The following is a 57,671-nucleotide window of genomic DNA, read 5'->3' on the forward strand; positions in this document are numbered from 1 at the left end:
AAAAAAAGAGAGAAGTTTTAAAACTTCTCTCTTTTTTTATCTTCTTCTATTCATTCTTCTATTTTTTAAACGTTCCATTAAACGTCTATTAAATTCATGTTCCGCTATTTCAAGCAGTAGTATTTTCTTCGCAGGCAAAAACTCAACTAAACTGTTATGAAATTGAATGCTGTTTTGATACATATCTTTTCTAATATCTTGTAATTTACTCAAGTATTTTTCCGCATCTTTATCATCAATATTTTCAATTCCGCCAGCTTCTTTAACCTTTTTACGGATCTCCTTTTTCTCCTTTTGGATTAGGTTAAACTTTTTATCTTCAAATTTATTATAGATTGGCCAAAACTTTTCAGCTTCGGTTTCGTTGAGGTTTAGTTTTTCCGTTATAAAAGCAATTTTGAATGCCTTAATTTTAGGATTTCCTGGTCCTCTTTGGGTGTAAGCTTTAAATGTGATAAAGCATATTGTTATTATAAGTAATATTCTCTTCATTTGCTTTTATGTTTACAAAAAGTAATTATAATTCGTTATTATTTATTAGTTCTATTTCGTCATATTCAATTAAAGTTGAAGTATCTATTGTATTTAAATAATCTTCAATTTTATCGTTACTTACATTGACAGTGAAATCATCGTAATTTAAATCATCAGTAGAAAAAAGTGTTGCCAATTCATAAGAGTTTGTTTCTCCAAAACCACTTTCAAACCAAGAAACAATTTCTGTTTCTTCAATTTGTATGTTAGGAGGCCGAGAAGGAATTTTAAAAAAGTAAGTTCCAACAAGCAATAAAACCGAAGCAGCCGCAGCCATTGGAATCAATTTGTGAATTCTTTGTGATAAGGAAACTACTTTTGTTTCTTTTATGTTTTCGTCTTCTACTTTTATCTTACCTAAAATGGTATCTTCTAAAGAGTCAAAATAACCTTTTGGAACTCCTAAACTATTTTTCTTAGGTAAATCTACTTCAGCAACTCTTTCTAAAAGTTCGCTTTCTAATTCTTCAAAATATTTTTCAGGAATGTTTAAACCATTCTTGTTAGGTAAATTACTGATTATGTTTCTAGTCTCTATTTCATTTTCTAATTCATTAAAATAGTTTTTAGGCACTACAAAACCATGCTGTTTTCCAACACTGTAGTTTAAAAATTCAATACTATTTTTTAAATTATTTTCCATCTATTTATAAGACTTGGACTTTATTAAAAGGTTTAATTATATGTTTTAATGAAACTTTCAATTTTCTTTACTGCATGAAAATAAGACGCCTTTAAAGCTCCAACAGAAGTTTCTAAAACTTCGGAAATTTCGTTATACTTCATATCATCAAAATACTTCATATTAAACACTAGTTGTTGTTTTTGAGGAAGCGTAGCAATTGCTTTTTGTAAAATAATCTGAATTTCATCACCAGAAAACCAATCGTCACTTTTTAAATTTGAAACTACTTGCTGTTTGTAATCGCTAATATCAACATTTTGCTGTTTCGCCTTTTTATTAAGATGCGTAATGGCTTCATTGGTAGCAATTCTATACATCCATGAGTATAATTTACTATCGCCTTTAAAATTATCAATATTTCTAAAAACTTTAATAAAGGTGTTTTGTAAAACATCATCAGTATCATCATGTACAATTACAATCTTTCTTATATGCCAATACAAGCGCTCCTTATATTGGGTAATAAGATTACGGAATGCAGCTTCTTTTGTGGCAGCATTTTGTAATTGTAAAACAAGTGTAGTTTCTTCAGTCAAATGAATTGTTTTTCATTTTGACTATAAATTTAAGAAAAGGTTTAATTAGAAAATAAAATTATTTTCTTCTACTACATCCGAACAACCTTTTTTCTTTAATTACTTCAGCAATTCCTGTAGGTAACATGTCTTCCCATCCATCTTCACCATCTTTAATCATTTTTAAAACGGTTCTAGAAAAAATGTGAAGAATATCTTGATCAAAATCAACAATATCAACTACTCTACCATTATTCTTGAAGAATTTATATAATTCTTTCATTCGAGGATGCACTTTCAAGTTTTCAGAATCGATAAACTGATTACTGTCTTCATCCTTATAAGGGTACATGTATATTTTTAAATCTTTGTAGAATAATTTTCCGAAAGCTTCCAAGATTCCACCACTGATATGTCTATAATACTTTTCATCAAAAATTTGAATTAAGTTATAAACTCCCATTGCTAAGGCCATTCTTTCTTTAGTGAATTCACTGAAATACTCAACCAATCGATAGTATTCTTGGTAATTCGTAATCATTACATTTTGTCCTAACGAACATAATAACTCTGCTCTGTCAAGGAAATCTCTTTCATTAATTTCTCCTTCTGCACGCAGATTACTCAGTGTAATTTCAAAAATAATTTGTGTTTTGTCCTGATCAACCTTGTTTTCATTAAAAAACATCTTTTTCGATTGTTCATACATATCCATATTAACCTTAGTAACGGGTCTAAAACTACCTCGAAGTGCTAATATGTTTTTCTTATACAAAACTTGTGCAGGTAGTAAGTTGTTACCATCAGGACCAAACATTACGGCATTCGTCATTCCGTTTTTAACAAGTTGTAAACTCATTAAACGATTGTCAACATATGTAAAACGAGGACCAGAGAAATTAATCATATCAATTTCTAACTTATCCTTATCAATGTTATCATAAAAAGACTTCAATAATTCTTTCGGATTGTCATTTAAATAAAATGCTCCGTATATAAGATTTACACCTAAAATACCTAAAGTTTCTTGCTGTAAACGAGCTTCTGTTTCTTTAAAGCGTAAGTGAACAATTATTTCATTGTAATCTTCTAGAGGGTCTAATTGAAAACGAATTCCAACCCAACCGTGACCTTTAAATTTTTTGGTGAAATTTATCGTAGCCACCGTATTTGCGTAACTAAAAAATAACTTTTCTGGATGTTTTTGACGATCAAGTCGATCTTCGATTAAGTTCATTTCATGCTTTAGCATTTTCTTTAATCGATCTTCAGTTACATAACGTCTGTCAGTTTCAATTCCATAAATGGCATCAGAGAAATCTTTATCATAGGCACTCATTGCTTTTGCAATAGTTCCAGAAGCCCCACCAGCCCTAAAAAAATTACGAACTGTTTCTTGTCCAGCTCCAATTTCAGCAAATGTTCCATAGATATTTGCATTTAGGTTGATTTTGAGTGCTTTATTTTTTGTAGTAGGCACACTACTTATTTTTTGATCTCCCTTTAAGGTAATTGCCATTTTTGTTGTTTTTGTTTACGATGAACAAATGTACTGAAAATAGCAAGTAATAGTAAATATTTATGCTATTTTTGTGAAAAGAATGAGTAAAAAAAAACAATTAAAAATAACTTTTTTAGGTACAGCCACATCGACTGGTGTACCTATGATTCGGAGTAAGAATCCAGTTCGTTTTTCTGAGGACTTTAGAGATAAGCGTTTGAGAGCTTCCATAATGATTTCTTGGGATGATATTAACTACGTTATAGATTGTGGGCCTGATTTTCGACAACAGATGTTAAGAGCAGATGTTGAATCAATCAATGGGATTTTATTTACTCATGAACACGCAGATCATATTGCTGGTTTTGATGAGATTCGTCCGTATTATTATCAGATGGGACCTGTACCAATTTATTCGGATAAACGTGTTTTAAAGGCATTAGAAAGACGTTACGAGTATATTTTCGCAACTGAAAACAGATATCCATCTGCCCCAGCGGTCGATCCCACCGTTATAAGTAAAGATGATGTTTTAACCTTTCATGGAGTTGATGTAATACCGATAAAGGTGATGCACGGAGATTTACCAATTTTAGGTTATCGATTTGGAGATGTAGCTTATTTAACGGATGTAAAGTATATACCTGAGGAAGAAAAGGAAAAGTTAAAAGGATTGGATGTTTTAATCACAACAGCTCTCAGAAAAGAATCACATAAAACACATGCTAACTTAGAAGAGGCATTGGAGTTGGTGGAAGATCTTAAGCCAAAAAGAGCATATTTTACTCACATAAGTGAGCTGTTAGGCTTTCATGCTGATATAGAACAAGAGTTACCTGATAACGTGTTCTTAGCATATGATGAGTTAGAAATAACTTCAAACTAAAAAAGCTACCAGAAACCTGATAGCTTTTAAATATTATATTTTTTTAATTTTAATTATCTTCTAAAGCGAAGTTAATTGGAAATCCATATTTTACTGAAACTGCTTCACCACCATTTGTTGCTGGCTTAAATTTAGGTAGGTTAGAAACCACTCTAATAGCCTCATCTTTTAATAATTTTCCTCCTTTTGGTCCAAGTGCTTTGATGTTTGTAACATTACCGTCTTTATCAATTATAAAACGAACCCATACCTCACCTTCAATTTTATTAACTAACGCTTCATCTGGGTATTCAAAATACTCTTGAATATGTTTCATCATTTCAGTATTGAAACAGTTGAATTGATCATCAGAATCATTACAATCAGGAAAAGCAGGAATATTATCAACAACATTGAATTTTTGAGCACTTCTAATTTCCTCTTTTGATAATCTATTGGTTAACGCTGATAAGTTAGTTTTAAATTTTGCAGCTTTCGAAACGTTTGAAATTCCAGAGCCATTTAAATTATTTGCGCTAGACACTACCTGTTTGTTTCTTCTTTTTAGGAAACGCTTGTTTGAAGCAGAAACTCTTACAGCAATTTGTCTTGATTTCTTATTATCTTTTTTGTCGATTTCTTTAATAGTGCACTTAGTAATACTATTCAAATCCTCAACAACGTCACTTTTAGTTTCACATGTTTCTTTTTGAGCGAAAGTCACAGTTGTAAAACCTATAGCAAGAATGTATAGTAGTTTTTTCATGGGTCTATTTGTTTACATTTAGATTGTTACAAAATCTTTAGTTATCAATATAATAAAATATATCATCAAAAAAAGATTTCTACACAAAAAAACTATATTTTATTGAGAATATTCTAAAATTATCGATTATTGGTACGATTTTAACTTTAATCGGTATTATTCAAAAGATTATTTGCCGCATTAAAAGGTGTAGTTTTACCGTTTTCTATATTCTTGATTTCTTCTTGAAGTAAAAGTTTAATTTTCGAGTTTTCGTAAAATCGCTTTTTCAATTGTTCATCGATGGTACTAAATAACCAATGCTTGTTTTGCGCATTTCTTCTTTTATCAAAATCTTTAGTCTTTTTGGTTGCTTTTATATATTCGGCAACCATTAAATAAATATCTTCAATTCCGGAATTATTTAAAGCGCTTGCAATCATTACTTTTGGTTGCCAACCATTTTCTTTTGGAGGGTACAAATGTAAGGCTCTGTTGAATTCAACTTTAGCAATCTTAGCATTCTTTATATTATCACCATCAGCTTTATTAATAACAATTGCATCAGCCATTTCGATGATTCCTCTTTTAATTCCTTGTAATTCATCACCTGCTCCTGATAGTTTAAGTAACAAGAAAAAATCGACCATTGCATGAACAGCCGTTTCGCTTTGTCCAACTCCAACTGTTTCCACGATAATTGTATCAAAACCAGCTGCTTCACATAACAAAATACTTTCTTTTGTTTTCTGAGCAACACCACCTAAAGAAGTTCCCGAAGGAGAAGGTCTAATAAAAGCATTTTCATCGGTTACTAATTGTTCCATACGTGTTTTATCACCTAAGATACTACCTCTGTTAACTGAACTACTTGGGTCAACTGCTAAAACAGCAACTTTTTTACCTAGCCCAGTAAGATGTTTTCCAAAAGCCTCAATAAATGTACTTTTTCCAACACCCGGTACTCCTGTTATTCCAATTCTTATAGATTTATTAGCGTACGGAATTAAAGTATTTAAAATAGTATTCGCTTTTTCTTGGTGTTTTGGGTTAGTGCTTTCGATTAATGTAATTGCTCTACTTAGAAAAGTTATATCACCTTCCAATATTTTCTTTATAAAAGTTTCAGTAGAGGCCTTTTTCCTTCTGTTTAATTTAATTTTTTGTGCAGATGATTTGCTAGTTGTTTCAGGTTGTGAAACCCCTTCTTTTTCCGATAAGTTTGATTTAGAGTCTTTTGCCATTAAATACGCCGCTAAAAAAGGTATTTGTAAATTTAAAGATAAAAAAGTTGATAAAAATGCAACGTAAAGAAAAAACTATCGTCTTTAAGACAAGAAATCAATAAATGAGATCAACTAAGCAATTACATCATAAGCTCATAAAAGAGTGTAAAAGGCAAAATGCAAAGGCGCAGTTGCAATTATACAATACCTATGCAAAAGGGATGTTATTGGTGGCGAACAGATATATGAACAATGTGCAATTGGCTGAAGATGTAATGCAAGATGCTTTTATAAAGGCTTTTAAGAATATTGAAAGTTACAAAGAAGAAGTCTCGTTTGGTGCTTGGTTAAAGAGAATTGTAATCAATCAAAGTATTGATGAACTCAAGAAAAAAAAGTTATCAATGATTACTATTAATGAAGATGTTTTAAATGTTGTTGATGATGGTAATTGGGAAGTTGATGATACGGTAACTTCCGAAATGATTGTAGAAGCAATTCACAATCAGAAAGAAAAGTATCGATTGGTGTTAACCTTGTATTTAATTGAAGGTTACGACCATAATGAGATATCTCAGATTTTAGGAATTACGGAGGTAACTTCTAGAACACATTTGATGAGAGGAAAAAAGTTAGTAAGAGATTATTTAAAAGTTACAAATCATGCCGAAGGATATTAGAGGTTTAGCAAAAGATTTCCAACGAAAATCGGTTGAGTTATCGGAAAACCATGAAGAAAAATTCTTGAAAAGACTTCAAGAAGAATTTCCTAAACCCAAAAAGTCATTTAAATGGTTATACGCGGTTGCGTCAATAATTGTTTTACTTGGATTCGGTGTACAATTTTATCCAGTTGTGAATCCTACAGATCCTAAACCAGTTACAACTACGGATACGGAACAAGTGGTTAATTTAGGAGACATTTCACCAGAAATGCAGAAGATAGAAAATTACTATTTAACGGCTATTAACTATGAAATAGCAAGTTTAGAAGTTACTCCAGAAAATAAGGCCTTATTGGATGAGTATTTTGAGAGGATAAGTAAGTTAGATGCAGATTACAAACGTTTAAACCAAAAATTACAAAAAGAAGGTGTAAACAATGAAACAATTGATGCGCTAATTACCAATCTTCAATTACGCTTACAATTATTAATCCAGTTAAAAGATCAAGTAAATGATCTGCAATCAAAACAAAGTAAAGATGAAAGTTATACCATATAAATTAGTTTTAATATTAACTCTATTTGCCGCTCAATTAACAGCGCAAAAGAAAGATTTCAAAGAAGAATTTAAAGTGAATTCTGATGTTGTAATAGATATCAATACAAGGCATTCAGATATCGAAATAGAAACTTGGAACAAAGACAAAGTTGTTGTCGAAGCCTTTATGGTTGTTGATGGTGAAGAGGTTACCGAAGAAATGCGAGATAATTTCTACAATAAATGGGATTTTAATGCATATGGTAATAGCTCTAAAATTACAATTAAGTCAAGAACAAACTCTTTTATAGATATTAATGCGTTTGATTTTAATGCGCCGAATTATAGTTTTTACACAGGTGATTTAGCAGATTTGACGTTAGGAAGCCTAGATATTCTCGATTCTATTGATTTTGTTTTACCTGATGATGCAATAGTAATTCCAGAGGTTAAATTACCACCTATGCCACCATTACCTCCGCTACCGCCATTACCAAGCGAGTTTGATTTTGAAGCTTATAAGAAAGATAAATCTTATCTAGAACGCTGGAAAGAAGAGAATAAAGATAAAATAGGAAAAAATGCTAAGGTTACGATTGGCAAAAACTCAATATCTATTAAGAGTGACGATGCTGATATTACCATGTTGAAAGAAAAGGAGAAATATCAAAAAGAACTAGAAAAAGCAAGGCAGCTTTACGAAAAAGAAAGATATAAAGCTAGGGAAGAATACCAAAGAGCAAGAGTAAAATTATTAAAAGAAAAAAAAGAGTTTTATAAAAAACGAAAAGAAGAGTATAAAGCTTCTATAAAAAAATATGCTCAGGAAAGAAAAGAGATTCAAGAATTGTTAAAAAAGCGTAGCAAATTAAAAGTAAAACGATTGATTAAAATTAAAGCTCCTAAAAATGCTAAATTCAATATGGATGTGAAATATGGGGCGTTAAGTTTTCCAAAGTAGCGAATTAAAAGTTAATTTATATAAAAAACCACTAATTTGAGTGGTTTTTTTTTGTTAAAACTTGTTACCTTTACCCTTTTGAAAAGGAATTTTTAATGGAATTATACAAGGAAAATCAACTAAATATATACAATTCATTATCAAAATCTAAAGAAGAGTTTAAACCCGTAACAGAAGGCCGTGTAGGAATGTACGTTTGTGGTCCTACGGTGTATAGCAATGTTCATTTAGGTAATGTGAGAACATTCATGTCTTTTGATATGATTTTTAGATATCTATTACATCTTGGATATAAAGTTCGATACGTTCGTAACATTACTGATGCAGGACATCTAGAAAATGATGCAGATGAAGGTGAAGATAGAATTGCTAAGAAAGCCCGATTAGAAGAAATAGAACCAATGGAAGTGGTTCAACGTTACACTGTTGATTTTCATGAAGTCACGGCAAAATATAATTTCTTACCGCCAAGTATAGAGCCAACAGCAACAGGTCATATTGTCGAACAAATTGAAATGATTAAGGAAATCATGGATAAAGGTTTCGCTTACGAAATGAATGGTTCTGTATATTTTGATGTTCTTAAGTATAATGAAGCTGGAAATAATTATGGAATCCTTTCAGGAAGAAATATTGAAGACGCAATTCATAATACTAGAGCGTTAGATGGGCAATCAGAAAAGAAAAATCCACAAGATTTTGCACTTTGGAAAAAAGCTGATGATCGTCATATTATGCGTTGGCCTTCACCATGGAGTGACGGTTTTCCTGGTTGGCACCTAGAATGTTCTGTTATGAGTTCTAAGTATTTAGGAGAGCAATTCGATATTCATGGAGGAGGTATGGATTTGAAGTTTCCACATCATGAGTGTGAAATAGCACAATCTCATACATGCACTGGAGTACAACCAGTGAATTATTGGATGCATGCTAATATGCTATTGTTAAACGGTCAAAAAATGGCTAAATCAACTGGAAATCATATTTTACCAGATGAAATTTTAACTGGAAATAATAAAATTCTTAGTAAGGCTTTTGGTGCTGGTGTTGTTCGTTTTTTCATTATGCAAGCGCATTATCGTAGTATTTTAGATTTTTCAAACGATGCATTACTCGCATCAGAAAAAGGCTACAATAAATTAATGGAAGCTTTAAATATTTTAAAAGAGTTAAAAGTTTCTAACGAGTCTACTTTTGATGTATCTGCATGGAAAAAGAAATGTTACGATGCGATGAATGATGATTTTAACACGCCTATCTTAATCGCAAATTTATTTGAAGCTGTTAAATTTATCAATCAAGTGAAAGATGATAAAGCTTCTATTTCTAAAAAAGATTTGGAATTGTTAAGTGCAACTTTAAACGCTTTGGTTTTTGATATTTTAGGATTAGTTAACGACTCAAAAGAACAAGGTTCGGATAAGTTAGAAGGAGTTGTCGAGTTACTTATAAAACTAAGGAAAGAAGCTAGAGATAATAAAGATTGGGCGTTGTCTGATCAAATCCGTGATGAGTTAGCAGAGTTAGGAATTCAACTAAAAGATGGAAGAGAAGGAACTACTTTTTCTGTGAATTAAGATGTTGAAGAAAATACTGGCATATCCATTTATATTATTAATTCGTTTTTACCAAACGGCAATTTCTCCATTTACTCCAGCTACTTGCAGATATACGCCAACATGCTCTGCATATTCTTTGGAAGCACTGAAAAAACATGGCGTGTTTTATGGTGGTTGGTTGGCAACAAAAAGAATTTTTAGTTGTCATCCTTGGGGAGGAAGCGGTTATGATCCGGTACCAGAAAAGAAACAAAAAACTAAACAATAATAGTACATGAATTTTTTAGCGATTACTTGGGACATAGATCCTGAAATTTTTAACATTGGCGGATTTAGTATTCGTTGGTATAGTTTAATGTTCATTATTGCTTTTTTATTAGGTCTGCATCTAATGAAGAAAATTTATACAAAGGATAATATTTCTTTGGATAAGATGGATCCTTTGTTTATGTACACATTTGTTTCGATGCTGATTGGAATGCGTTTAGGAGAAGTGTTCTTTTACAGTTGGGCAGATTATCAAAATAATTTATTGCAAATTATATTACCATTTAGAAGACAAGAAGGAGCAGAAATGTTATTTGGTTTAGTAAAGGGTTGGAAATTCACAGGTATTTCAGGTTTTGCTAGTCATGGTGCTGCCATTGCTATTCCAATTGCACTTTATTTTTATGCTAAAAAGCATTTACAAAAATCATGGTTATTCATTTTAGATAGAATGGGAATTATGGTGGCCTTAGCTGGATTTTTCATTAGAATGGGGAACTTCTTCAATTCTGAGATTTACGGAAAACCAACAGGTTCTAGTTTTGGTGTTATTTTTACGAGAGCCGGAGAGAAGTATCCTTGTCATCCAACACAGATATACGAAGCTGTTAGTTATTTAATATTATTCTTTATCCTTTGGAGATTGTATTGGAAAACAGATAAGAAGCAAAAAGAAGGGTATTTATTCGGAGTATTTATGATTGCGCTTTGGTCATTAAGATTTGTCATAGAATTTATTAAGAAACCACAAGTACAAGAAAGAGGAGAGTGGGCTTTAAATACCGGACAGTGGTTAAGTATTCCTTTAATTTTAATTGGAGTTTGGTTAATGTTTAGGAAAATAGCATCAGAGAAAGCATAAAAAACAATATTATAAACAAAAGGAGTAACATAATGTTACTCCTTTTTTAATTACCAAAATTACTCGATAACTGAATAAAACTATTATTTTATCGAAGTTTTGTAACTATCTACCAAGCTCATTATTTTTAATTGGTTTTTAAAATCAGACAAAGTTTTTATCGTTCCTTTTTTGATTGTGATTTTCTTTTCTGTATTTGGTAACATGTTGAAATAATTATCAGAGAAATTCTCGTCAAAATTTCCAGAAGCAAATACTCCGATTGCTAGTTTTTTAGATTGAAGAGTTACGATATATTCGTCTTCGTTTTCACTAGCATCAAAAGTAATTTCAGGTTGAGGTAACTTCAAATCTTTAAAAGGAATAAAGAAATGTTGTTTTATGTCTATCTCCTTATTATTTATAATCAAAGTAGCGTTTAAAAATTGTTGATCATTATTCTTAGATAGAGCAACTAATTCATCTTTATTCAAACTGAAATGGCTTTGAGAATCATTTCCTTTTACTTGAATTTCCTTGTTCCAAGAATGTAATTTATTACCTTCAAAATCTAGTAAGTTTAGTACTAGTTTAGCTGAAAAATCTGACAAGGAATCTGTAGCAATGAATAATTTAATTTTATCTTTTTTATCATCAAAACTCACAATTGTTTTCTTGAAAGATTCTTTAACTCCGTAATGTAATGCTTTCCATTTACCATAATAGTCAATACTCGACCAAGAAGCAACGGGCCAACAATCGTTAATTTGCCAGTATAATGATCCCATACAACGATATCTGTTTTTTCGATGCGCTTCAATTCCAGTTGTAATTCCATAGGCTTGTAATAAATGACTTACATATAAAAAGCTCTCGAAATTCTTTGGTTGTTTATAATGACGAAGCATGTATTCTTTAATTGTTCCATTTCCAATACTAGAACGCTGATGCGATTTCATTACTTCTGAGAAAATATCATGATCTTCAGGAACTGTGTACTTATTTACCGTTGCTAATTCCGGAAAAGATTGAAATCCGAATTCAGACATAAATCTCGGAATCTTTACATTGTAATTGTCAAAAGGTTCTTTTCCCCACCAAACTCCCCAGTAATGAGCATCACCATCGGTGTGAGATTCTGGCACACCTAATTCACTACTCGGAGAAGAAGCCCAATATTTTCTGTCAGAATCATATTGTTCAACAACTTCAGGAAGTACTTTATGAAAAATATCCACATACGATTGCCAAGTAGTATTTGCTGCTTTTTCCGATTGCTCTTTGGTCACTTTTTGCTTCCAACCCCATCGCTCCCAAGCCGATAAAACTTCATTATTTCCACACCATAAAGCAATGGAGGTGTGATTTCTTAAACGTTTTACATTGTCAATTGCTTCTTGTTTTACGTTCTCTAAAAATTCTTCATCTCCAGGATACATAGCACAAGCAAACATAAAATCTTGCCAAACTAATAATCCCATTTCATCACACAAATCATAAAATTCTTTGTTTTCATAAAATCCGCCACCCCAAACACGAATCATATTCATGTTAGCTTCTTTGGCAGAATTTAAGATGTGATGATAATTTGAATTTTTTACTCGTGGTAAGAATAAATCTTGCGGAATGTAATTTGCTCCTTTCATAAAAGTTGGAATTCCGTTTACTTTAAAGTAAAAAGAAGTTCCTATCGAATCTTTTTCTCGTAAAAGTTGGATAGTTCTTAACCCAATTCGGTTTCTTTTTTCATCATAATGATTTTTATGACTCACTTTTACGTTGATATTATACAAATGTTGTTTTCCCATTCCGTTTGGCCACCATAGTTTTGGATTTTTAATGGTAAACGGAACAGTAAACTTATTTTTTCCTTCTTTTAAAGAGTATTCTTTAGTAATTACCAATGAATCATTAATACTAATTTCTAATTCACTTTTTTCAATTTCTTTGGTACTTAAAACTTCAATTTCCGCGGAAAGTTGAGCGGAGTCTTTTAGTATTTTCTGACGAATAAAAACATCTTCAATTTTAAAGTTATCCCAGCTTTTTAATATTACCGGACGCCAAATTCCCGATGTGACTAATCTTGGTCCCCAATCCCAACCAAAATGATAACCTGCTTTTCTTGAAAATACACTTACTTTTTTGTTTTCTTCTACTTTCCCAATTTTGGCTAAATCATTATCTGAAACTTCAATTTGGTAGTCGATAGCATCGTATTTTTTTATCCCTTTTTTAATTGGAGATTCTAGAATAATTTTAAGTTCATTTTTACCAACTTTTAAGTACTGCTTTACATCGATCTGGTAGCTTCTAAACATATTGTCTGTAGAAAGAACTTTAGTGTCATTTACATATATATTGCTATAGGTATCAATTCCTAAAAACTCCAACTCTAGTTGTTCTTTTTCAAATGTTTCTTCAGAAATATCAAATGTTGTTTTATATTCCCAGTTTTCTTTATCAATCCATTGAACATCGTGCTCGTTTAATCGGTAAAAAGGATTTTCAATTACCTTTTGTTTTAGTAAATCAGTGTGCACTGTTCCTGGAACTTCAGCAGTTCTCCAAACTGTATCATTTTCTTTTTTGAAGGTCCAGTTAGAATTGATTTCCATTTCGTTTACGATTGACTTTTTGCATCCTATAATAGAAAATACAACGAAAAAAAGAAGGAAGTTGTTGAATGACTTCATCATTTGGTTGTTAGTAGTTTTAGTGAGGTCAAGATAATAAAATAAGCGATTGTTATTTTTTACTATTCTTGCATTATTTATGCAGAAAATTACTTGAATAAAAACAAAAAACCTCATTCATAATGAATGAGGTTTTGAAGTCTATATGTTCTAGTTTAGAATTTCATCCTCAATTTAAAATTCAAAACTCTTCCTGTCATAAAATTAGGAATAGCAAATTGCTGTTTGCTGTATACATCTCTAACCCATGTATTGGTTATTGAGTTTCGAATATCAAAAATGTTAAAGAGCTCTAAACCAGCAGAAAGCTCTTCGAAATTATTTAAAAACTTGTTAGATATTTTTTTACTGTTATCTATAAAGATATATGAAACTCCAACATCAGCACGTCTATAATCTCCTAACCTGTTTTGAAAACTATACACATCAGCATAAGCAGGAGCACCACCGGGAACTCCAGTATTGTAAACTAAATTTAAATAAGCTTTTAAATCTGGTAGGTTCGGAACATAATCTTGAAATAATACTCCAAGTTTAATCCTTTGATCAGTAGGTCTGGCAATATAACCTCTGTTGTCAATGTTTTCTTGAGTTTTTAAATATCCAAAACTTACCCAGCTATCGTTTCCAGGAACAAATTCACCGTTCAAACGAACATCAAGTCCGTATGCATAGGCATCTGTAACATTGTCTGCTCTATATCGAATTCTAACATTGTCAATAGAATACGCATTAACATCACTTAAATCTTTATAATACAGTTCCGTTGTTAACTTAAAAGGTCTATCCCACATTGTAAAACTATAATCATTCCCTACTACAGCGTGAATAGATTTCTGAGCCTTTACATCAGCTGATATTTGACCATCAAAACCTCGAAGTTCTCTGTAAAAGGGTGGTTGAGAATAATATCCCCCTGATATTCTGAACAGCATATCGTCATTCCAATCTGGTTTAATTGCAAATTGTGCTCTTGGACTGAAAATTAAATGACTTTTAGATTCTGCGCCAATCGGACTTACATTCCAATATTGAGATCTTACACCAGCATTAAACCATATTTCATGATTTCCCCAATTCGTTTTTCTGCTAAATTGTAAAAAACCAGAAAAACGATTAATATCAACTGTATTCTGCGCTCTTACATTTTGAAAAGGTTCAATAGGACCAGTAAAAGGAGTATACGGTTGATCATTTCCTATGTTATGATGTGGAGGTCTAACAGAAAAACCTACACTATCTATAACTTCCCATTCTCTAATTCGGTCTTTTATATTTTCCTTTTGATATTTTATTCCTGCTCTCCATTCGTTATTTCCATCTTTGAGTGTTGCTCTTACTTGCGCATTAACAATTAAGGCGTCTAAATCGTTACGAGCATGATTTAACTGAGAACCAATTCCTTGTGAAAATTCAACTTCACCAAAATTTTCAGATCCTAAATTAGTATTTACTTGTCCTAAATTATATTGAGCAGCAATATCAAAGTATTCTTCTTCTTGTGTATTAAATGAGGATACAATTCCAGTTAATTCTAAATTGTCATTAACTCTGTAATCCATCGAAAACGCACTAAAAAATGTTTGAAACCTATCTGATTCTTGTCCTTGATAAAAAACAATTAACTCTAAAGGGTTGGCTATTGTTCCGAAACGTGTTCTTCTGGTAAGAGGTTTATATTCGTAATTATTAAGAGAAAAATTACCTAAAAAATTAATGTCAATTTTTGAAGATACTTGATACGATAAAAACGTTTGAACATCGGTGAAACTAGGTCTAAAGTTTACTTCAGTTTGCTTATCATTTACAAATAAACTGTTGTCTCTATATCTGACACCTAGAATGGCACTTAATTTGTCCTTAAATAACAGTCCTTCAGTTGTAACACTTGCTCCCAAGAAACTTAAATCAACCTGCGTACTTGTTTTCGTTGGTTTTCTGTAGGTGATATCTAAAACAGAAGATAGTTTATCTCCATATTTAGCTTGAAAACCACCAGCAGAGAAATCGATATTTTGAATCATGTGAGGGTTGATAAAACTCAATCCTTCTTGTTGTCCAGAACGAATTAAAAAAGGTCTGTAAACTTCAATTCCGTTTACATAAACCAAGTTTTCATCAAAGTTTCCACCTCTTACATTATATTGAGTACTTAATTCATTGTTATTACTTACTCCAGGTAAAGTCATTAAAACGGCTTCAACACCTGCGTTAGGTCCCACAACAGTTTCAACTTTTTTAGTATCTATTTTGGTAATTCCTCGTGCTTCTTTTTTTCTGTTCTTAACAATAATTTCTTCTAATTCTTCATTTTTGATTATAAGAGTAGGAGAGAAGTTGATTGTTCTTTTACCTCTTGTGGTAAATTTTTTAACAATTGTTTTATATGAAACGTGAGAAAATGTAACACTGACAGTTTTTCGAATCGGAATTTGAAAAGAGTAATTTCCATCTTTATCAGATGTCGTTCCTTTATCTAAATAACTTATAGCAACACCTTCAATAGGATCATTAAATTTATTGACTAATTTCCCTGTAACAGTTGACATCTTTTGCGCAAAAACTAGGGAAGGGAACAAAAGAAGGAATAAAATTTTTTTCAAAATGATTTTATTATTTACGATAAAACGTTGTAGAAATAGTTTCAGTATTTCCAACATTATCAGAAACTACAAGTTTAAAGATATGTTTGCTACCAACCAATTTTTTATCGGAAAAATCGTAGGTTAAAATTCCTTTCTTATGATTGTACTCCATTAAAATCCATTCGTTATCAATAGTAGCTCTATATTCATTAATACCAGACTCGTTATCTTCAATTTTAACTTTCAATGTTTTATTTTTTGTAAGCCATCTTCCTTCAGCAAAGTTTAATAGGGTTATTTCTGGATTTTTATCATCAAAAAGCAGGGTATAACTTCCTAGAGTTTTTTGGTTAGTAAAAACTTTGTTTTCTCTTCGTTTTGTGGTTACGTAATACGGATATTTCTCTTTAGTAACATTGGCTATGTATACTTGCTCTTTTTGAACATCAGTTAGCTTTTCCGTATGAAAAGTTAAGGTGAATTTTTTGTCAAGAGGAATAGTAGGTTCATGGAGTTTAGCAATTTCATCTTTAACTGAGAAATCAATAAAGCAATCATGATAAAATGTGTTTTTCGGAAAAGCTACTGTTACATTTTCTATCTCAAACTTGTGAAATTCTTTAGATGTAATTTTGTAGTTGGTTGTATCTTTTTGAGAAAACATGGTATTTGCAGGAATACCTTTAATTGGAATTCGTAAGGCAGTTGCATTACCATTGTAATCTTTAGCGATGATTTCTACATTATAGTTTTCATAAGCATTTACTGTAATTTTTCCATTGTTTTCTAATCCTTCGTAAAGACTTAGCTTGTTATTATGAACTTTATGAGTCTTTTGAAAACGTTTTTTATATTTTTTGTAATGCTCATAATCTATTAGTAAGTTGATATACTTACTTTCAGCAAAAGAAAAAGTTTCTACATCATGATAGTATACTCTTTTACCATTTACATTCATTTCTAAACTATAAATACCGTTTTTATTCATAGCTGCGTTTTGATGGTCGTAAACATGTATTCCAAGACCAATATTCCCATTCGCATTTATACGTTCAGAAACGTAATTCCCATTTTCTAATTGTTTTATGGGAATTATAGTGTTGTTGTTCGAGTTGTTGATACGAGCAGAATTATCTAAAGCAAAAACTTTTAATCCTTTTATAATTGGTTTTTTGGTGTCTTCGGCTTTTAAACCAAAAAGTAGCGGATTAATTATGTTTTCAGTTTTTGTATTACGTATTTCATAATGTAAATGAGGAGCTGATGAACTTCCTGTGTCACCAGAGTAAGCAATTATTTCACCTTTTTTTACTTTAAATTGATTGATTTTAGGGAAAATGTTTCCAACGTTGTTTTGCTCTTTCTTGTATTGAATATCCTTCACAAATTGTTGTACTTCAGATGAAAACCTTTGTAGATGAGCATATACAGTGGTATACCCATTTGGATGATCTATATACAAAGCTTTTCCGTAACCATATTGTCTAATTTTAATTCTAGAAATATAACCGTCAGCTGCAGCGCGAATAGGAATTCCTTCTCTTTTTTGAGTCTTTAAATCAATACCAGAATGAAAATGGTTGCTTCTTAATTCTCCAAATGTACCTGCAACCACAATAGGAATGTCCATTGGAGGTGAAAAATAATTTTTTGGATACTTCTTTTGTGAAAAAGAAAAGCAGCAGGTTAGCACGAAGAAAAGGAAAAAATGATATTTCAAAGCGATACAATTTAGTAACGAAATTAATAAAATTATACTGAAATTATAGGGCTTTGAATTTCAGTTTGTTAAGAAAAAAGCATTTAAGAGTTGCTATTGTTAAAAGAGATTGTTAATTTTGTAAGAAATGGTTTTGTCTCAATTATAGATGAGTAATACTTTAGAAGCAATTCATTCACTGGAACTTAAGTTAAAAGAAATGTTAGCAAGATATGAGTTCTTAAAGTCAGAAAATGAAATATTGCTTGAACAAAATGGAGAGTTACAGCATTTATTGAAAGAAAAGGAGCAACAATTAGTTAATCAGAAAAAACAATTTGATATATTGAAAGTTGCTAAAACCATTGAAGGCAGTAATGAAGATTCGAGAAATACAAAACTCAAAATAAATGCTTTAATTCGAGAGATAGATAAATGTATCACGCTCTTGAATTCATAAAAAGTTCTTTAAAAAGATGGAAAAATTAAAAGTTAATGTGGTTGTTGCCGGACGAACTTATCCTCTAATAGTAAAAGATGAACTAGAGGAAGAAGGGATGAGAAAAGCCGCTAAACAGATTAACAATTTGATTTTAAATTTTGAACAAAATTATGCGGTAGCTGATAAACAAGATGTTTTAGCCATGTGTGCCTTGCAATTTGCGTCTAAAATGGAGGTGAATTCGTTAAAAACATCTCAAGAAGCTTCGGAAGTATTACATAAATTAAATGAACTAACAAATTTGTTAGACGATCATTTAAAATAAGTTCATTATATAACAGTATAGATACTGCCTATATTAGTAAATAGTTAATAAACTCAACACTATTCAATTAAAAAGAATGAGTCTTGGTTAGTAAAGCAAGCCGTTAAGTCGGATCCTTGATCAGCCAGTTAGTTCTAAACCTGTTTTTCAGGAGTTTATAAAACACTACTAATATGGGCTTTTTTTATTTTTAAGAATATAGATATTCAATTTATGGAAGGATTAGTATTACCAATTTTGGTAGGTGTTGTAGGAATTGCAGTAGGTTTTATTATTGCAAAAATGCTTGAAAAAACAAAAGCCAATAAGCTTCTTAAAGAGACTGATAAAGAAGCTAAAAGCATACTAAAAGAAGCAAAAATAGAGGCAGAAGCCATTAAGAAAGATAAAATTTTACAAGCGAAGGAGAAGTTTATTGAACTAAAAGCTGAGCATGAAAAAGTAATTTTATCTCGAGAAAAAAAGATGTCTGATGTAGAGAAAAGAATACGTGATAAAGAATCTCGTGTTTCTTCTGAATTAGATAAAAACAAGAAACTTTCACAATCTTTAGAAAAGAAAACCTCTGACTTAGATTACAAATTAGATTTCTTGGAAAAAAGAGAATCAGAAGTTGAAAAATTGCATAAACGTCACGTAGACATGTTAGAGCAAATTTCTGGTTTTTCTGCAGATGAGGCTAAAACTGAATTGGTCGCTTCTTTAAAGGAGGAAGCGAAAGCAGATGCAATGAGCTTTATTCAAGAGACTTTGGAAGAGGCAAAAATGACTGCTCAGCAAGAAGCTAGAAAGGTTGTATTAAACACTATACAAAGAGTAGGTGTGGAACAAGCAATTGAAAACTGTGTTTCAGTTTTTAACTTGGAGTCTGATGATGTAAAAGGTAGAATTATTGGTCGTGAAGGTCGAAACATTCGAGCTTTGGAAGCTGCAACAGGAGTAGAGATTATTGTTGATGATACGCCAGAAGCAATTATTCTTTCTTGTTTTGATCCAGTTCGTCGTGAGATAGCGAGATTATCTATGCACAAATTGGTAACGGACGGAAGAATACATCCAGCAAGAATTGAAGAAATCGTTCGTAAAACAGAGAAACAAATCAATCAAGAAATTATTGAGGTAGGTAAGCGTACTGTGATCGATTTGGGAATCCACGGATTGCATCCTGAATTAATAAAGACGGTTGGTAGAATGAAGTATCGTTCGTCATACGGACAGAACTTACTACAGCACTCTCGTGAAGTAGCTAACCTTTGTGGTTTAATGGCAGCTGAAATGGGCTTAAATGCAAAAGCAGCTAAGAGAGCTGGTCTTTTACATGATATAGGTAAAGTTCCTGAAACTGAAAGCGAATTACCTCACGCATTATTGGGAATGCAATGGGCCGAAAAATATGGAGAAAAACCAGATGTGTGTAATGCTATTGGAGCGCACCACGACGAAATTGAAATGAAGAGTTTAATAGCTCCAATCGTTCAAGTTTGTGATGCAATTTCGGGAGCAAGACCAGGAGCAAGAAGACAAGTTTTAGATAGTTATATTCAGCGTTTAAGAGATTTAGAAGATATAGCCTTTGGGTTTACAGGTGTTCAAAAAGCTTATGCAATTCAAGCAGGTAGAGAATTACGTGTAATGGTTGAAAGTACTAAAGTGAACGATGAAAAAGCTGCTGAATTATCATTTAATATTTCTCAGAAAATTCAAAATGATATGACATATCCTGGTCAAGTTAAAGTAACTGTGATTAGAGAAACTAGAGCTGTTAACGTAGCTAAATAGAACTATACTTTAAAAAGTTCGAAATTATAAAGTTCATAAGTAAATGATTTATGATTTTACTTATAAGTTATAAAAAAACCACTGTTATCAATAGTGGTTTTTTATTTGTACAGTATTATAATTTTTTATGATCTTCTTCTAGATCTTCTTGAATCTCGTCCTTTGTGAGAACCTTCTTTTTTAGGGAATGATTTTTTACTACTATTTCTACTTCTTCCAAAACCTTTTGAAGGATTACTGTTTTCCGAGCTTCTTCTTGTTCTATTTCCTCCGTTACTGTTTCCGCTTCTTCCTCTTCGTCTTCCACCACCACCTTTTCTCTCGGTTTTAGTAATTTCAATATTCACATTTCTTCCGTTGAATTCAGGAGAATTAGCCGCAAAAGCATCTAATGTATCGCTTTCAAAGTTTTTATCAATTTCAAAGAAAGAGAATGTGTCTAAGATGTCAATAGCACCAATCTCTACATTTTTATTAATTCCTTGCTCATTAATTAATCCCATTAACTTTGCAGGATTCAATCTGTCTTTTCTTCCTAGGTTAATAAAGAAACGAGTCATGTTTTCACTTGACATTCTACCGTTTCTGTTACTAGCTCTATCTCCTCGATCATTAGAAGAAAGATTATTTAAATCAGGCGCGTTTTCGTAATACGAAAGGAATGAATTAAATTCTAGAGAAACAAACTTCTGAATTAATTCCTCTCTTGAGAAATCTTTTAACTTATCGTAGATGTTTGGTAAATAGGTATCGATTTCAGAAGTGTTTACCTCGGAATTCTCAATTTTATCAATTAAATGGAATAACTGTTTTTCACAGATTTCTTTTCCAGTAGGAATAGAAGTTTCAACGAATTTTTTCTTTAAAATACGCTCAATAGGGTTTAACTTATTGCGCTCTTTTCTATTAACTAAAACAACAGAGATTCCTTTGTTTCCGGCTCTACCAGTTCTACCACTCCTATGGTTGTAATTTTCAATTTGATCTGGTAACTTATGATTGATAACATGTGTTAAATTATCAACATCTAATCCACGAGCAGCAACGTCAGTTGCAACTAACATTTGAATATTCTTTTTTCTAAACTTATCCATTACACTATCACGCTGTGCTTGTGATAAATCTCCATGCAATGAATCTGCGTTGTAACCGTCTTGAATTAGTTTATCTGCAACTTCTTGAGTTTCTCTTCTAGTTCTACAGAAAACAATAGCATATATATCTGGATTAATATCTGCTATACGCTTTAAAGCAGGATAACGACTTCTTTCACTAACTAAATAATATTGGTGAGTTACATTATCTGATCCTTGATTTTTTTGCCCAGATGTAACTTCGACTGGGTTGTGCATATAGTTTTTAGCAATAGCTTCAACTTCTCTTGGGAAAGTAGCCGAGAAAAGTAATGTTTGTTTTGTCTCTGGAGTAGCATCTAAAACTTTGTCAAGCTCCTCTTTGAACCCCATGTTTAACATTTCGTCTGCCTCGTCTAAAACTAACCACTTTATATTGCCTAACTTTAATGCTCTACGACGAATTAAGTCGACTGTTCTACCAGGAGTACCAACAACAATTTGAGCTCCTCTTTTAAGTTGTTTTATTTGTTGTTCTATATTGGCTCCACCATAAACAGTAACTACTTTTAAGTCTGGAAGATATTTTGAAAAATCTTCGATGTTTTTCCCAATTTGAACGGCTAGCTCTCTTGTAGGAGAAAGAATAATTGCTTGTGAAGCTTTATCTTTATCGTCAGCAAGTTCTACGATTGGTAAACTAAAAGCAGCAGTTTTTCCTGTTCCAGTTTGAGCAAATGCTTTAAGATCCTCTGAAGATGATAAAATTTGTGGGATTGCTTTTTCTTGAATAACGGTAGGAGATTCGTAACCTAAATCTACCAACGCCTTATTGATAGGTTCTTTCAAACCTAAATCTGCGAATTTCGACATATTGTGAATTTAAACGAATTCACAGATGCCCTATCCGCGAATTCTAATATTAATTTATTTTAAGGACGGCGCAAAAGTAGTGAATTTAAAATAAACTGATTATGAATTGTTTAATAAAGTTCAGTTATTTGTTTTTCAATCTTTTTCGAAGATAATGCACAGAATCCGTTAACAACTTTTCCTTTATTATTTACAAGCACCATTCTAGGGTATTTACTCGTTAAAAAGCTATGTGCATCACTTTCCTTATGAAGGTAAAACTGATGTTTTATATTTAAGTCTTTGATATATTCATTTTTATCGTCATTCATGTTAATGACTAAAAATTGTACATCAGGATGATTCTTAATTAAATAATTCATTCTTGAAGAAACCCAATTATCTGATGAATAATCTTTATTTCTAAAATAGATAACAGTACTATTTCCTCTTATTATATCTTTAATACTTTCAATAGATCCTTGAGGAGAATATAGCTTAAAATTAGGTAATAATTTGTTTTTAGGAATGCGTTTAACATCGGAGAGTAAACTTGCAATTTCCTTTTTGTCCGCATCATTTGATGAAAATGTAGCAAAGGCACTGTAAGCTTTTTTGTTAAGGCTACAACTTGTTTTAGTGTAAAAATGTCTTATAATGGTTTCTTTGAGTAATCGATTCTTCAACTCTTGAGAACCAATTTTAGTATTTACAGTTTCCAGTACAGAAATAGTAAACTCATCACTATCGTCTTTGATGTTTTTAGCATAAACATCATAATAGATATTGTTATATACATACTTCCTGTAAGGAGAGAAGAACATTAATGAGTCGCTATTAATATCAATGTTTTCCCTGTGAGAAATAAAGTTAGCCTCATTTAAGTCTTCAGGAGATTCTTTCAATCGATTATTAATGACGTAGGTCTCCAGTTTAGTGTATAGAGGAAAGTAAAGAGCGACTTTTAAAATATCTAAATAGTCTTCCGTAGCCTCAGGATAATCCGATTTAAAATTGTTCAAATAAGAATCCTTCATGGATTTCAGTGAATCAACTGTCTTTAAGAAGTCAAGGTGTGGAAGTTTATAGAATTTATAAAAATCTTTCACCTGCTTTTCATTGATTAAGAAATTCTCTATTAAAGCATTATTTTTTTCTGCATTACTTCCACTAAAAACTAGAGATTCGTCAAAATCCCATGTGTTCAAACGAATTAGTAAACTGTCCTGTGGTTCTAAAAAGATATATTGGAATTCAGTTCCGTGTTTAAAAAGGTATAATCCTGATTTAATATCTTTAAAGGATCCTGTAAAAGTATTGTCAGAATTTAATTTGACTGTATCTATAATTTCCTCAAAATGATCATGTAACGTGATAAAATCAGATTTTGGATTTATGATTTTTCCACCTACATAAGTAAAGTTCTCTTTTTTAACGTCGTTACAACTTATTATAAAGATTGATAAAAGCGGAACTAAATATTTAATTATTCTATTCAAAAGGCATATAAATTAACGCTCAAAAATAGAAATATAGAGGAAATCAAGATGTTAATTCGGTGTTAATATTCTAAAAAATAAGAGATTTTTAACGATGTAATTTATAGTGTATAAATGCTGTAAAAGCGGAGAGATTTCATACTTTTGCATCGAATTTTAAAAAACGCAAAATGTTAACAGTTTCTAATTTATCAGTTCAGTTTGGTAAGAGAGTATTGTTTGATGAGGTAAATACTAAGTTTACTCAAGGAAATTGCTACGGAATTATCGGAGCAAACGGAGCAGGAAAATCTACTTTCTTAAAAATATTATCGGGTCAAATGGATCCAACCTCTGGACAAGTTCACTTAGAGCCTGGAAAAAGAATGTCTGTATTATCTCAAGATCATTATGCTTTTGATGAGTTTCCTGTTTTGGAAACTGTAGTAATGGGAAATAAAGACTTGTATAAAATTAAGAAAGAAATTGACGCGTTATATGCTGATTATTCTGACGAGAATGCTGAGAAAATTGGAGAATTACAAGTTCAATTTGAAGAGATGAATGGTTGGAATGCTGATGCTGAAGCAGCAGCAATGTTGTCCAACTTAGGGATTAAAGAAGACTTACACTATTCGTTAGTAAAAGATTTAGATGGTAAGCAAAAAGTACGTGTTTTATTAGCACAAGCTTTATTTGGGAATCCTGATGTGTTAATTATGGATGAGCCTACCAACGACTTAGATTTTGAAACTATTTCTTGGTTAGAGAATTTCTTAGCTAATTATGATAATACGGTTATCGTTGTATCTCACGATCGTCACTTTTTAGATGCTGTTTGTACACATATTTCTGATATTGATTTTGGAAAGATTAATCATTTCTCAGGAAACTATACATTCTGGTATGAGTCAAGTCAGTTAGCGGCAAAACAAAGAGCACAACAAAATAAGAAAGCTGAAGATAAGAAGAAAGAGTTAGAGGAGTTTATCCGTCGTTTTTCAGCAAACGTAGCGAAATCTAAACAAGCTACATCTCGTAAGAAAATGATTGAGAAGTTGAATGTAGATGAAATAAAACCATCTAGCCGTCGTTACCCAGCAATTATTTTTGAAAGAGATAGAGAAGCTGGTGATCAAATTTTAAATATAGAGGGATTAGCAGCTAAAGATGCTGAAGGAGAATTATTATTTTCTAATGTTGATATTAATTTAAATAGAGGCGATAAAGTTGCTGTAATTTCTAAAAATTCAAAAGCAACAACTGCTTTTTATCAAATAATAGCTGGAAATGAAGAAGCGTTAGAAGGGAAGTATAACTGGGGTGTAACAACCACTCAATCTTATTTGCCTTCTGATAATTCAGAGTTTTTCCAAAATGGAGATTTAAACTTAGTAGATTGGTTACGTCAATACGCTAAAACAGAAGAAGAAAGAGAAGAAGTGTTTTTACGTGGTTTCTTAGGGAAAATGATTTTCTCTGGAGAGGAAGCATTAAAGAAAAGTAATGTGTTATCTGGAGGTGAAAAGGTTCGTTGTATGTTATCAAGAATGATGATGACTAGAGCAAACATTTTAATGTTAGATGAGCCAACAAACCACTTAGACTTGGAATCAATTCAATCTTTAAACAATTCATTAATTAACTTTAAAGGAACTGTATTGTTTACAACGCATGACCACGAGTTTGCGCAAACAGTAGCTAATAGAATTATAGAAATTACGCCAAATGGAGTAATTGATAAATACGCAACATTTGATGAGTATTTAGATGATCCTAAGGTAAAGGAATTAAGAGAAAAAATGTACGCATAAAGTGTTGTGTAATTATAAAACAAAAAAAGGAAGCTATTTAGCTTCCTTTTTTTGTTTTTATTCCTTTTTAATCGGACTTATAATATCTACATCACTAAAAGCAATTGCACCGCGAATAATTCCATCGATACTTGATTTTAATGCTTCAATTAATTGCATTTTCAATTGGGATTTATGGTAAATCAAGCTTACTTCTCTTGCAGGTGGCGGTGTTTCAAATTCTCTTAAATGACTTTTATCGTTCTCATTTAAGTCAAGTGTGTTTAAATATGGAAGAAGGGTCATTCCTAAACCATCTTTCGATAGCTTAATTAAAGTATCAAAGCTTCCACTTTCTAATTGAAATCTTTTAAGTTCATCCTTTTTATTCATTTTACATAAATTGATGACACTATTTTTAAAACAATGTCCATCTTCTAAGAGTAAAATGTCTTCTAATTCTAAATCTTCAACAGTCAGTTTTTCTTTTTCATATAATCTATGTTCACTAGGAATTAAACCTACAAAAGGCTCGTAATATAAAACACGTTCTTTTATCGCTTCATTGCCCAATGGTGTTGCAGCAATTGCAGCATCAATATATCCATCAGTAAGCTTTCTAATGATTTCCTCGGTGGTTAATTCTTCAATAATTAAATGAACTTTAGGATATGTTTTCGTAAAGTGTTTTAAAAACATAGGCAATAAAGTAGGCATAATAGTAGGAATAATACCTAATTTAAATTCTCCTCCGATATATCCTTTTTGTTGATGAACAATATCAATAATCCTATTACTTTCATCAACAATTACTTTTGCTTGTTCTACAATTTTCTTTCCTACAGGTGTTAATTCAATAGGTTTTTTTGAACGATTAAAAATCTTAGCATCTAACTCTTCCTCCAGTTTCTGGATTTGCATACTAAGTGTAGGTTGTGTTACAAAACAGTGTTCAGCAGCAACTGTAAAGTTTTTATGTTCAGCTACAGCTAATGTATATTTTAATTGTGTAATGGTCATTAATAATAATTTTCGATAAAGGTATTAAAACTTATCAATTTACCTAATTCTAAAGAGAACAACTTTTTTAGTTCAAAGTTCTTATTTAAAATAATTCTAATTATTAAGACTTAGTTTAATTGTATAACATTTTCTTAAAAAGAAATTAAAATAGGATTGATTTAAACTTTAAACTCCTGGTCTTGTTTTGTAGCATCAAAAAACAAAACTTAAATAAGGACACAATGAAAAATCTTAAACTAAGCTTAACTACTTTATTAGCTTTATCTATTAGTTTTACAACACTTACTTCTTGTGAAGACGGAAAAGACGGAATTGACGGTGTTGATGGAGTAAATGGACAAAACGGTGTCGATGGAGCAACAGGAGCAACTGGTCCAAACGGTTCAGATGCTTCAGTATATTTAGCATCTTCTAAAACTCCAAATTTCTTAAAAGTAACTCCAGATTTCGTAGGATTAAAAATTACTCCAATTTTATCTTCTGAAGATGTAATTCCTAATACACCTGATTTCGTTTACGGATCAATGGCGGATGGAGCTGGATTATTAAGAGAAGCTGATGGAACATTCACTTTAATCAATAATATTGAAGCTGACTATTCTATTGCTAGAATTAAATTAAATGAAAACTTAAGACCTACAGAAGGAGAGTATATCTTAAATGCTGCTGCTACAGCCGAAACTGCACAGTGTTCTGGTTCTATGATTTCTATGGAAGAGCATGGTTTTGGACCAATGTACTTGTCTGGTGGAGAATGGGGTGGATCTTCGAAAGGAGTTTTCGCTACAGATCCATATAAACCTGTAACCGATGCTGGAACTGGAAGATTATTATCTGCTTTTGGACAATGGTCAACTGAAAATGCTGTGGTTATTGGAAAAGATGCTTATCCAAACAAAACTGTTGCTTTTATTGGAGATGATCATTCTGATAATGATGTGCCATCAGGACAATTAGGAATGTATGTTGGAAACAGAGGAGACTTAGAAGGAGGTAAATTATACGGATTAAAAGTTTCTACTGCTGGAATCACTTATGAAGTTGATATGGTTGAAGGAACTGAGTATGATGCTGAATTCGTTGAATTAACTGAAAGAGAAATCAACGCTTTAGATGCTGAAGCAAAGTCTAAAGGTGTTATGGGATTCTCACGTTTAGAGGATATCGACTGGAGAAGAGGAGTTGCTGGAAATCAAAGAGAAATTTACTTTGCTGTTACAGGTAGAAATAAATCAGGATTAGCTGGTAAAGGAACTTTCTTAGGTCGTATTTATAAGGTTGTTTTAAACGATACTGATCCAACAGGAGCTGCAAAAATCACATGTGTTTTAGATGGAGATAAAATTGGTGGTAAAGCAGAAGGTTTCCATTCACCTGATAATATTTTAGTAACTGAAAACTATGCTTACATTCAAGAAGATCCAAACGGATATTTAGATACTTCTGTAAACGGTTTTGCTAAGTTATATCAGTACAACTTAAATACAGGAGAAATTAAAACTGTATTAGAGTGTGATCAAAATAGAGCTGCTGATATGGGATATGGTTCAAACACAAGAAACTGGGAAATTACTGGAATGATTGATGTTACTGAAATCGTTAATAATGGTAAAAACACATTCATCGTAATTACTCAAAATCACGGATGGGAGCCAGCTGATGGAACTTCATTTACAGACCCAATGGCAAATCCTGATTTAGGAAACAGAAAAGAAGGTTCTGTTTTACACGTAATCACTGGATTAGATAGATAAAAAATGAAAGACATATTTAGTCGAGTTAAGGCATACCTTTGTGTATGTCTTTTGCTTTTGATAATAGGATGCGACAAAGGGGAAAAAAAATACACATCTGTAGATGCATTTTCTGCGGATATTTCTGCTTTATATAATGAATATTTAACGAATTCAATTGCTAGTTTAGAGAAGTTGAATTTAGAAATCCCTTCAGAGGAAAGAAAGGAGAATTACAAGGAGGCTCGTAGATATTTCAAAATGATGGAGCCAATTTTAGCCTATTCAGATAAGAATAATTATAAATCTTTAAATGCTCCAAATATTATTCAAGTAAAGGGTGAAGAATCTCAGGATACTAGAGTAATTAATCCAATCGGTTTTCAAGTTATTGAAGAGAATCTTTATGAAGAAGAGATTGATACAGTTACCTTAACTCGAGCGATTAATGTAACAAGAGATCGATTAAAATTAATCAAAGAAAATCTTTCTTTAAAGCTGAAAGATTATCATATTATTTGGTTGCTCAGAGAACAAATTGTAAGAATTGCAACAACAGGTATTACAGGTTTTGATTCTCCAGTTTTAAGCCAGTCGTTATTAGAAAGTAAATATTCTTACAATACATTAATTGAGATTATTAAAATGAATGAAAACAAGTTCAAATCAAAAGAACTAAAAGATAAATTCATTAAAGAAATTATTGCTGCTCAAAAAGATTTAGATCATGATTTTGATGCTTTTGATCGTTTTACATTTATAAAAAAGCATACAGACTATCAGTTGAAATTACTAGTTGAGGTTCAAAAAGATTGGAATGTGAAATTTCCTTTTGAAATGGCTTTATTAAATACATTAACAACTCTTTTTTCTAAGGATGCTTTAAATATAAATTACTTCTCTGATCAATTAAGTGACACAACAAATCTTGCTAAAAAAGTTGAGTTTGGTAAGGAATTATTTAATGATAAATCTTTGTCTAAAGATTATTCAATGGCCTGCGCTACTTGTCATGTAAAGGAATTAGCATTTACAGATGGAAAGAAAACATTTGATAAAAATCAAACCAGAAACACACCTACGGTTACTTATTCTGCTTATCAACAAGCATTTTTTATGGACGCAAGAGCCGGTAGTTTAGAAGGTCAGGTTGTTGGTGTTGTAAAAAATCATAACGAATTCAATATGTCCATGGATTCAGTTGTGAACAGAGTTCAACAAAATGATATTTACAAGAATAAACTTGAGAAACTGTATAACAATAAAAGGATTGATTACAATATTAGACATGCGATTGCTTCGTACATCAGGAGTTTGAATTCTTTCAACTCTAAATTTGATAAAAATATAAGAGGAGAGGAGAATACATTAACTGAAGAAGAACAGTTAGGATTTAATTTGTTTATGGGAAAAGCAATGTGTGCTACGTGTCATTTTGCTCCAGTTTTCAACGGAACGGTGCCGCCAAATTATACAGATACTGAATTAGAATTCATTGGAGTTCCGGCAACTTACGATACCATAAATGCAAAATTATCTCCGGATTTAGGAAGATATGAATTGTTTAAAACTCCAGAAAGGAAACATTTTTTCAAAACTCCTACGGTTAGAAATGCTGGAGTTACTGCTCCTTATATGCATAATGGTGTTTATACAACTTTACAAGAAGTGATAGATTTTTATAATAAAGGCGGAGCAGCGGGATTGGGAATTGAAAATGAGTATCAAACCTTGCCCTTCGATAATTTGAGTTTAACTAAAGAAGAAATAAAAGCGCTAATTGCGTTTACTGAGACTTTGACAGATACCGAATAGTGGTTTTTGTAGTTGTGTTGTAAAAACTCTTTGATACCATTCAAGGAGTTTTTTTGTTTTAAAAATGTAATTTTAGAAAATATCTTCGACGAAGTAGTATAAAATCAATTTTCAATGAGAAAACTAATAACATTATTTTTACTAGTAGTTTTAGTGGCTGCTTGTAAAACAGAAACTAAAAAAGAAATTAAAGAAGAGGTTAAGGAAGAAGTTAAAAAAGAGCCAACATATCCTAAAGCTTTAGAGGAAGTTTTTGAAAAGCATGGAGGAATAGATGCTTGGAGAAAAGCCAAATTTTTATCGTATAAAGTAAAAGGAGAAGAGCATACTACGGATTTACATTCTAGAAAAGCTGTAATTCATGGAGAAAAATTTTCACTAGGTTATGATGGAAAGGACGTTTGGTTAAGTCAAAAAGATTCTGTTTTTAAGAAAAATCCTGAATTTTATTACAATTTATATTTCTACTTCTATGCAATGCCATTTGTGTTAGCAGATGATGGAATTGTATACTCGGATATTGAACCGATGACATTTGAAGGAGTTACATATCCAGGGATTAAAATATCATATAAAGCAAATATTGGGGTTTCTCCAGATGATAATTATTTTATATTTTACCATCCCGAAACGAAACAAATGGCTTGGTTAGGCTATACAGTTACTTATTTTAGCAAGAAGCCATCTGAAAAGTTTAATATCATTAGATATAATGATTGGGAAAATGTTAACGGTTTCATTTTACCAAAATCAATAACTTGGTACAATAAAAACGAACAAGGTGTTCCAACAGAACCAGCAGGAGAACCAACAGTGTTTTCATCGGCTTTAGTAAGTCAAGCGCCTTTAGCAGATAATTTTTTTAGTAAACCTGCTGAATAATTAAAACTATCAACAAAACAAACTAAAGTATTATGAGTAAAAAGTATATGTGGAAAAAAGAGTACACACTCGTTCTAGTAGCAAATCTGGTGTACATAGTTCTTTTTTATTTAATCACTAACGCATATACCAAATAACATACTCATGCAAACTTTAGACTGGATTGTACTTTCGCTTACCCTATTATTTATTGTATTATATGGAACTTGGAAAACAAGAGGAAGTGAAAATGTAGAACAATATATAAAAGGAGGAAACGATACAAAGTGGTGGACTATCGGATTGTCAGTAATGGCAACTCAGGCTAGTGCCATCACTTTTTTATCTACACCAGGTCAAGCATTTCATAGTGGAATGGGATTTGTGCAATTCTATTTTGGATTGCCGCTAGCAATGGTGATTATCTGTTTAGTTTTTATTCCTATTTATCATAAACTTAATGTTTATACAGCTTATGAGTATTTAGAAAGCAGATTTGATCTTAAGACTAGAACTTTAGCTGCAATTTTATTTTTAATTCAAAGAGGATTGGCAGCAGGAATAACCATTTTCGCTCCTGCAATTATATTATCTGCGGTTTTGGGATGGGATTTAATCAGTTTGAACATTATTATCGGAATGCTGGTAATAATCTATACGGTTAGTGGAGGAACCAAAGCTGTAAGTGTTACTCAGAAACAGCAAATGGCAATTATATTCTCAGGAATGTTTATTGCATTTTATTTAATTCTACAATATTTACCAGACGGAATTACATTCGGTAAAGCGCTTGAAATTGCGGGAGCTAGCAATAAAATGAAAGTCCTTGACTTCTCTTGGGATTTGAATAATCGTTATACAGTTTGGACAGGTTTTCTTGGAGGAACATTTTTAATGTTGTCATACTTCGGAACGGATCAAAGCCAAGTACAGCGTTATTTATCTGGAAAATCGGTACGTGAAAGTCAGCTAGGATTAATTTTTAATGGATTGTTAAAAGTTCCTATGCAATTTTTTATTCTTCTGGTTGGAGTGATGGTTTTTGTGTTTTATCAGTTTAATGCATCACCTTTAAACTTCAATCCAAAAGCTCAAGAGGCAGTTATTAATTCTGAATTTGCATCTCAATACAAAGTTTTAGAAGATAAACACAGAAAAATAGAGGCAGAAAAGAAGACACTCATTTTAAGTGGAATTACAGAAGAGAATAAATCAAAGCTTCAGTCTTTAAATGAAGAAGATTTAAAGTTAAAAAAAGAAGCAAAAGCTATTATAGAAGAGTCAGATGCTACTGTTGAAACGAATGATAAGGATTATGTATTTATCCATTTCATTTTAAATAATCTTCCAAAAGGATTAATAGGTTTATTATTAGCTGTTATTTTATCTGCTGCTATGTCATCTACAGCTTCAGAGTTAAACGCTTTAGCTTCAACAACAGCAATAGACTTATATAAAAGAAATGTAAAAGAAGAAAAGAGTGAACAGCATTACGTGAAAATGTCTAAATGGTTCACTTTAGGTTGGGGAGTTTTAGCAATTTTGATTGCATGTGTTGCAAATCTTTTTGATAATCTAATTCAGTTAGTAAATATAATTGGATCTATATTTTACGGAAATGTGTTAGGTATTTTCCTGTTAGCTTTCTTCTTCAAGTTCGTAAAATCGAACGCAGTATTTATTGGTGCAATTATTACACAATTGCTAATAATAGGGATTTACTTTTTTGGAATATTTTTACCTGAACAAAATGGTCAGCAAGCATTAATTAGTTACCTATGGCTAAACGCTCTTGGTTGTGGATTAGTTATTATAATCTCTTCAATACTCCAGGCAATCAATGGAAACTCTAAAAATGGAAATCCAAGAATAAGTCAAATAGGAGAAGAGTAGATATTATTTTTTATTTCGTTTGTTTTTGTAAAACTTTTTATCTGCAATATAAATGGTTTTATGAACCTCGCAGAATGTTGTGTCTTTTGATTTATTTGTAAGAAAAGTCGTTTTTATAATTTCAATTTCGTTTTCTTTAGCCACACGTTTTTTAATGTCGTCTAATTCATCTAAAGAATAATTGAAGTCAGCAAATAGATGTTCTTTTGCCGGTCTTTTAAATTTGATTTCTGCAGATTTATCCCAAACAACATAATCATCACCAATTAAATTGATTAATTGTACCATGGGTATTGGGTCAACTGCAGAGAACAAACTGCCCCCGAAAATAGAGTTTACATAATTTCGGTTTTTATAACTAAGTTTAACTTTAATTACAATTTTTAACAAATCATCTGAAACTTCAATAATACGTCCTGTACTTCTTCTATACATTGGAGATAAGTTAAATCCATGTTTAAATATTTTAGCTTTTGAAATGAATTTTGGACCTATTTCAGCGATTTTTTTATAGATAGACATGATTATGATTTTGGGAATGTAAAAGTAAGAAGAATAAAAAAACTCGAGTTGGTTCGACTCGAGTTTTACTTTTAATTAAATTTAGATAGATATACTAAGCTCCCCATTCTTTTAGAGAATCTTTGTTCATCTTTATGTAGTCAGCGTTTTTAGCTTCCTCTGCGTACTTTAAAGAAGCTTTTGCCGCTTTAATAGCACCTTTTTTATCTCCAGCTTTAGCATGAATTAAAGACTGCTTACGTAAGTACCAAAAACGAGGTTTTGCACTTGTCATTTCAACAGCTTTGTCAATCCACATCATAGCTTTCTTAATATCTTTTCCTTCATCCATGTAATAAGATGCAGCAGCGTAATAATCGTTTGGAGCTGGTCCAGCCATTACAGACTCGATACTAGCTTCTACAGCCTTATCAGTTGGAACGTTAAACTTAATTCCTGCGTATGTGTTTTCCCATAAAATTCCTAAAACGGCAGAACTATTTGTAAGGTCATCAATAGTAATAGTAAAAGTTTCGATGCTCATTGGCATGTTCTCAACTTTAGCAGTTGTTGTTAATGCTACTTTACTATCATCCCATTTTCTTGGAGTTCCCCAGTTGTTAGTATCGCTGTAAAACATTACTTCCCAAGAAGTAGCTCCTGGTTTAGTAAAAATAGCATAAGAACCTTTCTTTAATGTTTTTCCATCAATAGTAACATCTTGACTAAAAGTTACCATTGTATTTTTATTAGCTCCTGTTCTCCATAATTTTCCAAAAGGAACTAAATTTCCAAAAACTTTTCTTCCTTTTACTCCAGGTCTTGAATATTCTACAGTAACATCAGTTAAACCTACTTTTTGTTCTATTTTAGAAAGTGGACTTGGTTGAGGGGTTTGAATTTGTGCATTCACAGATAGAGTTAATGAAGCAACAAATAATCCTAAAAGTATTTTTTTCATGATAATAAATTAGTTTGTTTTTTTAGTTGCCTAAAATTACGGCTAAAAGATGCGATTAATGTTAACAAAAACTTAAAATACCAGATTGTATCTTTGTCTACATGAAAAAATACATTTCAGAATTTATAGGAACTTTTTCCCTGATTTTTTGCGGAACGGGGGCAATGACCATTAATGAAGTTACCAATGGTTCAATTGGTCATGTTGGTATTGCAATTACTTGGGGATTAATTGTGATGGCAATGATTTATGCTTTTGGAGAAATTTCGGGAGCACATTTTAATCCCGCAGTTACTATTTCTTTTGCTTATGCTAAAAAGTTTCCTTGGTCAGAAGTACCGAAGTATATAATTTTTCAAATTTTAGGAGCAGTTTTAGCAAGTTTACTATTATGGTTTTTATTTCCTGAAAGTGAATTTTATGGAGCTACCATTCCTTCGACTGATGCCATGCGAGCATTTATTTTAGAGCTGTTATTGACATTTTTCCTAATGGTAACGATTATTAATGTTTCTACGGGAAGTAAAGAAGTAGGAGTAATGGCAGGAATCGCAATTGGAGGTGTCGTTTTATTAGAAGCTATGTTTGCTGGTCCAATTACTAAAGCGTCTATGAATCCAGCAAGATCTTTAGCTCCGGCACTAGTATCTGGACATTTTGAACATCTTTGGTTGTATATGATTGCTCCGATTATTGGAGCTTTACTTGCGGTGGCTACTTGTAAGCTGGTAAAAGATGATAATTGTTGCGATGGAGAATGTTAAGATATGAGTAAGAAAGTTTATAGTATTTTAGGTTGTGGCTGGCTAGGTTTACCTTTAGCGGAGCATTTTATTAAAAATAAAATTACTGTAAAAGGTTCAACCAGATCAGAGGGAAAAATTGAAAAGTTAGAAACTCTGGGAATTAATCCTTTTATAGTTGATATTGAAGATGAAATATCGAACAAAGAATTTTTCAATTGTGATGTTCTTTTAATTATGATTACTTCCAAGGATATCAATGCATATCAAAGACTGATTGAACAAATAGAAGATTCATCTGTTAAAAAAGTGATTTTTATAAGTTCGACTTCTGTATATCCTAGAAATAATAAAACTTACACCGAAGAAGACGAAACAGTGTCTGAAGCTTTGTTGGTTAAAGTTGAAGGTTTATTCCGAAAGAATACAAACTTTACAACTACTATCATCAGATTCGCTGGATTATATGGAGGAAAAAGACAACCTGGAAATTGGTTTACGGAAAAAGAGATTCCACAACCAGATGGTTTTGTGAATATGATTCACAGAGATGATTGTATTCAAATTATTTCTAAAATTATAGAGAAAGATATTTTTGGAGAAACGTTCAATGCTTGTGCAGATCATCATCCAACACGCAAAGATTTTTATACTGCAGCTAAAAAGAAACTAGGTAAACCAGAACCTGTGTTTAAAACTGAATCAGAATTAAGGTTTAAAAAAATTAGTCCAGACAAATTGATAAGCCGATTAGATTATCAATTTATACATAATAATTTATTGGATTTGGAGGAGTAGAAGTTAAAATCCTAACTATACTTCCTTTTCCTCCAGTAGTTAAACCCAAAACCAAATAATAACAGTAAGGTAAGCGGTAAAACAATATTGAAAAATTGCCAAAATCCACGTTCTTGGAATGCTTTCTTTTTATCTAAATTATTTAATTGAACCGTTTTGTTTCTTAAAGTAATTAAACCAGTATCATCTAATAAATAATCGATTGTGTTTAATAAGAAATCTTTATTTCCAAAACGTTGTTGTGTCCATTTGTCTAAACCTAAATCGTAAGGTTTTCCTTTTAAAATCTGATTTTTTGCAATGTCTCCATCAGCAATAACCACCATTTTATTTTCTGTAGAAATTTTCTTGTAATCAGGATAATTAAATGGTTTGGTCCTGTTTTCGTAAGCAGAATTGAAATTACCTTCTAATAAAACAGCCAATAATTGACTTCCAGCCGAATATTCTTGTTGAATTGGCTCTTTAGCAATACTTTCTAACTCAACAATAGTTGGAGCTCCAGAAAGTTTCGACAAAACAGAACTGACTAAAAGAGGTGTTTTTTTGAGATCTTTTTTTAAGGTGTCAATTTGCGTTGTAAACTGGAAACGAACAGGTAATACGTTTTTGGTAATCGGATGATTTGGATTTCCCTCCACTAATGGATGATAAAACCAATCATAACTTTCAAACTGAGCTTGATTTCCTAGATTCCCAGACGCTAAAGTCAATTTAGAAGCATATAAATCTTGAACTAATTTGTTATTGATTCGAACTCCGTAGCTAAATAATAAATCTGTTAAATCAAGATCCCTTCTATAAGCAAGCATTTTCCCTTCATTATATAAACTATCTGTATCAGCGTATAAATTATCGATCATCCATAACGATTTTCCACCGTTCATGATGTATTGGTCTAACACCATTTTTTCTTCGTGAGTAAACTTTTCAGAAGGCTTTGCAATAATTGATAAATCGAATTGCTTGAGTTGTTCAATTGTTTTTGTTGGATTTTTTTCAACTGAATCTAAAGTAAACTTACCTAAGCTATATTTTTTTCCAAGTTCACTTAAAAAGCTGAATAATCGAATATCTTCTAATTCTCCATTTCCAGATAAAACAGCAATCTTTTTTCTTTTATTTTGAGTGATTAGTTCAATGGCATTTCCAAATGAGTATTCTAAAGAAGAAATAGCATTAGCTAATTGCTCTTCTTGAGATTTTGCCATTGTGTTTGGAAGTAAAGGAACAGTAATCGCTCTTTTTCCATAAAATAATTCTGCCCAAGGAAATATTAGCGCTTCTGAAAGTTTTCCATCTTCTTCAACAGTAAGTTGACTAGGCATCATTCCGTTTTTAATCAATTCTTCTCTAATGTCATCTGGGTTGATAAAACGAAAACGAATATTAGTGTTTTCTGCTTGAAGTTCCTCTAAAAACTGACGAGTTTCAATTTGTAAACGTTTAAATTCTGAAGGGAAATCTCCTTCTAAATACACATTTATAATTAAACTATTATCCAGTTTATTGACAATGTTTTTTGAAGTTTGAGAAAGTGTGTATCTCTTGTCCTTTGTTAAATCAAAACGAGTAAAAAACGAAGAACTAACAAAATTGACAAGAATTAAACCGGCTAAAACAAGAAGAATCTTTTTCAAATTTTTACTCATGATCTAATTGTTTTTTAGTTACAAATAAAAAGAAGAATGTCACACTAATAAAGTAAATAATATCTCTTGTATCAATTACACCACGACTAATACTTTTAAAATGTTCGTTAAATCCAAATTGACGAACATAAAAATCAGAACTTCCTAATAAATTAGCGATCGCATCAAATCCATAAAACGTAAAAAATGAAATAAAAACGGCTAGAATAAATGCCACAATTTGATTTTTAGAAAGGGTAGAGGTAAATAATCCAATAGCACAATATCCTGAAGCTAAAAACAACATTCCAAAATAAGATCCGATGATACTTCCTAAATCTAAATTTCCTACTGGGTTACCTAATGCATATATGGAATAAACATAAGTCAATGTTGGAATAAGAGCTATAATAACTAAAAACAGAGAAGCCAAATATTTTCCTAAAACAATTTGCCAATCCGTTAAAGGTTTCGTTTTTAAAATTTCAAGAGTTCCAGTGTTAAATTCGTCTGCAAAACTTTTCATGGTTATTGCAGGAATTAAGAATAAAAATAACCAAGGAGCGATAAAAAAGAAAGAATTTAAATCTGCAAAACCTGCATTTAAAATATTGAAGTTGTCTTTTAAAACCCACAAAAACAATCCGTTTACCAGTAAGAAAACTCCAATAACCAAGTATGCTACAGGAGAAGCAAAAAACGAGTTGAATTCTTTTTTAAATATTGAAATCAATGTGTTTAAATTTTATAATTCTCTTTTAAGGCAAACTTACAACTTTATCTACACTCCATGCTTGTGGTTTATCGTTAAAAAACACCTTGGTTTCTACCCAAATGTTTTTAAAGAGTTCAGAGTGTCTGTAATTTTCTAAATCTTCTTCTTTGTCCCAATAGCTATAAGTGAAAAATATATTAGGATTTGTTTTGTCTCTATACAATTCTAATAAACGGCATCCTGGAAAGTTTCGTATAAATTCTTTCTTTTTATCAAAGTTCTCGAGAAAAGTTTGAATTTTTTCAGGTTGAAAACTCATTTTTACAATACGTACAAACATATATCTTGTATTAAATAGTAGTGAAATCTTCTTTACTTGGATTAATAAATTCAACAGTAATTCGGTCTCTGTAATCTAATCCTAGTAGAGTAGAAGCACCACCAACAGTTTTTAAGTTACTTCTATAAATAGCAATTTCTAAATAGTCAGCTGAATTAAATAAAGCTAATTTTTTTCCATCAAACTGACGAATATCGGCTGAATCAAAATTAACAATGTCATTATACTGATTGTTGATTTTATCAAAAGTATAGCGTCTGGCTGTAATTTTAAAAGGACGATCTTTACCTATATCATTAAACATTTTTTTACTGATGTTGCTAATCACATTACCGTAATTGTCAATATAAATTACACCACCAACAATAATAGTTTTTTCCTGATTTACTTTAGGTTGAATTTCAACCATCTTTTTATAATTGTCTGTTACTTTACCAATAACTTCAAGTTTTCCTCCTCTAGCTATAAAACTGGCGACTTTTACAAAAACATCTAAAACCGGAAAACTACTTTCAATATGATTATGAATATTGATTTCAACAATTTTTGTAGGATTAATTTCTGAAGCAATCATTGAAATAATTCCGTTGTCTGGACAAATAAAATAATGTTCATCTAAAAGAATTGCTATGTGTTTATTTTGTACACTTAGCTCAGAATCTACACCAATAATATGAATAGTCCCTTTTGGAAAGCTTTTGTAAGCGTTTTTTAAAATGTAAGCTGTTTCGGCAATATTAAAAGGAGTGATTTCATGAGTAATATCAACAATACGAGCTTCTGGCAATTCAGAATAAATTGCACCCTTCACTGCACCAACAAAATGATCCTTCAGGCCAAAATCAGTTGTTAAAGTAATAAGCGCCATTTAAACTATTAATTGTTAATTATTTTGTGAAAAACTCAATTGAAAATTAAGACAAAGCTACATAAATGAATAAAATAATTACTACATTTAAACATAATAAAATTAAAAAAGCTTAGCATTTGAACGAAAGAGTAATTGAACTTACAGAAATCAATCCAAAAGAATTCTTTGGAGCTCAAAACAGTACTATCTCCCTTTTAAAAACTAATTTTCCTAAAATCAAGATTGTTGCTCGCGGTAATAAACTGAAAATCTATGGAGATCCAGAAATTTTAGATGAATTTGAAAAACGACTAGAGCGTCTTATTAAGTATTATAATCGCTATAATAAATTAGATGAAAATAGTATTGAAAGAATATTAACTTCTAGTGGAAAAGAAGAAGATGAACGCAAATTTGGAGATAATAGTGAAATCCTAGTGCATGGTGTTAGTGGAAAGATTATAAAGCCTCAAACTGAAAATCAACGCAAGATGGTAAAACTCATGAGAGAAAATGATTTACTATTTGCCGTTGGACCAGCAGGAACAGGAAAAACATATACGGCAGTTGCTTTGGCTGTAAAAGCCTTGAAAGAAAAAGATGTAAGAAGAATAATTTTAACAAGACCAGCTGTTGAATCTGGAGAGAATCTAGGTTTTCTACCAGGAGATTTGAAGGAAAAGTTAGATCCTTATATGCAGCCATTATATGATGCACTTCGTGATATGATTCCTTCTGAAAAATTACAAGTTTATCTTGAGAATGGAACGATTCAAATTGCTCCGTTGGCATTTATGCGTGGTAGAACTTTAGATAATGCATTTGTAATTTTAGATGAAGCTCAGAATACAACCCACGCACAAATGAAGATGTTTTTAACACGTATGGGAATGCATGCGAAGTTTGTGATTACAGGAGATCCAGGTCAAATTGATTTACCAAGAAAACAAGTCTCTGGATTAAAAGAAGCATTATTAGCGTTAAAGAGTATAGATGGTGTGGGACAAATCTATTTGGATGATAAAGATGTAGTGCGTCATAGATTGGTAAAGAAAATAATCAAGGCTTACAAGAGTATAGAGACAGAGTAATTGTATGTTTAAAAATCTTAATTTTCAAGAAATATTATATTTAGCTTATATTATTTTAATTATCGTTGGTGTTATAAGCGAAAGTATTTTTTATGGAGTTTTAGGAGTTCATTATTTAGAGTATACTTCCATATTAGATGCGTTAATTTCTCCTTTTAGTTTAATAACAAGCGATTTGAGAGTTTTCTTGATTGTTGTTGCGTTGATGGTTTTCTATTACCTGTATATGGTGAAATTTTTGCCTTGGGTTTTTAAGAAAACTAATAAAGAAAAATCTCTAAAAGATGTTCAGAATAAAAGAACTTTATATTTTGCTTTGTTGATGGCCTTTATCATTTTATTTCCAAGTATGAGGATTGGAATGTCAATTAGTTATAAAAATAGATTAGAGGAGAAGACTTTTAAAAACGACTATTCACTGGTGTTCAAAAGTGGAGAAGTTCTAAATGTCAAGAAAATCGGGCAAAACACGAGCTATATATTTTATGTTCAAGATGGAGACAATGTAGTTACAGCGACGCCTATTTTAGATAATATAAAGCAGATAAAAAGAATTCCTAAAAAAGATTAAAAAGTTTACTTTTGCCGTTTACAACAACGCAACACTAAATGAATACAATTAACGAAACAAATTTTAACTTTCCAGGACAGAAATCTGTTTACAAAGGAAAAGTTAGAGAGGTTTATAATATCAACGATGAGGTTTTAGTAATGATTGCCTCGGATCGTTTATCAGCTTTCGATGTAATTATGCCTCGTCAAATTCCTTACAAAGGACAAATTTTAAATCAAATTGCCACTAAAATGATGAATGATACTGCTGATATCGTTCCGAATTGGTTGGTTGCAAATCCCGATGAAAATGTAGCAATAGGTCACCTTTGTGAGCCTTTCAAAGTAGAAATGGTAATTAGAGGTTATTTATCAGGTCACGCTGCACGTGAGTACAAAGCTGGCAAGAGATTGTTATGCGGCGTAGCCATGGCAGAAGGAATGCAAGAGAATGATAAATTTCCTGAACCAATTATTACGCCATCAACAAAAGCTGATAATGGAGAGCACGATGAAGATATTTCTAGAGAAGAAATTTTAGCTAAAGGAATCGTTTCCGAAGAAGATTATCTTGTTCTAGAAGATTACACAAGAAAATTATTTGCAAGAGGAACCGAAATAGCGGCTAAAAGAGGATTGATTCTGGTTGATACGAAGTATGAATTTGGTAAAACTAAAGACGGTAAGATTGTTTTAATTGATGAAATACATACACCAGATTCATCTCGTTACTTTTATGCTGATGGTTATGCTGAAAGACAAGAAAAAGGAGAGAAGCAAAAACAATTATCGAAAGAGTTCGTGCGTCAATGGTTAATTGAAAATGGATTTCAAGGTAAAGATGGTCAGCAGATACCTGAAATGAGTGATGAAAAGATTGTAGAAATCTCTAATCGCTATATAGAGTTGTATGAGCAGATTACTGGAGAGCAATTTGTAAAAGCTAATACAGATAATATTTTAAATAGGATAGAAGATAACGTCACTAACTACTTATCAAAGTAAAAAAAAGAGAAGTTAAGAACTTCTCTTTTTTTATTTCAAATAGGCTTGCTTTAATTATTCCGGCATTACAACAGTATCAATGGCATGAATAATTCCATTACTAGCTTCTACATCTGTAATAATTACTCGAGATATATTTCCCTTAGCATCTTTTAAAAGAACATCTCCACCTTTCATCATAGCTGTTAGAGAGTTTCCTTGTACAGTTTTAATAACGAATTTTCCATTATTTGCTTTAATAGCTTTTACTACAGCTTTTGCATCAAACTTGCCTGCAACAACGTGGTAAGTTAAAACTGCTGTAAGCAATTTTTTGTTTTCTGGCTTTAATAAGGAGTATACAGTTCCTTCTGGAAGTTTGCTAAATGCATCGTTAGTTGGTGCAAATACCGTAAAAGGTCCATTACCATTAAGAACATCAACTAAATTAGCAGCTTTAACGGCGGCTACTAATGTTGAAAAGTTTTCATTTGAGGCAGCTACACCTACAATTGTTTCCTCTGTTTTTTCTTTCTTTTTATCGTTTACAGGATCTGTGGAAAGGTTATTCGAGTAAATTGAAACTGATGAAAAAGATATTAATAATAGAAGTGCTAAATTTTTGAATTCCATAATATTAGTTTTAGTTTTTCACGAAGTTATGACTTAATAAAACACAAAATGTTTAATGTTTTGTTAAAAAAAATAAACAAAATGGTATTTTTGAAAAATCAAATCGTATTCATGTTAGATAAAAAAGATATTAGGCCCAAATTAGAATTAACAGCAATTGGTAAAACCGAAGGATTTCAAAACGTAACATTACGACCAATTTTGAAACTACAACATGATATTATCATTCTTGTTTTTAAGAATTGGGCGGTAAAGCATAAAATCAAATTAACTGCTATGAAGAAGGATGAGCTAAGTAAAGTTCTTGATAATTCTTTTTCTAAAAATAACGTTGTTAAAAATCAATTACTAGGAATTGTTATTGGCCAGTTCACAGCTGATGAATTTGAAGAGTATCAAATAGATTCGTCAGAATACAATAAAAGGATTTTTACAATGATAAAAAAGAGACTTTTTGATAGTTTTGAGGAATTAAAGAATAATTAGTTTATATGAAAGCAGCTACAATAAAAGTTTTGAAAGATGAATTAAAACATCAAAATCAAGCTGAATTATTAGAGTTATGTTTAAAATTAGCTCGTTTTAAAAAAGAAAATAAAGAGTTGCTAACGTATTTACTTTTTGAAGCTTCCAATGAAGATCGCTATATAGAATCAATCAAGCTGGAAGTAGATCAGTCTTTTAGTCAAATAAATACGAAGAGCTTCTTTTACATCCGAAAAAGTATACGCAAGATTCTTTCATCATTGAAGAAATATATTCGCTATTCGAAAAAGAAAAGCACGGAAGTAGAACTATTGTTGTATTTCTGTTTAAAACTAAAGCAATTTAAACCTTCGATTTCACGAAGTCCAAGGTTACAAAACATTTTTGAAACACAAATGAGAATGGCAAAAAAAGCTATGTATACCTTGCATGAAGATTTGCAATACGATTATACAATTTTAATTGAAGAAATAGATAATTAATTTGTGAATATGTTAAAGTTTGCAGGTTAAAATTTATTATATCTCATAATTAATTGCTTTTTATTGGTGATAATTTATGCTAATTTGATATATTTATGCTAAAATAGTATATCTAATGATAAAATCTTGCCCCAATTGTAATTCTGAGGATGTTGTTAAAAGTGGAATAGTAAAAAATCGACAACGATTTAAATGCAAATCTTGTAACTATTACTTCACAGTAAATAAGTTAGGTAAGAAAATTGATGACTACTACGTCAATAAAGCATTGCAACTATATTTAGAAGGATTAACCTATAGGGAAATTGAACGTATTCTAGGGATTTCTCATGTGTCTGTAATGAATTGGGTTAAGAAGTTTAATATTAAACGGCCTTACTCAGGGAACTATCATCCAACATATAAGATATTAAGTGCTTCCGAGTTGACTAAGTTTTTTCAAAATACAGATAATTTATATAAATCCGGAGTGTTAATTACCGAACTTGGAGATAAGTTTATGATGATAAAATGGGAGCGCTTCAAAGATTAACTATAGTAATTTAACAAAAATATATACTAATTTTTATTTAGCTATTGAATTTTAAGAGATTAGCAATGCACACAAACCAAGTTTAACGTATAACTAATTCTTAAAATTTATGAAAAAATCAATGGCTTTACTGTTCGGATTGGCTCTATCCTTTCAGTGTTCCTTTTCTCAAGGATCTCCCGATTATAAAGGAGGTTTAAAAGTAAAACTTGATGAAGACGGAAAAAAGTACTTACGAATTATTTCTTGGGCACAAGTTCAAGGGATTTATAATTTCGATGCTCCTGCAAATAGTAGTGATGTTAGCTTTAATCTAAGACGCGCGAGAGTATTAATGTTCGCGCAAATTAATCCTAAGTTTTTAATTCTTACCCATTTTGGTTTAAATAGTTTAACAGCTGAAACTTTAAGTCCGACAGGAAAAGGTGAAGGTTCTCAGTTATTTTTCCATGATGTTTGGGCGCAGTATAATATTGCAAAAGACCACGTAGTTGGTGCAGGTTTACATTATTTCAATGGTATTTCGAGATTAAACAATCAGAGTACATTAAACATGATGACGCTTGATAATAATCGACAATCTTGGGCGACCATTGGCCTGTCTGATCAGTTTGCTCGTCATTTGGGAATTTTTGCTAAAGGAAAATTTGGAAAACTACAATATCGAGTGTCTATAAATGATGCACTAACAAATGGTTTAGACGGACGTGATCCAAGTACAGAAGCTTCAGCTGTGTACGCGGGAAGACGTGTTCTAGGTTCAGGTGATGCTGGAAAAACATATGCAGGATATTTTGATTATCAGCTTCTAGATGAAGAATCTAATTTTTTACCATATAAAGTTGGATCTTATTTAGGAGGCAAAAAAGTTTTCAATGTTGGTGCTGGTTTCTTTTTCCATCCAAGCGGTTCTGTCTTTAATGATAATGGAAACTTAGTTGGGGAAGATGTTAGTATTTTCGCAGTAGATGCTTTTTACGATGCTCCAATTGGTTCAGATGGAAGCGCCATTACTGCCTATGCAGTTTATCAGAATAACAACTACGGAACAAATTACTTAAACAGTGCGTATGGAACTGGTAATATGTTGTATAGTCATGTAGGTTATGTATTAGCAGGAGATAAAGCTAAAACAAGATTTCAACCTTACGTGTCTTTTGCATCAAATAGTTACGATGCTGTAAACGATAATAGAAATATTCTCGGATTAGGAATAAACGCTTACATGAGCGGTCACAATTCAAAGTTAACATTGGAGTATAAGAATCAAGATTTTGGTACTTCTACGAGTTCGTTAACACTACAAGCAATGATTTATTTATAAAAACTTCAATTATGACAGATAGAGAAAAAGCAGTCGCATATTGGAAAGAGAACTTAAGGTATCTTGTAATTTTACTGATTATCTGGTTTGTAGTTTCATATGGGGCAGGTATAATGTTTAAAGATGCATTAAATGCGATAAAAATAGGCGGATTCAAATTAGGTTTCTGGTTTGCACAACAAGGATCTATTTATGTGTTTGTAATTCTGATTTTCGTATACGTACGATTAATGAATAAACTGGATAAGAAATATGGCTACGATGAGTAGTAGCTAAAACTAATTTAAAAATTAACTATTATGAGTGTTCAAGTTTGGACTTATATTATCGTAGGAATCACTTTTGCTCTTTATATTGGAATTGCAATTTGGTCAAGAGCGGCTTCTACTAAAGAATTTTATGTTGCCGGAGGAGGAGTTTCTCCTTTAGCAAACGGAATGGCAACCGCAGCAGATTGGATGTCTGCAGCTTCTTTTATTTCAATGGCAGGTTTAATTTCTTTTATGGGATATGATGGATCTGTTTATTTAATGGGATGGACTGGAGGTTATGTTTTATTAGCATTATTATTGGCTCCATATTTAAGAAAGTTTACAGTTCCAGATTTTATCGGAGAAAGATATTATTCTAAAACAGCAAGAATTGTAGCTGTACTATGTGCGCTGATTGTGTCGTTTACTTATGTTGCTGGACAAATGCGTGGTGTTGGAGTTGTGTTTTCAAGATTTTTACAAGTAGATATAAATACGGGTGTAATCATCGGTATGATTATCGTATTGTTCTATGCAGTTTTGGGGGGAATGAAAGGAATTACCTATACGCAAGTTGCTCAATATTGTGTTTTAATTTTTGCCTTCATGGTTCCTGCTATTTTTATTTCAATTCAAATGACAGGAAATCCAATTCCACAGTTAGGAATGGGATCAACGATTAACGATGGTTCAGGAGCTTATTTATTAGATAAATTGAATGGGTTATCTACTGAATTAGGTTTTGCTGAATATACAGATGGCTCAAAGTCATTAATTGATGTTTTTGCAATTACATTGGCTTTAATGGTTGGTACTGCTGGGTTACCGCACGTTATTGTAAGATTTTTTACAGTTAAAAAAGTAAAAGATGCTCGTAAATCTGCAGGATTAGCATTATTACTTATCGCTATTTTATACACAACAGCTCCAGCAGTCGCTGTATTCGCTCGCACGAATTTAATTAATACCGTTAGTGAGAAAAAGTATGCTGATATGCCAGAGTGGTTTATGAATTGGGAAGAAACAGGTTTATTGAAATTTAAAGATAAAAATCAGGATGGAGTTATTCAATACGTTGCAGATAAAAGTAAAAATGAGTTAACTGTTGATCGAGATATCATGGTATTGGCAAATCCTGAAATTGCGAATTTACCTAACTGGGTAATTGCTTTAGTTGCTGCCGGTGGATTGGCTGCTGCTTTATCAACTGCTGCTGGATTATTATTAGTAATCTCAGCTGCGGTATCACATGATTTAATTAAAAATGTATTTAAACCCGATATTTCCGAGAAACAAGAATTAGTCGCAGCTCGTTTATCGGCAGTAGCAGCAGTAGTGGTTGCAGGCTATTTCGGAATTAACCCGCCAGATTTTGTCGCCGCCGTCGTCGCGCTAGCTTTTGGTTTAGCTGCGGCATCATTTTTTCCGGCGATAGTTTTAGGTATTTTCTACAAGAAAATGAATAAAGAAGGAGCTATTGCAGGAATGGTTGTTGGAATTTCATTAATGGTATTTTACATTTTGAAATATAAATTCGGAATTTTTGATGGAGGAAAGTCGGCTGTGGCAGCTTTAAAATCTGAATGGTGGTTTGGAATTTCTCCAGAAGGATTTGGAACAATCGCGATGATCGTAAATTTTGCAGTTGCAATAATTGTAAATTCATTTACACCAGAACCACCAGAAGATGTGCAGGAAATCGTTGAGAATATCAGGATTCCAAGTGGAGTTGGAGAAGCGGTAGAACACTAAATTAGGGATGTCTTGCTAATTTATTTTTTAAATAGCTAAATTGAAGCAGTGTTATTTTTTCATAGCACTGCTTTTCAACTTGAAGATTATGAAGAAACGTCACGAGCAAAAATTGGTTGTTTTGTCAATTGCATTAATTCTTTTAATTAATGTGCCAATGATTCTTATTTTTAATCATAACGGAGAAGTATTCGGTTTTCCGACGTTGTATTTTTCAATTTTCGTATTATGGATTTTGTCAGTATTAATTTCATACTATATACTAGTCAGATTTTATGAATAATTATTCGCTTCTACTTATCATAGTTGTTTATTTATTTGCACTATTTTTTATTGCTTTTGTTGCAGAAAAGAATTCACGCAGTAGATGGGTTAATAATCCTTATGTTTATGCTTTATCATTAGGAGTATATTGTTCGGCATGGACATATTATGGAAGTGTTGGTATTGCGGCTTCCTCAGGGATTTATTTTTTACCTATTTATCTCGGGCCGGTAATAGCAATTCCATTATGGATTGTTGTAATGCGTAAAATTATTAGAATTTCGAAACAGCATAAAATCTCTTCCATTGCCGATTTTATTTCTCTTCGTTATGGAAATAATCGATTTCTAGGAGCTCTTGTCACAATAATATGTGTTTTGGGAATTGTTCCATATATTTCATTACAATTGAAAGCAGTTTCAGAAACTTTCATAATTATGACAGGGAGAGAAACGAATACTTCTTTGGGAATTCTATCAGATTCTACTTTTTACATCGCCGTTATTCTAGCAATTTTTTCTGCGTTTTACGGAACTCAAACTACCGATGCTTCTAAGAAAAGAAAAGGTATTGTGGCGACCGTGGCTTTAGAGAGTGTTTTAAAATTAGTCTTTTTTTTAATTGTAGGAATTTATGTCACTTTTTTTCTGTTTGATGGAACTGGTGATATCTACAATAAAATCTCTGTTACCGAAGGATTTGAGAAACTGGTAACTATTGATAGTTTAGAAAATGGATTTAATTGGTCGTTTACCATAATTTTATCTTTATTCGCAATTTTTTTATTGCCTAGACAGTTTCAAGTAACTGTTTTAGAGAATACAAAATCAAAACATTTGAAGAAAGCAATTTGGTTGTTTCCGTTGTACTTGCTTTTATTTAATGTCTTTGTTATTTTCATTGCTTGGGCAGGAAAACTAAGTTTAGATGATACTTTTAATCCTGAATATTACACGTTATTTCTTCCATTAAATAATGATAATACCATTTTGGCGCTGCTAGTTTTTCTAGGTGGATTTTCAGCAGTTATTTCTATGGTAGTTGTTTCTACGTTGGCACTTTCAACAATGGTGAGTAATAATTTGGTCATTCCTTATGGGTATTTAGACAAGTTTATAAAAGGACAATCAGCAGAAAATGCTACTTATATAAAAACGATACGAAGGGTTTCTATTTTTATATTGATTATTGCGGCTTATCTATTTTACTATTATTTCTCAATTCAACTGTCTTTATATTCAATTGGTTTAATTGCTTTTGTGGTAATTTCTCAATTAGCTCCATCATTTTTTGTTGGGTTATATTGGAATCGAGGTTCCTCAAAAGCTGCAATTATTGGAATTTTAGTTGGGTTTTTAATTACAACCTACACGCTAATACTTCCTTTTACAATCGAAGGCTTCACAGGTTCAAGAGAATTTACTGAAAATGGATTGTTCAATATACAAATGTTGAGACCGCATGCTTTATTCGGAATTGATTTTCTAACACCTCCTGCACATGCTTTCTTTTGGAGTATGTTTTTTAATATTTTGACTTATTTAATTTTTTCGTTGACTTCTAAAGGTCATTATCGTGAACGTAATTATGCAGAAATGTTTGTTGATACAAATAACTTTTCGTCACTGCAGGATAGTGCTTTGGTTTGGAAAGGAGAAGCTTATGTAGCAGATATTAGAAATGTTTTGGTGAAGTTTTTAGGAGAGGAAAGAACAGAAAATGCCTTGAATTTATTCTTTGAGAAGTATCAACTTTCTAAAACTGCACACATGGCAGATGCTAGACTTGTTAATTTTTCAGAAAAATTACTAACGGGAAGTATAGGATCTGCATCGGCTAAAATTTTAATTTCAAGTGTAGTTAAGGAGGAAGAAATTAGCTTAGTTGAAGTTCTTGAAATTTTAGAAGAGTCAAAAGAAGCCAAAGCAGTTAATAAGGCTCTAACAGAAAAATCAAATGAATTAACTGAACTAACGGGTCAATTGAAGGAAGTAAATAAAGAATTAATTCAAAAAGATAAACAGAAAGATGAATTTTTAGATACTGTTGCACATGAGTTAAAAACTCCTTTAACGGGTATAAGAGCCGCAACCGAATTAATTTTGGAAGAATCGGATGAAATGCCTGGAGAGATGAAAGCTCAATTTTTGAAAAATATACTTCAAGACTCGGAGCGTTTGTCAAGGTTGATTAATAATATTTTAGATTTCGAAAAACTTTCTACAGGTAGACAACAATTAATATTGTCGGAACAGGATATTCAAAAAACAATTGCGAAATCAGTAGTTAGTTTAAAGCATGTGGCATCAAAAAAGGAATAAAGATTAAAGTAGGTAATGATGAAAGTCTAGTTTTTCATTATGATGAAGATAGAATTGTCCAGGTTTTGATGAACTTAATATCAAATGCCATAAAATTTTGTGAACCTGAAAATGGAGTTGTAAAATTGAATTACTCCGTTAAAAATGACTATGTAGAAGTCCTGGTAACTGATAATGGTAAAGGAATTATGGCTGAAGATTTCGATTATATTTTTGATAAGTTTTACCAGTCCGAAAATCAAAATACAATTAAACCAATTGGAAGCGGGTTAGGGTTAGCAATTAGCAAACAAATAATAGAAAAACATAACGGTAAAATCTGGGCAGAAAAAGGAAAGAAAAAGGGAGCAACTTTTGGTTTTAAGTTGCCTTTTAATTAAATTGTACCTCATATGAATAGAAAGATTTTAATTGTTGATGATGAACCAAACATCGTAATGACTTTAGAATATACTTTTAAGAAAAATAACTTTGAAGTGTATATTGCAAGAGATGGAGGAGAGGCAATAGAAATAGTAGAAAACGTTAAACCAGATGTGGTCTTGTTAGATATTATGATGCCAAACGTTGATGGTTATCAAACATTAGAATTTATAAGAGAACATAAAGAGTTAAAGAATACTAAAGTAGTGTTTCTTACAGCAAAAAATAAAGCTTCAGATATTGATAAAGGCTTAAAACTTGGAGCAGATAAATATTTATTAAAGCCGTTTTCAATTAAAAAAATAGTTTCGGAAATTAATGAGCTATTAAATTAAAACTTGGTGAAGTGTGCAAAAAATCTAGTTTTTAATTTATAGAGTATTAAAATGAAATTTCAAATATCACCACGAGCCTCAGACATATTTATTCTAATTTATGTTATTGGTTCTTTATATCTTCGATTTTACTTCGAAAGTAAAGTCCAAATCAGTCCATTAAATTCTATTGTAATTGGTTTATCATTTGTTGTGATTATCTGGTCACTAGTCAAATTAAAAGTCTTAAACCCAAATTGGTTCGGACTTTTTAGTAAACCATCAAATCTTAAAGCTTAATTAAAATGAGTAACTACCACATTAAAAATTTAGAAGAATATTTTCAAGTTTATAGAAGATCGGTTAGGAATCCAGAAAATTTTTGGGAAGAAATTGCTGAAGAACATTTCCTATGGAGAAAACGATGGGATAAAGTTTTAGATTGGGATTTTACCAAACCTGAGGTAAAATGGTTTGAAGGAGCTGAATTAAATATTACTGAAAATTGTATCGATCGTCATTTGGTAACTCGAGGTAATAAAACGGCAATTTTATTCGAGCCTAATAATCCAGATGAAGAAGCGCAACTTATTACTTATAAAGAATTATATGATAGAGTAAATAAGTTTGCGAATGTTTTAAAAGCAAAAGGAATTAAAAAAGGGGATCGAGTTTGTATTTATTTACCAATGATTCCCGAACTAGCTATTTCATTATTGGCATGTGCTCGTATTGGTGCAATTCACTCAGTTGTATTCGCAGGTTTTTCTTCAAATGCCTTAGCTACGAGAATTAATGATTCAGAATGTAAAATGGTTATAACATCTGATGGTTCATACAGGGGAAGTAAAACAATCGATTTAAAAGGTATTGTTGATGAAGCACTGGAAGATTGCACTACGATAGAGAGTGTATTAGTTGTAAAGAGAATTGATTCGGAAATTACAATGAAAGATGGAAGAGATGAATGGATTCAACCTTTATTAGATAAAGCTCCTGATCACTGTGAGGCAGAAATAATGAAGGCTGAAGATCCATTGTTTATTCTATATACTTCTGGATCAACAGGAAAACCAAAAGGAATGTTACACACTACAGCAGGATATATGGTGTATACTGCCTACACATTCAAGAATGTATTCCAGTACAGAGAGAATGATGTGTATTGGTGTACAGCAGATATTGGTTGGATTACTGGTCATAGTTACATTGTATACGGACCATTAGCTAATGGAGCAACAACCGTTATGTTTGAGGGAGTTCCGAGTTATCCAGATTACGGACGTTTTTGGGAAATTGTAGAAAAACATAAGGTAAATCAATTTTATACAGCACCAACTGCAATTAGAGCATTGGCAAAAGAAGGATTGGGTCATGTTGAATCTCATGATTTGTCATCACTGAAAATTTTAGGTACTGTAGGAGAACCAATTAATGAGGAAGCATGGCACTGGTATGACGATAATATCGGAAAAAGACAAAGTCCGATTGTAGATACTTGGTGGCAAACAGAAACTGGAGGAATTATGATTACGCCAATTCCTTTTTCAACTCCAACAAAACCAACATATGCAACATTGCCTTTCCCAGGAATTCAGCCTGCATTAATGGATGCTGAAGGAAATGAAATCAAGGGTAATCAAGTAGAAGGAAGGTTATGTATTAAGTTTCCTTGGCCATCTATGGCAAGAACTATTTGGGGAAATCATCAACGCTATAAAGAAACGTATTTTTCAACTTTTGAAAATAAATATTTTACAGGAGACGGAGCTTTACGTGATGAGGTAGGATATTATAGAATTACAGGAAGAGTAGATGATGTTATTATTGTTTCCGGACATAATTTAGGTACTGCACCAATTGAAGATGCTATTAATGAACATCCTGCCGTTGCTGAGTCTGCCATTGTTGGTTTTCCTCACGATATCAAAGGAAATGCGCTGTATGGATATGTTATTTTGAAAGACACAGGAGAATCTAGAAGACATGAAAATGTTCGTAAAGAAATCAATCAAATAATTACCGAACAAGTTGGCCCAATTGCAAAGCTGGATAAGATTCAATTTACAAAAGGATTGCCGAAAACACGTTCTGGTAAAATTATGCGACGAATTTTAAGAAAAATAGCTTCAAATGATTTGAGTAATCTTGGAGACACGAGCACGCTTTTAAATCCAGAGGTTGTGCAAGGTATAATAGATGAAGCATTATAGAATTTAAAACGAATATATGGTCAAAAAGGAATTACTGTAAGGTGATTCCTTTTTTATTAAATATATCTTAAAAAAGATGATGTAAGCTTTGGTAACGATATTTTTTGTAACTTAAAAATCGTTAAAAACTTACACAAAATGCCAACCTATAATTTAAAAATCAACGGAGAATCGGTTACAGTTAATGCCGATTCAGATACTCCTTTGCTATGGATTTTACGTGACGAACTTAATTTAGTAGGAACCAAATTTGGATGTGGAATTGCACAATGTGGTGCATGCACAGTTCATGTTGATGGTGTTGCTACAAGAAGCTGTCAATTGCAAGTTTCTCTTTTAGATAAAGAGGAAATTACCACAATTGAAGGACTTTCTAAAGATGGAAGTCATCCTTTACAAGAAGCTTGGGAAGAAGTAGACGTGCCACAATGTGGTTATTGTCAAGCAGGTCAAATAATGACAGCCGCTTCTTTCTTAAAAGAAAATCCAAATCCAACTGCACAGGAAATTCGTGAAGCAATGCACGGAAATCTTTGTCGTTGTGCATCATATAATAGAATAGAAAAAGCAGTAGCGAAAGCTGCCACTAAAATGTCTTAAAACTAATAATCATGAGCACACAAGAAAACAATTTAAAATTTAGTAGAAGAAATTTCTTAAGAACTTCTGCATTAGCAAGTGGAGGGTTATTAGTTGGTTTTAATTTATTTACAGCTTGTAAGTCTGAGGCAAAACCACCTGTTGATATTACAAATTTGAACTTTAATGATTTCAATGCATTTATTAAAATTGCTGATAATGGTTATGTAACTATCTATTCACCGAATCCCGAAATCGGACAAGGTGTGAAAACGGCAATGCCAATGATTATTGCTGAAGAGTTAGATGTAGAATGGGATAAAGTAAATGTTGTTCAAGCAAAGTACAATAAGAAAGATTATACGCGTCAAGTTGCAGGAGGAAGTCAATCTATAAGATTCGGTTGGGATGCATTAAGGCAAACAGGAGCAACAACAAAGCAAATGTTGATTAATGCAGCTGCTGCAAAATGGGGAGTTGAAGCCTCTAGTTGTAAGGCTTCAAAAGGAATTATCACAAATGCCAATGGAGAATCTTTAGGTTATGGTGATGTTGTTAAGGAAGCTGCTGTATTAGAAGTTCCAGAAAAAGTGGAGTTGAAAAAGCCTTCTGAGTATACAATTATTGGTAAGGATGCTATCAATGTTGATTTAAAAAAGATTGTAACTGGTAAACCTTTGTTTGGTTTAGATTATAAAGAAGAAGGAATGTCTTATGCTTCCGTATTAAGGCCTCCAGCTTTCGGTCAAAAATTGGTAAGTTTTGATGATTCAGCAACTAAAAAGGTAAATGGAGTTACACAAGTTGTGAGATTTGGAGATAAAGTTGCTGTTCTAGGAACGAATACTTGGGCGGCAATGAAAGGTAAGAAAGCGTTAAAAGCTGAATGGAGTAGTGATAAGGATTTAGAAAATACAGAAGATCATGATAGAATATTAACGGGAATTCTTGATGGTAAAGATTTTGATGTGCCAAGAAACGATGGTGATGTTGTAGCTGCATTTAAATCTGCAGATAAAGTAATTGAGAGAACATACCATTCTCCATTTTTACCTCATAATTGTTTAGAACCAATGAATTTCTATGCAAATGTCACTGATGAAAAAGTACATTTGGTAGGACCAATTCAAACTCCACAATGGACTGCAGGAAGAATAGCCAAATTATTGGAGCGTGAAGAGAGTGATATTGAGTTAGAAATGACGCGTATGGGAGGTGGTTTTGGTAGAAGATTGTATGGAGATTTCGCAGAAGAAGCGGCTGAAATTTCTAATTTGACTAAAAAGCCAGTTAAAGTTGTTTTTTCTAGAGAAGATGACATGACGGATGGAATTTATCGTCCTGCAATAAAGTATAGAATAGCTGCATCAATTAAAGACGGAAAATTAACTGGATATCATTTAAAAGAAGCGGCAGTTAATGGAAATATGTACGGATTAATTCCTAATTTCTTTCCAGCGGGTTGTATTCCGAACTATAAAGTTTCCACTAAAAATTATCAAAGTAAAATTACAACTGGTGCTTGGAGAGCTCCGTATACAAATTTCTTAGCCTATGCTGAGCAAAGTTTCTTTGACGAAATTGCCGAAGAATTAGGTCAAGATACAGTGCAGTTACGTTTGGATCTTTTGCAAAACGTGAAGAATACTACCGATGATAGAATTGAATATTCTGGACAAAGAATGGAAGATACTATTAAGTTGGTAGTAGAGAAAAGTAACTGGAGCGAGAAAAAAGAAGGAGTTTACAAAGGCTTTGCTGCTTATTACAGTCATAATACTCATGTTGCAGAGGTTGCTGAAATTGAATTAAAAGATGGGCTACCAGTAGTAAAAAAAGTGTATACCGCAGTTGATTGTGGGATTGTAATCAATCCAACAGGAGCAATAAATCAAATTCAAGGTGGAGTTCTTGATGGAATTGGCCATGCAATGTATGGCGATTTTTCTTTCAAAAATGGAAAACCAGCGCATAAAAACTTCGATACATATCGTTTAATACGAATGAATGAAACTCCTGAAGTTGAAGTTCATTTTGTTGAGAACGAACTTTCGCCAACAGGTTTAGGTGAACCAGGTTTACCACCAGCTGGTGGAGCAGTAGCAAATGCAATTTACAAAGCATATAATAGTAGACTCTATAGTCAACCATTTATAAAACAACTCCAAGACAAGAATGTCGGGGTCAAGAGTTAGTTTTAAAATTTTTTAAAAGATGTCGTTTTTAGACATCTTTTTTTGTTTAAAAGCTCTACTAAAAAATTATAATTAAAACGAAAACGTTTTTGTTTAATTCTCGAAATCAAGCCTAAATTATCAAATTAACAAATCGATAATAAAATAATACGAAATCGATTTTTCTCTAAACACTTTTTTACGAATCTGTTAATTTATTAACTTGTGTAAGTAAAAACGCTTGATTTTTTCAATAAAAATGATTTTTAATTTAACTTTGAGGACAAACAGAATCACAACAAAACAAAAGAATGAACATTAAAAAAGTACTCGTTGCTAATCGAGGAGAGATTGCAATTAGAGTTTTTAGAGCCTGTGTAGAAATAGGTATTAAAACTGTGGGGATTTATACATATGAAGATCGTTATTCTTTACATAGGTATAAAGCAGATGAATGTTATCAAATAGGAGAAGATAATGAACCGTTGAAACCGTATTTAGATATCGACGCCATTATTAAAGTAGCGGTGGAAAATAACGTTGATGCAATTCATCCAGGTTATGGTTTTTTATCTGAGAATGCCGAATTTGCCCAGAAATGTGAAGACAATGGAATTATTTTCGTTGGTCCAAAAGTTTCAGTTTTAAAAGCTTTAGGAGATAAGATTACAGCAAAAGAAGTAGCAGTTGCTAATAATGTTCCAATTATTCAAAGTAGTGATCAAGATTTAACTTCTATCGAAATTGCTTTAGAGGAGGCTGAAAAAATCAGTTATCCAATAATGTTGAAAGCGGCTTCAGGTGGTGGAGGTCGTGGAATGAGAGTTATTCGAAATGCAGAAGATCTTAAAAAGGCGTATCCAGAGGCACAAAGAGAAGCTTTAAATGCATTTGGAGATGATACAGTATTCTTAGAAAAGTTTGTAGAAAATCCTAAGCATATTGAAATCCAAATTGTTGCCGATACCCATGGTAATATGGTGCATTTGTATGAGAGAGATTGTTCGGTTCAAAGACGTTATCAAAAAGTTATTGAATTTGCTCCTTCTTATGGATTATCAGAAGAAACTAAGAACAATTTATATAAATATGCTCTAGATATTTGTGGAGCTGTTGATTACAATAATATAGGTACGGTTGAATTTTTAGTAGATGAGGATGATAGTATTTATTTTATTGAAGTGAATCCTCGAATCCAAGTTGAACATACAGTTACTGAGATGGTAACAAATATTGACTTGGTAAAAACTCAATTGTTTATTGCTGGAGGTTATAAATTAGCAGATCAACAAATAAAAATACCAAGTCAAGAATCAATTACCGTTTCAGGTTATGCGCTGCAGTGTAGAATTACTACAGAAGATCCAGCAAATGATTTCAAACCAGATTATGGTACTGTAACTACATATCGTAGTGCTTCAGGATTCGGAATCCGTTTAGATGCTGGAAGTATTTATCAAGGAGTAAAGATTTCTCCATTCTTTGATTCGATGTTGGTAAAAGCGTCTGCGAGAAGTAGAACTTTGGACGGAGCTTGTAGAAAAATGTTGCGTGCTTTGGTGGAATTTAGAATTAGAGGTGTTCAAACTAACATTGCTTTCTTAAGAAACATTCTTGAACATTCTACTTTTAGAAATGGTGAGGTAACCGTTAATTTTATAAAGAACGAACCGAAGTTATTTGAGTTTAAAGAACCAAAAAACAGAGCAAATAAGTTAATTAATTTCTTAGGTGAGGTTGTAGTAAATGGAAATCCAGATGTAAAGAAGGTTGATCCAAGTCGAAAATTTTCTACTCCTAAAATTCCT

Annotated in this window: 54 protein-coding genes and 1 other RNA gene (1 of these 55 running past the window's edge); 36 read left to right on the plus strand and 19 right to left on the minus strand. The window is 31.8% G+C overall.

Going from position 1 to position 57,671, the window contains the following annotated elements; genetic code table 11:
* Nucleotides 1-36: 36 nt before the first annotated feature.
* Genes ACOSP6_RS06505 through ACOSP6_RS06520 form a run of 4 tightly spaced genes read right to left on the minus strand, consistent with a single transcriptional unit; the run spans nucleotide 37 to nucleotide 3,253 of the window.
* The gene (locus ACOSP6_RS06505; RefSeq protein WP_422092569.1) at nucleotides 37-492 is read right to left on the minus strand and encodes a hypothetical protein; all 456 of its coding nucleotides are present in this window, start codon (nucleotides 490-492) and stop codon (nucleotides 37-39) included.
* 25 nt (nucleotides 493-517) lie between these two features.
* Nucleotides 518-1,177, minus strand: a complete 660-nt coding sequence (locus ACOSP6_RS06510) for a hypothetical protein (protein WP_422092568.1) — start codon at nucleotides 1,175-1,177, stop codon at nucleotides 518-520.
* Between the two features lie 32 nt (nucleotides 1,178-1,209).
* Nucleotides 1,210-1,755, minus strand: a complete 546-nt coding sequence (locus ACOSP6_RS06515; protein ID WP_422092567.1) for an RNA polymerase sigma factor — start codon at nucleotides 1,753-1,755, stop codon at nucleotides 1,210-1,212.
* Nucleotides 1,756-1,813: 58 nt separating this feature from the next.
* Nucleotides 1,814-3,253 carry a TonB-dependent receptor gene (locus tag ACOSP6_RS06520; protein ID WP_422092566.1) on the minus strand — a complete coding sequence of 480 codons (1,440 nt, stop codon included), beginning with the start codon at nucleotides 3,251-3,253 and terminating at the stop codon, nucleotides 1,814-1,816.
* An 82-nt stretch (nucleotides 3,254-3,335) separates the two neighbouring features.
* Here ACOSP6_RS06520 and ACOSP6_RS06525 point away from each other — a divergent pair, with 82 nt between their 5' ends.
* Nucleotides 3,336-4,121 (plus strand): MBL fold metallo-hydrolase, encoded by a 786-nt coding sequence (locus ACOSP6_RS06525; protein WP_422092565.1) that lies wholly within the window; start codon nucleotides 3,336-3,338, stop codon nucleotides 4,119-4,121.
* A gap of 49 nt (nucleotides 4,122-4,170) precedes the next feature.
* On the opposite strand, the gene ACOSP6_RS06530 is transcribed toward ACOSP6_RS06525, so the two are convergent.
* Nucleotides 4,171-4,866, minus strand: coding sequence for an energy transducer TonB (locus ACOSP6_RS06530; RefSeq protein WP_422092564.1), 696 nt, complete (start codon nucleotides 4,864-4,866; stop codon nucleotides 4,171-4,173).
* A 146-nt stretch (nucleotides 4,867-5,012) separates the two neighbouring features.
* Nucleotides 5,013-6,089, minus strand: coding sequence for a methylmalonyl Co-A mutase-associated GTPase MeaB (gene meaB / locus ACOSP6_RS06535; RefSeq protein WP_422092563.1), 1,077 nt, complete (start codon nucleotides 6,087-6,089; stop codon nucleotides 5,013-5,015).
* Between the two features lie 104 nt (nucleotides 6,090-6,193).
* Here meaB and ACOSP6_RS06540 point away from each other — a divergent pair, with 104 nt between their 5' ends.
* The 6 genes from ACOSP6_RS06540 to lgt all read left to right on the plus strand — a co-directional run bounded on the left by ACOSP6_RS06540 (nucleotide 6,194) and on the right by lgt (nucleotide 10,923).
* Nucleotides 6,194-6,751 (plus strand): RNA polymerase sigma factor, encoded by a 558-nt coding sequence (locus ACOSP6_RS06540; protein WP_422092562.1) that lies wholly within the window; start codon nucleotides 6,194-6,196, stop codon nucleotides 6,749-6,751.
* On the plus strand, nucleotides 6,735-7,295 hold the full coding sequence (locus tag ACOSP6_RS06545; RefSeq protein WP_422092561.1) for a hypothetical protein: 561 nt from the start codon (nucleotides 6,735-6,737) through the stop codon (nucleotides 7,293-7,295). Before ACOSP6_RS06540 ends, ACOSP6_RS06545 begins: the two co-directional genes overlap by 17 nt.
* Complete coding sequence (locus ACOSP6_RS06550; protein ID WP_422092560.1) at nucleotides 7,276-8,235, plus strand: hypothetical protein; 960 nt, start codon at nucleotides 7,276-7,278, stop codon at nucleotides 8,233-8,235. Before ACOSP6_RS06545 ends, ACOSP6_RS06550 begins: the two co-directional genes overlap by 20 nt.
* A 95-nt stretch (nucleotides 8,236-8,330) precedes the next feature.
* Entirely contained in the window at nucleotides 8,331-9,812 is a 1,482-nt protein-coding gene (gene cysS / locus ACOSP6_RS06555; protein ID WP_422092559.1) for a cysteine--tRNA ligase, read from the plus strand.
* Nucleotide 9,813: 1 nt separating this feature from the next.
* A complete protein-coding gene (yidD, locus tag ACOSP6_RS06560; RefSeq protein ID WP_422092558.1) occupies nucleotides 9,814-10,062 on the plus strand; it encodes a membrane protein insertion efficiency factor YidD in 249 nt (82 codons plus the stop codon).
* A gap of 6 nt (nucleotides 10,063-10,068) precedes the next feature.
* Nucleotides 10,069-10,923: a prolipoprotein diacylglyceryl transferase gene (gene lgt / locus ACOSP6_RS06565; protein WP_422092557.1), complete on the plus strand. Its 855-nt coding sequence runs from the start codon at nucleotides 10,069-10,071 to the stop codon at nucleotides 10,921-10,923.
* Nucleotides 10,924-11,006: 83 nt separating this feature from the next.
* Here the strand turns inward: lgt and ACOSP6_RS06570 are convergent, their stop codons facing one another.
* The 3 genes from ACOSP6_RS06570 to ACOSP6_RS06580 all read right to left on the minus strand — a co-directional run bounded on the left by ACOSP6_RS06570 (nucleotide 11,007) and on the right by ACOSP6_RS06580 (nucleotide 17,903).
* Nucleotides 11,007-13,601 carry a beta-mannosidase gene (locus ACOSP6_RS06570; protein WP_422092556.1) on the minus strand — a complete coding sequence of 865 codons (2,595 nt, stop codon included), beginning with the start codon at nucleotides 13,599-13,601 and terminating at the stop codon, nucleotides 11,007-11,009.
* Nucleotides 13,602-13,753: 152 nt separating this feature from the next.
* The gene (locus ACOSP6_RS06575) at nucleotides 13,754-16,147 is read right to left on the minus strand and encodes a TonB-dependent receptor (protein WP_422092555.1); all 2,394 of its coding nucleotides are present in this window, start codon (nucleotides 16,145-16,147) and stop codon (nucleotides 13,754-13,756) included.
* 64 nt (nucleotides 16,148-16,211) lie between these two features.
* The gene (locus tag ACOSP6_RS06580) at nucleotides 16,212-17,903 is read right to left on the minus strand and encodes a M23 family metallopeptidase (RefSeq protein WP_422092554.1); all 1,692 of its coding nucleotides are present in this window, start codon (nucleotides 17,901-17,903) and stop codon (nucleotides 16,212-16,214) included.
* Between the two features lie 148 nt (nucleotides 17,904-18,051).
* Between ACOSP6_RS06580 and ACOSP6_RS06585 the strand changes: the two genes are divergently transcribed.
* The 4 genes from ACOSP6_RS06585 to rny all read left to right on the plus strand — a co-directional run bounded on the left by ACOSP6_RS06585 (nucleotide 18,052) and on the right by rny (nucleotide 20,428).
* Complete coding sequence (locus tag ACOSP6_RS06585; RefSeq protein ID WP_422092553.1) at nucleotides 18,052-18,342, plus strand: hypothetical protein; 291 nt, start codon at nucleotides 18,052-18,054, stop codon at nucleotides 18,340-18,342.
* A gap of 16 nt (nucleotides 18,343-18,358) precedes the next feature.
* A complete protein-coding gene (locus tag ACOSP6_RS06590; protein ID WP_422092552.1) occupies nucleotides 18,359-18,649 on the plus strand; it encodes a cell division protein ZapA in 291 nt (96 codons plus the stop codon).
* Nucleotides 18,650-18,700: 51 nt separating this feature from the next.
* Nucleotides 18,701-18,806: non-coding RNA, 6S RNA (gene ssrS, locus ACOSP6_RS06595), on the plus strand.
* 56 nt (nucleotides 18,807-18,862) lie between these two features.
* The gene (rny, locus tag ACOSP6_RS06600; RefSeq protein WP_422092551.1) at nucleotides 18,863-20,428 is read left to right on the plus strand and encodes a ribonuclease Y; all 1,566 of its coding nucleotides are present in this window, start codon (nucleotides 18,863-18,865) and stop codon (nucleotides 20,426-20,428) included.
* A 125-nt stretch (nucleotides 20,429-20,553) separates the two neighbouring features.
* On the opposite strand, the gene ACOSP6_RS06605 is transcribed toward rny, so the two are convergent.
* Nucleotides 20,554-22,374 (minus strand): DEAD/DEAH box helicase, encoded by a 1,821-nt coding sequence (locus tag ACOSP6_RS06605; RefSeq protein ID WP_422092550.1) that lies wholly within the window; start codon nucleotides 22,372-22,374, stop codon nucleotides 20,554-20,556.
* 110 nt (nucleotides 22,375-22,484) lie between these two features.
* Nucleotides 22,485-23,852, minus strand: a complete 1,368-nt coding sequence (locus ACOSP6_RS06610) for a TlpA family protein disulfide reductase (protein ID WP_422092549.1) — start codon at nucleotides 23,850-23,852, stop codon at nucleotides 22,485-22,487.
* Between the two features lie 170 nt (nucleotides 23,853-24,022).
* Between ACOSP6_RS06610 and ACOSP6_RS06615 the strand changes: the two genes are divergently transcribed.
* The gene (locus tag ACOSP6_RS06615; protein ID WP_422092548.1) at nucleotides 24,023-25,645 is read left to right on the plus strand and encodes an ABC-F family ATP-binding cassette domain-containing protein; all 1,623 of its coding nucleotides are present in this window, start codon (nucleotides 24,023-24,025) and stop codon (nucleotides 25,643-25,645) included.
* A gap of 57 nt (nucleotides 25,646-25,702) precedes the next feature.
* Here the strand turns inward: ACOSP6_RS06615 and ACOSP6_RS06620 are convergent, their stop codons facing one another.
* On the minus strand, nucleotides 25,703-26,644 hold the full coding sequence (locus tag ACOSP6_RS06620; protein ID WP_422092547.1) for a LysR family transcriptional regulator: 942 nt from the start codon (nucleotides 26,642-26,644) through the stop codon (nucleotides 25,703-25,705).
* Between the two features lie 224 nt (nucleotides 26,645-26,868).
* Between ACOSP6_RS06620 and ACOSP6_RS06625 the strand changes: the two genes are divergently transcribed.
* The 4 genes from ACOSP6_RS06625 (at nucleotide 26,869) to ACOSP6_RS06640 (ending at nucleotide 32,949) form a co-directional block, all read left to right on the plus strand.
* Nucleotides 26,869-28,401, plus strand: coding sequence for a phosphatase (locus tag ACOSP6_RS06625; protein WP_422092546.1), 1,533 nt, complete (start codon nucleotides 26,869-26,871; stop codon nucleotides 28,399-28,401).
* 3 nt (nucleotides 28,402-28,404) lie between these two features.
* Nucleotides 28,405-30,195, plus strand: coding sequence for a cytochrome-c peroxidase (locus tag ACOSP6_RS06630; protein WP_422092545.1), 1,791 nt, complete (start codon nucleotides 28,405-28,407; stop codon nucleotides 30,193-30,195).
* Nucleotides 30,196-30,309: 114 nt separating this feature from the next.
* Nucleotides 30,310-31,077: a DUF6503 family protein gene (locus ACOSP6_RS06635; RefSeq protein ID WP_422092544.1), complete on the plus strand. Its 768-nt coding sequence runs from the start codon at nucleotides 30,310-30,312 to the stop codon at nucleotides 31,075-31,077.
* A gap of 144 nt (nucleotides 31,078-31,221) precedes the next feature.
* The gene (locus ACOSP6_RS06640) at nucleotides 31,222-32,949 is read left to right on the plus strand and encodes a sodium:solute symporter (protein WP_422092543.1); all 1,728 of its coding nucleotides are present in this window, start codon (nucleotides 31,222-31,224) and stop codon (nucleotides 32,947-32,949) included.
* A 3-nt stretch (nucleotides 32,950-32,952) separates the two neighbouring features.
* Here the strand turns inward: ACOSP6_RS06640 and ACOSP6_RS06645 are convergent, their stop codons facing one another.
* Nucleotides 32,953-33,471: a DUF4442 domain-containing protein gene (locus ACOSP6_RS06645; RefSeq protein ID WP_422092542.1), complete on the minus strand. Its 519-nt coding sequence runs from the start codon at nucleotides 33,469-33,471 to the stop codon at nucleotides 32,953-32,955.
* A 94-nt stretch (nucleotides 33,472-33,565) separates the two neighbouring features.
* Complete coding sequence (locus ACOSP6_RS06650; protein WP_422092541.1) at nucleotides 33,566-34,411, minus strand: DUF2911 domain-containing protein; 846 nt, start codon at nucleotides 34,409-34,411, stop codon at nucleotides 33,566-33,568.
* A gap of 101 nt (nucleotides 34,412-34,512) precedes the next feature.
* Here ACOSP6_RS06650 and ACOSP6_RS06655 point away from each other — a divergent pair, with 101 nt between their 5' ends.
* Both ACOSP6_RS06655 and ACOSP6_RS06660 read left to right on the plus strand, forming a co-directional pair.
* Nucleotides 34,513-35,175, plus strand: coding sequence for an MIP/aquaporin family protein (locus ACOSP6_RS06655; RefSeq protein ID WP_422092540.1), 663 nt, complete (start codon nucleotides 34,513-34,515; stop codon nucleotides 35,173-35,175).
* A 3-nt stretch (nucleotides 35,176-35,178) separates the two neighbouring features.
* Entirely contained in the window at nucleotides 35,179-35,952 is a 774-nt protein-coding gene (locus ACOSP6_RS06660; RefSeq protein ID WP_422092539.1) for an NAD(P)H-binding protein, read from the plus strand.
* A gap of 11 nt (nucleotides 35,953-35,963) precedes the next feature.
* Here ACOSP6_RS06660 and gldG read toward each other — a convergent pair whose 3' ends face one another.
* Genes gldG through ACOSP6_RS06680 form a run of 4 tightly spaced genes read right to left on the minus strand, consistent with a single transcriptional unit; the run spans nucleotide 35,964 to nucleotide 39,506 of the window.
* Complete coding sequence (gene gldG, locus ACOSP6_RS06665) at nucleotides 35,964-37,604, minus strand: gliding motility-associated ABC transporter substrate-binding protein GldG (RefSeq protein ID WP_422092538.1); 1,641 nt, start codon at nucleotides 37,602-37,604, stop codon at nucleotides 35,964-35,966.
* Nucleotides 37,597-38,316 carry a gliding motility-associated ABC transporter permease subunit GldF gene (gldF, locus tag ACOSP6_RS06670; RefSeq protein ID WP_422092537.1) on the minus strand — a complete coding sequence of 240 codons (720 nt, stop codon included), beginning with the start codon at nucleotides 38,314-38,316 and terminating at the stop codon, nucleotides 37,597-37,599. The genes gldG and gldF overlap by 8 nt, the downstream gene beginning before the upstream one ends.
* Before the next feature lie 25 nt (nucleotides 38,317-38,341).
* Nucleotides 38,342-38,638, minus strand: a complete 297-nt coding sequence (locus tag ACOSP6_RS06675; protein WP_422092536.1) for a putative quinol monooxygenase — start codon at nucleotides 38,636-38,638, stop codon at nucleotides 38,342-38,344.
* 10 nt (nucleotides 38,639-38,648) lie between these two features.
* Nucleotides 38,649-39,506: an SAM hydrolase/SAM-dependent halogenase family protein gene (locus ACOSP6_RS06680; RefSeq protein WP_422092535.1), complete on the minus strand. Its 858-nt coding sequence runs from the start codon at nucleotides 39,504-39,506 to the stop codon at nucleotides 38,649-38,651.
* Between the two features lie 119 nt (nucleotides 39,507-39,625).
* Between ACOSP6_RS06680 and ACOSP6_RS06685 the strand changes: the two genes are divergently transcribed.
* Genes ACOSP6_RS06685 through ACOSP6_RS06695 form a run of 3 tightly spaced genes read left to right on the plus strand, consistent with a single transcriptional unit; the run spans nucleotide 39,626 to nucleotide 42,136 of the window.
* On the plus strand, nucleotides 39,626-40,579 hold the full coding sequence (locus tag ACOSP6_RS06685) for a PhoH family protein (protein WP_422092534.1): 954 nt from the start codon (nucleotides 39,626-39,628) through the stop codon (nucleotides 40,577-40,579).
* Nucleotides 40,580-40,583: 4 nt separating this feature from the next.
* On the plus strand, nucleotides 40,584-41,150 hold the full coding sequence (locus tag ACOSP6_RS06690) for a hypothetical protein (RefSeq protein ID WP_422092533.1): 567 nt from the start codon (nucleotides 40,584-40,586) through the stop codon (nucleotides 41,148-41,150).
* Between the two features lie 38 nt (nucleotides 41,151-41,188).
* On the plus strand, nucleotides 41,189-42,136 hold the full coding sequence (locus ACOSP6_RS06695) for a phosphoribosylaminoimidazolesuccinocarboxamide synthase (RefSeq protein WP_422092532.1): 948 nt from the start codon (nucleotides 41,189-41,191) through the stop codon (nucleotides 42,134-42,136).
* Nucleotides 42,137-42,190: 54 nt separating this feature from the next.
* Here the strand turns inward: ACOSP6_RS06695 and ACOSP6_RS06700 are convergent, their stop codons facing one another.
* Nucleotides 42,191-42,748 (minus strand): fasciclin domain-containing protein, encoded by a 558-nt coding sequence (locus tag ACOSP6_RS06700; protein ID WP_422092531.1) that lies wholly within the window; start codon nucleotides 42,746-42,748, stop codon nucleotides 42,191-42,193.
* 90 nt (nucleotides 42,749-42,838) lie between these two features.
* Here ACOSP6_RS06700 and ACOSP6_RS06705 point away from each other — a divergent pair, with 90 nt between their 5' ends.
* From ACOSP6_RS06705 to ACOSP6_RS06775, 15 genes are all read left to right on the plus strand, one after another.
* The gene (locus tag ACOSP6_RS06705) at nucleotides 42,839-43,234 is read left to right on the plus strand and encodes a glyoxalase (RefSeq protein ID WP_422092530.1); all 396 of its coding nucleotides are present in this window, start codon (nucleotides 42,839-42,841) and stop codon (nucleotides 43,232-43,234) included.
* Nucleotides 43,235-43,239: 5 nt separating this feature from the next.
* Nucleotides 43,240-43,716: a hypothetical protein gene (locus tag ACOSP6_RS06710; protein ID WP_422092529.1), complete on the plus strand. Its 477-nt coding sequence runs from the start codon at nucleotides 43,240-43,242 to the stop codon at nucleotides 43,714-43,716.
* A gap of 115 nt (nucleotides 43,717-43,831) precedes the next feature.
* Entirely contained in the window at nucleotides 43,832-44,248 is a 417-nt protein-coding gene (locus ACOSP6_RS06715; RefSeq protein WP_422092528.1) for a transposase, read from the plus strand.
* Nucleotides 44,249-44,357: 109 nt separating this feature from the next.
* Nucleotides 44,358-45,572: a hypothetical protein gene (locus tag ACOSP6_RS06720; protein WP_422092527.1), complete on the plus strand. Its 1,215-nt coding sequence runs from the start codon at nucleotides 44,358-44,360 to the stop codon at nucleotides 45,570-45,572.
* 11 nt (nucleotides 45,573-45,583) lie between these two features.
* Nucleotides 45,584-45,841 carry a DUF4212 domain-containing protein gene (locus ACOSP6_RS06725; RefSeq protein ID WP_422092526.1) on the plus strand — a complete coding sequence of 86 codons (258 nt, stop codon included), beginning with the start codon at nucleotides 45,584-45,586 and terminating at the stop codon, nucleotides 45,839-45,841.
* Between the two features lie 30 nt (nucleotides 45,842-45,871).
* Nucleotides 45,872-47,575 carry a sodium:solute symporter family protein gene (locus ACOSP6_RS06730; RefSeq protein ID WP_422092525.1) on the plus strand — a complete coding sequence of 568 codons (1,704 nt, stop codon included), beginning with the start codon at nucleotides 45,872-45,874 and terminating at the stop codon, nucleotides 47,573-47,575.
* 88 nt (nucleotides 47,576-47,663) lie between these two features.
* Entirely contained in the window at nucleotides 47,664-47,858 is a 195-nt protein-coding gene (locus tag ACOSP6_RS06735) for a hypothetical protein (protein WP_422092524.1), read from the plus strand.
* The gene (locus ACOSP6_RS06740) at nucleotides 47,851-50,160 is read left to right on the plus strand and encodes a histidine kinase dimerization/phospho-acceptor domain-containing protein (protein ID WP_422092523.1); all 2,310 of its coding nucleotides are present in this window, start codon (nucleotides 47,851-47,853) and stop codon (nucleotides 50,158-50,160) included. The genes ACOSP6_RS06735 and ACOSP6_RS06740 overlap by 8 nt, the downstream gene beginning before the upstream one ends.
* A gap of 68 nt (nucleotides 50,161-50,228) precedes the next feature.
* Nucleotides 50,229-50,540, plus strand: coding sequence for a sensor histidine kinase (locus ACOSP6_RS06745; RefSeq protein ID WP_422092595.1), 312 nt, complete (start codon nucleotides 50,229-50,231; stop codon nucleotides 50,538-50,540).
* Between the two features lie 12 nt (nucleotides 50,541-50,552).
* Nucleotides 50,553-50,918 carry a response regulator gene (locus ACOSP6_RS06750; RefSeq protein WP_422092522.1) on the plus strand — a complete coding sequence of 122 codons (366 nt, stop codon included), beginning with the start codon at nucleotides 50,553-50,555 and terminating at the stop codon, nucleotides 50,916-50,918.
* A 51-nt stretch (nucleotides 50,919-50,969) separates the two neighbouring features.
* Complete coding sequence (locus ACOSP6_RS06755) at nucleotides 50,970-51,197, plus strand: hypothetical protein (RefSeq protein ID WP_422092521.1); 228 nt, start codon at nucleotides 50,970-50,972, stop codon at nucleotides 51,195-51,197.
* A gap of 5 nt (nucleotides 51,198-51,202) precedes the next feature.
* Nucleotides 51,203-53,110 (plus strand): acetate--CoA ligase, encoded by a 1,908-nt coding sequence (gene acs / locus ACOSP6_RS06760; RefSeq protein WP_422092520.1) that lies wholly within the window; start codon nucleotides 51,203-51,205, stop codon nucleotides 53,108-53,110.
* A 138-nt stretch (nucleotides 53,111-53,248) separates the two neighbouring features.
* Complete coding sequence (locus ACOSP6_RS06765; protein ID WP_422092519.1) at nucleotides 53,249-53,710, plus strand: (2Fe-2S)-binding protein; 462 nt, start codon at nucleotides 53,249-53,251, stop codon at nucleotides 53,708-53,710.
* Between the two features lie 11 nt (nucleotides 53,711-53,721).
* Nucleotides 53,722-55,884, plus strand: coding sequence for a molybdopterin cofactor-binding domain-containing protein (locus ACOSP6_RS06770; protein ID WP_422092518.1), 2,163 nt, complete (start codon nucleotides 53,722-53,724; stop codon nucleotides 55,882-55,884).
* A gap of 290 nt (nucleotides 55,885-56,174) precedes the next feature.
* A protein-coding gene (locus ACOSP6_RS06775; protein WP_422092517.1) for a pyruvate carboxylase crosses the window boundary here: on the plus strand, nucleotides 56,175-57,671 show its start. The gene runs 1,956 nt beyond the window's last position; only the first 1,497 of its 3,453 coding nucleotides appear in the window; it begins with the start codon at nucleotides 56,175-56,177; the stop codon falls past the right edge of the window.

Source organism: Tenacibaculum sp. MEBiC06402 (assembly GCF_049239625.1).
GTDB lineage: Bacteria > Bacteroidota > Bacteroidia > Flavobacteriales > Flavobacteriaceae > Polaribacter.

Coding starts and splice junctions, on each gene's coding strand:
- ACOSP6_RS06630 (WP_422092545.1), top strand. CDS start 28,405: ATGAAAGACATATTTAGTCGAGTTAAGGCATACCTTTGTGTATGTCTT.
- ACOSP6_RS06605 (WP_422092550.1), bottom strand. CDS start 22,374: ATGTCGAAATTCGCAGATTTAGGTTTGAAAGAACCTATCAATAAGGCG.
- ACOSP6_RS06755 (WP_422092521.1), top strand. CDS start 50,970: ATGAAATTTCAAATATCACCACGAGCCTCAGACATATTTATTCTAATT.
- ACOSP6_RS06720 (WP_422092527.1), top strand. CDS start 44,358: ATGAAAAAATCAATGGCTTTACTGTTCGGATTGGCTCTATCCTTTCAG.
- cysS (WP_422092559.1), top strand. CDS start 8,331: ATGGAATTATACAAGGAAAATCAACTAAATATATACAATTCATTATCA.
- ACOSP6_RS06745 (WP_422092595.1), top strand. CDS start 50,229: ATGAACTTAATATCAAATGCCATAAAATTTTGTGAACCTGAAAATGGA.
- ACOSP6_RS06585 (WP_422092553.1), top strand. CDS start 18,052: ATGAGTAATACTTTAGAAGCAATTCATTCACTGGAACTTAAGTTAAAA.
- ACOSP6_RS06625 (WP_422092546.1), top strand. CDS start 26,869: ATGAAAAATCTTAAACTAAGCTTAACTACTTTATTAGCTTTATCTATT.
- meaB (WP_422092563.1), bottom strand. CDS start 6,089: ATGGCAAAAGACTCTAAATCAAACTTATCGGAAAAAGAAGGGGTTTCA.
- ACOSP6_RS06690 (WP_422092533.1), top strand. CDS start 40,584: ATGTTTAAAAATCTTAATTTTCAAGAAATATTATATTTAGCTTATATT.
- ACOSP6_RS06640 (WP_422092543.1), top strand. CDS start 31,222: ATGCAAACTTTAGACTGGATTGTACTTTCGCTTACCCTATTATTTATT.
- ACOSP6_RS06700 (WP_422092531.1), bottom strand. CDS start 42,748: ATGGAATTCAAAAATTTAGCACTTCTATTATTAATATCTTTTTCATCA.
- ACOSP6_RS06590 (WP_422092552.1), top strand. CDS start 18,359: ATGGAAAAATTAAAAGTTAATGTGGTTGTTGCCGGACGAACTTATCCT.
- ACOSP6_RS06675 (WP_422092536.1), bottom strand. CDS start 38,638: ATGTTTGTACGTATTGTAAAAATGAGTTTTCAACCTGAAAAAATTCAA.
- ACOSP6_RS06570 (WP_422092556.1), bottom strand. CDS start 13,601: ATGATGAAGTCATTCAACAACTTCCTTCTTTTTTTCGTTGTATTTTCT.
- ACOSP6_RS06540 (WP_422092562.1), top strand. CDS start 6,194: ATGAGATCAACTAAGCAATTACATCATAAGCTCATAAAAGAGTGTAAA.
- ACOSP6_RS06655 (WP_422092540.1), top strand. CDS start 34,513: ATGAAAAAATACATTTCAGAATTTATAGGAACTTTTTCCCTGATTTTT.
- ACOSP6_RS06530 (WP_422092564.1), bottom strand. CDS start 4,866: ATGAAAAAACTACTATACATTCTTGCTATAGGTTTTACAACTGTGACT.
- ACOSP6_RS06525 (WP_422092565.1), top strand. CDS start 3,336: ATGAGTAAAAAAAAACAATTAAAAATAACTTTTTTAGGTACAGCCACA.
- ACOSP6_RS06695 (WP_422092532.1), top strand. CDS start 41,189: ATGAATACAATTAACGAAACAAATTTTAACTTTCCAGGACAGAAATCT.
- ACOSP6_RS06765 (WP_422092519.1), top strand. CDS start 53,249: ATGCCAACCTATAATTTAAAAATCAACGGAGAATCGGTTACAGTTAAT.
- ACOSP6_RS06545 (WP_422092561.1), top strand. CDS start 6,735: ATGCCGAAGGATATTAGAGGTTTAGCAAAAGATTTCCAACGAAAATCG.
- ACOSP6_RS06710 (WP_422092529.1), top strand. CDS start 43,240: ATGAAAGCAGCTACAATAAAAGTTTTGAAAGATGAATTAAAACATCAA.
- ACOSP6_RS06635 (WP_422092544.1), top strand. CDS start 30,310: ATGAGAAAACTAATAACATTATTTTTACTAGTAGTTTTAGTGGCTGCT.
- ACOSP6_RS06510 (WP_422092568.1), bottom strand. CDS start 1,177: ATGGAAAATAATTTAAAAAATAGTATTGAATTTTTAAACTACAGTGTT.
- ACOSP6_RS06650 (WP_422092541.1), bottom strand. CDS start 34,411: ATGAAAAAAATACTTTTAGGATTATTTGTTGCTTCATTAACTCTATCT.
- yidD (WP_422092558.1), top strand. CDS start 9,814: ATGTTGAAGAAAATACTGGCATATCCATTTATATTATTAATTCGTTTT.
- ACOSP6_RS06735 (WP_422092524.1), top strand. CDS start 47,664: ATGAAGAAACGTCACGAGCAAAAATTGGTTGTTTTGTCAATTGCATTA.
- ACOSP6_RS06680 (WP_422092535.1), bottom strand. CDS start 39,506: ATGGCGCTTATTACTTTAACAACTGATTTTGGCCTGAAGGATCATTTT.
- rny (WP_422092551.1), top strand. CDS start 18,863: ATGGAAGGATTAGTATTACCAATTTTGGTAGGTGTTGTAGGAATTGCA.
- ACOSP6_RS06550 (WP_422092560.1), top strand. CDS start 7,276: ATGAAAGTTATACCATATAAATTAGTTTTAATATTAACTCTATTTGCC.
- ACOSP6_RS06620 (WP_422092547.1), bottom strand. CDS start 26,644: ATGACCATTACACAATTAAAATATACATTAGCTGTAGCTGAACATAAA.
- ACOSP6_RS06645 (WP_422092542.1), bottom strand. CDS start 33,471: ATGTCTATCTATAAAAAAATCGCTGAAATAGGTCCAAAATTCATTTCA.
- ACOSP6_RS06770 (WP_422092518.1), top strand. CDS start 53,722: ATGAGCACACAAGAAAACAATTTAAAATTTAGTAGAAGAAATTTCTTA.
- ACOSP6_RS06730 (WP_422092525.1), top strand. CDS start 45,872: ATGAGTGTTCAAGTTTGGACTTATATTATCGTAGGAATCACTTTTGCT.
- ACOSP6_RS06615 (WP_422092548.1), top strand. CDS start 24,023: ATGTTAACAGTTTCTAATTTATCAGTTCAGTTTGGTAAGAGAGTATTG.
- acs (WP_422092520.1), top strand. CDS start 51,203: ATGAGTAACTACCACATTAAAAATTTAGAAGAATATTTTCAAGTTTAT.
- ACOSP6_RS06750 (WP_422092522.1), top strand. CDS start 50,553: ATGAATAGAAAGATTTTAATTGTTGATGATGAACCAAACATCGTAATG.
- lgt (WP_422092557.1), top strand. CDS start 10,069: ATGAATTTTTTAGCGATTACTTGGGACATAGATCCTGAAATTTTTAAC.
- ACOSP6_RS06740 (WP_422092523.1), top strand. CDS start 47,851: ATGAATAATTATTCGCTTCTACTTATCATAGTTGTTTATTTATTTGCA.
- ACOSP6_RS06520 (WP_422092566.1), bottom strand. CDS start 3,253: ATGGCAATTACCTTAAAGGGAGATCAAAAAATAAGTAGTGTGCCTACT.
- ACOSP6_RS06725 (WP_422092526.1), top strand. CDS start 45,584: ATGACAGATAGAGAAAAAGCAGTCGCATATTGGAAAGAGAACTTAAGG.
- ACOSP6_RS06660 (WP_422092539.1), top strand. CDS start 35,179: ATGAGTAAGAAAGTTTATAGTATTTTAGGTTGTGGCTGGCTAGGTTTA.
- gldG (WP_422092538.1), bottom strand. CDS start 37,604: ATGAGTAAAAATTTGAAAAAGATTCTTCTTGTTTTAGCCGGTTTAATT.
- ACOSP6_RS06505 (WP_422092569.1), bottom strand. CDS start 492: ATGAAGAGAATATTACTTATAATAACAATATGCTTTATCACATTTAAA.
- ACOSP6_RS06575 (WP_422092555.1), bottom strand. CDS start 16,147: ATGTCAACTGTTACAGGGAAATTAGTCAATAAATTTAATGATCCTATT.
- ACOSP6_RS06715 (WP_422092528.1), top strand. CDS start 43,832: ATGATAAAATCTTGCCCCAATTGTAATTCTGAGGATGTTGTTAAAAGT.